This window comes from Streptomyces sp. SDT5-1, assembly GCF_052245995.1.
Classification (GTDB): Bacteria; Actinomycetota; Actinomycetes; order Streptomycetales; family Streptomycetaceae; genus Streptomyces.
Map to the genome: position 1 here is coordinate 6,927,473 of NZ_CM125963.1, position 52,858 is coordinate 6,980,330.

A 52,858-nucleotide genomic window follows, 5' to 3' on the forward strand; every position below is an offset into this window, starting at 1 on the left:
AGTGGCTGCTGATCGAGGCCGGTGACGTGATCACTGGTGATGGGGCGACCCATCTGCGCAACTGTGACGTGCTTGTCGAGGGTGATCGCATCGTCAAGTTGGGCAACGTCGACCCGGAGGCCGACATACCCCGCGGTGTGGAGCTTCAGCGCATCGACGCCCGCGGCAAGACGGTGATGCCGGGACTGATCGACGCGCACTGTCACATGACGTACGGCCTGGCGCGCACCGAAGAAGAGATCAGTATGTACACGCCGGCCGAACTGCGGACACTGATCGCGGCGGCCAACATCGAGAAGGTGCTCGCCGCGGGCGTTACCAGCATCTCGCAGCCGGGAGGCTCCTTCTATATCGGCGTCGGCCTGCGGGAAGGTATCCGGCAGGGCCTGGTGCACGGACCGCGGATGACCTCGGCCGGCCGCTACCTCACGACGAGCAACGGGCTGACCGACTGGTTCCCTGACACTACTGGCAACCCCGAGGCGAGCACGGGCCGTCTGACCAATACGCCGGACGAGATGGTCTCCGAGATCCGCCACCAGGTGAAGAACGGCGTCGACCTCATCAAGCTGGCGGACAGCCCGTTCGGCGAGTTCCAGGCGTTCAGCAACGACGAGATGAAGCTGTGTGCCGACACCGCGCACCGCTTCAACCGACGGATCACCATCCACGCCCGCGGTTCGGACGAGGTCGGGGCGGCGGTGGACGCGGGCTTCGACCACATCATGCACGGCAACATGATGACGGACGAGGTGATCGACAAGCTGGCGCAGTCCCAGATCCCGCTGGTTCCGACGCTGCTGTTCATGCACCACATCGTCGAGTTCTCGCACATGTCGGGGATCCGCCCCAGCATCGCCGAAGCGACCAAGGAAATGAACGAGAAGACGATGGATTCGCTGCACCGAGCGCACGCGGCCGGCGTCAAGTTCGGGATGGGCACCGACAGCGGATTCGCGGTCGTGCCGTACGGCGAGTTCCACGCCCGCGAGCTCGAACTCCTCGTGGAGTACGCGGGTATGACGCCTCTTGAGGCCATCCGCGCCGGCACCATGAACAACGCGCCGATGGTCAATCTCGAAGGGGAAGTGGGCGAAGTGGCTGTCGGCCGGCTCGCCGACCTGATCGTCGTCGACGGTGACCCCAGCGTGAACCTCAAGCTGCTGTACACACCTGGAAAGATCACGCACGTCATCCTCGGCGGCCAGGTGCAGACCTTCCCCGAGGACATCCGCACCCGGTACCTGCGGAACAACTACCTGCCGCACGACTACGGCTTCGAGGTCATGTCCTTCGAGCGAGCCTTCGAGGGCGGCGAGCGCCCGGTCACCCAACTCGACTGGACGTCCGAGCAGCGAGAGGACCTCGTCTCGGACCTGAAGAAGCGCGAGTACCAGGGCGCGGCTGCCGCCGAGTAGCGCCCGCCACGCTCCCCAATGCGGGGGCAGCGACTCGACGGCTCGCCGCCCCCGCATCTGGAGCACGGCCAGTGGTTGCTGGCGACCTGCACTCCACTCAACGCCCACCCGCACATCGACCTGAGGGTTTCACCACGCACCACGCACCTTCCGCAATGCTCCTGGAGGTCTACAGATGGCACAGCGAACCGCAGAAATCGCCGGAGCCGGCCTGGCCGGTCTCACCCTGGCCACCCGGCTCGCCCAACTCGGCTGGCGAGTACGGCTGCACGAGCGCAACGACGAGCTCCGCATGTACGGCGCCGGAATCTGGCTCTGGGAAAGCGGCCTTCAGACACTGGAGACTCTGGGAGCGTTCGACCAGGCCACCAAGCGGGCCCGCAACATCCGGGAGTGGCGTATCGCCGATCACCACGGCAAGCCACTGATGTCGCGCTACACGGAGCCTGGCGACCGCATGCTGCTGCCGCCTCGTGCGGACCTTTACGCGGCTCTGATCGAACGCGCGGAGTACTACGGCGTCGACATCGTCACCTCGTCGTTGGTCACCGGGATGTCCGCGGACGGACGGATGGAGTACGCGGACGGCAAGTCGAGTCGCGCCGACCTGGTGGTCGCCGCGGACGGCGCGTACTCCCGGCTCCGTGAGTCGATCTTCTGCACGGCATGGATGGACTTCGGTAGCCAGGCCGGAATCCGGATGCTCATCGATCGTTCCGACGACCAGCCGGACGACACGATCATCGAGCACTGGAACGGGTCACGGCGCCTGCTGTTCAACCCCTGTACGGACGAGCAGGACTACATCTTCCTCAGCGCCCCGGTCGGGGACGAGCGCGCGGGCCGGCTTCCGGTCGACCGAGACCTCTGGGCCGCGGACTTTCCCGCGGTGGCGGACCTCGTGCACCGATTCGCCGAGGACGGACGCTGGGACCGACTCGTCAACGTGCGCTGCCGGCGGTGGAGTGCCGGTCGTGCGGCCGTCATCGGGGACGCAGCACACGCCATGCCGCCCAACTTGGGGCAGGCCGCGAACACGGCGTTCATCAACGCGATGGCGCTTGCCGCGCTGGCAGAAGAGGGTAGGGACATCACCACCGTCTTGCCCGAGTGGGAGCGGAGGCAGAAGTCCGTGACCAATCACGTTCAGCAGTGGTCCTACTTCTACGGCTTCGTGTTGGGACACTGTCCGCGCCCGCTGCTCGGTGCCCGCGCACGTGGACTGGGGCGCCTGGCCCAGACACAGTGGTTCGACCGGAACCTCAACCGGGGCGCACGTCACAGCCCGATGAGGACGTTGGAACCGCGCTGAGCCAGTAGGCACATGGGCTCCGGCCGCGACGCCACTTCTGTGTCGGCGCGGCCCAGGACGTCGTGGCCGACTCAATCGGTCAATGACCGTGCGCGGATTCAGAGATCCCCGAGGAATTGGCTGCGCACACTTTGTAGGTGGGCAGCCATGCGGCTGGAGGCCAGGTCCGCGTTGCGGTCGGTGAGCGCCGCCACGATGGAGGCGTGCTCTGCCTGGCACGATGCCCAGTTCTTGGCGGTATAGATCTCCGTGCGGAGCCTGCCCCAGGTGAGCTTTCGTCTGCTGTCCTCAAGGAGATCGTGAAGGCACATGACCACGTCATTGTGTGTTGCGAGGGCCAGCGCTCGATGGAACGTGAGGTCTGCGTGTTCATACGCGTCCGGGTCGCCGGCTTCTCCACCGGCATCAAGGCAACGCCGGAAATCGGCGAAGTCCGCAGCGGTCGCCCGGGTGGCCACCAGAGCCATCAGCCGCGGTTCCCACGCCATCCGTGCCTCCAGGATCGCACTCGGGCTCGATGGCACCGCTTCAGGACTGTTCGGCTGCCGACGGGTAGACAGATACGTGCCTCGCCCCACGGTGCGCGTAACGCATCCTTGCCGCTCGAGAACGCCGAGTTGGCGTCGAAGCTCGTGGCGTGTGCACCCCAGGATCTCTGCCAGATTGCGCTCCGGCGGGAGGCGCTGACCGTCCGTGAGAGCGCCCGTCGCCAACTGGCCCTGAATGTACGCGTCCAGGGCCGCAGGCACAGAGTCCGTTGTAACCCGCGCCATCACGCCGCTCCTTCTGTGTCAGTGTGCTCAGTCATCGAGGCGGAGGACAGCGCAGCGGACCGACCTGATGTGACGGGCCATGGCCGCGGACGCTCTACTGCGGTCGCGGCTGCTGATCGCGTCCACGATCTCCGCGTGCTCCTGTTGGATGCACAATCGCGTGGCAGGGGTGACGCCTTCGCTCTTGAGCTGGCTCCAAAGAGGGCTGTTCCGCGCCGAGTTCAATGCGTCGACCATGGCAACGATGTCTGGATTGTGTGTGGCGGCTGCGAAGCCGCGGTGCATCGAGATGTCCCAGTCTTCGAGTTCCTCCCAAGAGCCCTGCAGCGTGGCTGCACGCTCGATGCACTGCCTGAGCTCCCGAATGTCGGCCTGCGACGCGGACATGGCGGCGACTGCCGCCACCTCAGGTTCGAAGAGGAGACATGTCGTCATGAGTGCGGCCGGGGAATAGTGGGACTCGGCTGGTGCACCAACGCCCTCGCCGGGGGTGGTGGCGTAGGTTCCACGGCCGACATGACGGGTGACCTTCCCCTCGCGCTCGAGATGAGCCATGAGCCGTCGGAGTTCGCCTCGCGTGCAGCCGAGGGTCTCGGAGAGCACGCGCTCGGGTGGCAGCCTCCGATCAGGCCGGACAACGGCGCGATCGACCTCGTCCTCCAGGGCCCGTAGCAGTGCTGTGGACCGTTCGCTGCGCGCACTCGGCATTCCGTCCTTCGCCCCTCCCGCGACCATGCCGCCCCTGGCCGGATGCGCGGTCGCGACTGAAGAGTAGCCAACTTGCAGCGACCAACCAAGAGTTCTGACCAAATGCACGTTTGGTTGCGTAGTGGGCTGCCCAATTGGCAAGTCCTTCAGCGAACAGAAATTGACTTAAGGTGCCATGGTGATTGAGCCCAGCGCGACACTGGCCCTCACTGCTGTCGTGCGGAGACTGCCCCCGGACGATGTGCGGTCGCTCGTTGCTTCCCTGGCGCGCGGCGAGCGCAGGTCTCGTGCCCTGCCCGGGTGGCTCACGTTGTACGTCGTCCTGGCCATGGCGTTGAACCCGGGTGCCTCGTACCCCCAGGTGGCATCCCTGGTGTGGCGAGTCCTTCCGCGGGCTGCGCGCTGCCGTCTTCGAGACGCGCCACCCACGCCGGCTGCGATGGTCCGCGCGCGGACACGCCTCGGGGTCGAACCGCTGCGGCGTCTGGTGGTTCAGCTCTCTCAGGAAGCCCTGCCACCGCCCGCGGTGGGAGAGCGGGCTGTGCTGGAGCGTGTGCAGCTCCAGAGGAGCAGAGCCGGTGGCCGATCGTGTGCGGTGCGGGGCGCCGTGTGGTTCCTTCGCGATGCGAGCGGCATGCTGCTGGCTGTTGACCTCCGGGGCGACTCCGTCCGGGCTGCGGCCACCCTCGTACGGGGTGCGGGTGCGGCTTCGCTGATGTTCCGAGAAGTAGGGCCGCAGGGGCGAAGCAGTCAGGAACCCGGCGGCATGCTGTCCCAGCTGCGCGCTGTGCTGCCGGACACACCGATCGAGAATGGGGGAGCGGTCCAGGGTGTGCACGAGGGCCTTGCGTCCCGGCATCCCGACCTCTTCACGCAGGAGCTTCTCGCCCGCGCCTGCGTCGACTTGCTGATTTCGCGGGAGATGGCACAGGTGTTGGCGCGTCCCTCGGGTGAGGCTTAAGTCAATTGGTGGCATCCCTGGTGTGACCCGAACCTGTGTGGTGTTCTCGACCGCAGTCGGTCCCAATGCGTCGCATGGTTGACCCAATGAAGTTGCATTGGTTGAGTCAGGAGAAGCGCCACATGGAGCTGTTGAAGCACCTGTATGACCACGCCCTCCGCACCGGAGGTGACGAATGAGCGCCCGGTACGAGACGGCGAGCCGCCTTCCCGCGGGGGAGAGAGGCGGCGGGCGCCGTGCCTACCCCTTCCAGCACGGGCGCGACGGTGTCATTACGTACCCCGTGACCGCGGCGGGGGTCACCACGCGGGTGGTTGAGGCAGGGTCGGAAGGCGATGTCCTGGTGTGCCTGCACGGAGCCGGTTCCCGCGCCGACCGGTTCACACCCATGATGCCGAGTCTCGTCGAACGCGGATATCACGTGTTCGCCATCGACTTCCCCGGCCACGGACTTGCGGAGAAGCGGGCCGAACTCGACTACACCGGGGTCGGCTTCGCGGCGGTGGTCGAGGGAGTCCTGTCCACCCTCGGCCTGACCGGAGTGACGCTCGTAGGCACGTCATTGGGCGGGCACATAGCCGCCTGGGTGGCGAATGAGCGGACCGATCTGGTCAAGAGCCTCGTCCTGATCGGGTCCGTCGGGGTGAACCACTTTCCGGAGAAGTTCCAGACGCCCATTGACACGGTCGCGGACGGCTCCGTCGACGGTGTGCGTCGCAAACTCGGGTTCCTCGTGTCCGACGAGACGATGCTCACCGACGCCTGGATCCGCGAGGAGTCGATGATCAACACGTCGACGGGTGCGCGTGAGGCCCTGCGGAAGGTGGCCCGGTACCTGAACGAGGGTGTCAATGGCGAGCGCCAGGACGCGCGTCTGAATGAAACACGCCCCGGCCTGCCGGTGCTGCTCGTCTGGGGCTCCGCGGACAAGTGGACGCCGCTGGAGATGGGCAGGGAGGCCCAGAAGAACCTTCCCGGGTCCGTGCTCGAGGTCATGGACGGCTGCGGGCATGCGCCCTACTTCGAGGACCCCGAGGGGTTCGTCGACATCCTCACGCGGCATCGGGCCTGGCTCCAACGCACCGACGGCTGAGCCGGCAGGGCGAGGTCCTGAGCCTGACGTGGCTCACCGTGGCCCAGCATCGCCCTTAGCCGAGATCCGTTCTGACAGTACAGATCCACACACCCCCCACACCGGTTGTGCAGCAATCTGCCCGTCTCAAGAAACGGACCACACCAGTGAGTAGATCTGCCCTTATGGCACCGGTGGCCGCCGCCCTCGTGCTCGGCCTGACCGGCTGCTCGGGCGCCGGCACGTCCGCCGGTTCCTCGAACGACACCTCAAAGGCGAGCGCGGACCTGCCTGATGCCTCATCGGTCATCAAGAAGGTCAAGGTCAACAAGACGCTTGCCGCGTCGATTCCGCAGCCCATCAAGCGGGACGGCACGCTCACCGTGGGTTCGTACCTCTACTATCCGCCGAGCATCTTCCTCGCCCAGGACGGCAAGACCGTGGTGGGGAACGACAACGACCTCTTGCGCGCGCTGGGGCGGAAGCTCGACCTGAAGGTCAAGTACCGGAACATGGACTTCTCAGCCTTGATCACGAGCCTGAAGAGCCAGCGAATCGAGGCTGTCATGTCCGCGATGAGCGACACGGCCGAGCGTCAGAAGACGGTCGACTTCGTCGACTACCTCGACTCGGGAATCGCGATCGTGGTCCAGAAGGACAACCCCTCCGGCATCACCGGCCCCAAGAGCCTGTGCGGCAAGTCGGTTGCAGTGAACACAGGTACCTCGCAGCAGGTCTACGCGAAGCAGCTCAGCAAGCAGTGCGCCTCCGGCGGGAAGGGGACAGTGAAGGTGACTGTCACGGACAACGCCGCCAACAACCAGACGATGCTCCGTACCGGTCGCATCAACGCTCTCCTCACCGACCTCCCGACCGCGGGGTACATGGCAGCCACCGTCGACAACGGCAAGGCGTTCGAGGTCGTCAAGACCGATGTCATCAACCGCGACCCGTACGGCATCGCCGTGAACAAGGGCAACCCCAAGCTGCGCGACGCCTTGGCAAAGGGCCTCGACGAGCTCATCAAGGACGGGACGTACGCACAGATCCTGAAGGCCTGGGGCGTCGACAACGGGGCCGTGAAGTCGGCCGAGATCAACGGGGCCGACTGACATGGCCGCCGTCAGCATCGATGCGGAGAAGACGCGGGAACTCTTCCCACAGGTCAAGCTCAAGCACTGGGGCCGATGGGTCGCCGCGGCGGTCGTCGTGCTGCTTTCCGTCGCACTCGTATGGGGTGCCTCCCACGGAAACATCGACTACGCGTCGATCCCTGGGTACTTGGTCGACGGGCCCATCCTGCAGGGAGTCGTCAACACGATCCTCCTGGCGCTTGCTTCCGAGTGTGCGGCGATCGTCCTCGGCGTGATCATCGCGTTGATGAGGGTGTCCAAGAACCCTGTCGCGCAAGCCTTCGCCTCGGTCTACACATGGGCGTTCCGTGGAATGCCCGTCCTTGTCCAGATCCTCCTCTGGTACAACCTGGCCCTGGTGTTTCCGCGCATCCAGATCGGGATCCCCGGTACCGCGCTCCAGTTCGTCGACGTGAACGCCAACAGTGTGATGACGGCCTTCACCGCCGCATTCCTCGGCCTGGCTCTCAACGAGAGTGCGTACATGGCGGAGATCGTCCGCGCCGGCCTCAAGAGCGTCGATCGGGGTCAGGTGGAGGCCGCTCAGTCGATCGGCGAGACGCCGTGGCAGCGAACTCGACGCATCATTCTGCCGCAGGCGATGGTGGTGATCATCCCGCCGACGAGCAACAACTTCATCAACATGATGAAGAGCACCACGTTGGCATCCGTCATCGGCTTCCTCGAGCTGGTGAAGGCGGCGAACAACATCTCCTCCTTCAACCTCCAGGTCATGGAGACACTGCTCGCCGTCGCGATCTGGTACATGGTCCTCGTCAGCATCGCGAGCGTCGGCCAGTACTACATCGAGCGCGTCTTCGACAGCAAAGGAAGGCGACCCGGTGCCGCCGCCGGCACACGAAGCCTCGGCGGGGCACTCAAGCGTGGTCTTCTCCGGCCGCCTGGACTTAGGGACAAGGCATGACGAATCAAGCCGCTCAAGAAGGGACGCGGCCCAAGCCGGTGCTTGAGGCCATCTCGATCAGCAAGTCCTACGGCCACCACCAAGTGCTCCACGAGGTCTCGCTCGACGTCAACCCCGGTGAGGTCGTGTGTGTCATTGGCCCCTCGGGAGCGGGGAAATCGACCTTCCTCCGCACCCTGAACCGTCTTGAGGTTCCCGACGCCGGCGAGGTCTGGGTCGGCGGCGAGCCGATGGGCTTCAAGCTCGTCGACGGCAAGCTCCACGAGTTGTCGGAACGGTACCTCTGCGCTCAACGCGCTCGCACAGCAATGGTGTTCCAGCACTTCAACCTGTTCCCACACCTGACTGCCCTTGAGAACGTCATGGAGGGCCCTGTCCGGGTTCAGAAGCGCAATTCGGATGAGGTGAAGGAGGAAGCGGTTGAGTGGCTGAAGCGCGTCGGCCTGGAGGACAAGGTTCATCACTACCCGTCGCAGCTGTCCGGTGGGCAGCGGCAGCGGGTGGCGATCGCGCGAGCCGTCGCCATGAAGCCACTCTTCCTGCTGTTCGACGAGCCGACCTCTGCCCTCGACCCTGAACTGGTGGGTGAAGTGCTCGATGTCATGACCGCTCTCGCAACTGAGGGCCGCACGATGCTGGTCGTCACCCACGAGATCGGCTTCGCGCGACAGGTCGCCGACCGAATCGTCTTCATGGCGGATGGTGCCGTGGTCGAGGAGGGGCCGCCGGAGCAGGTTCTCAACTCCCCTCGTGAAGCACGAACTCAGCAGTTCTTGCAGCGCGTTCTTGCCTGACGAAACCTGTCCGTCGTTGCTCGCGCGCGATGCCGATGGACGGCTTCCGGCGGAGGACGGTTGGCAGCGTCCTCCGCCGTTCCATGACCACACCATGCGCATATGGAGGCCCACCCCATGTCAGTGACACACCCACAGCCGCTCTATCAGAGGGCTGTTCGTTCGGGCGACACGTTGATCGTGTCGGGCCAGCTCCCGATACAGGATCACTCGGTGATCCACGCCGGACGCGTCGGAGCGGACATCACGGTCGAGCAGGCCCAGGAGGCGGCATCCCTCGCCGCACAGCGTTGTCTGGTAGTCCTGCGGGCGGAATTGGGCTCGCTCGATGCCGTGCGCCGGGTCGTACGTATCGGTGGGTACGTGGCGACCGCGCCCGGCTTCTTCGATGCGCCGGCGGTGGTCAACGCCGCGTCGCGGACCGTGCTGGACGCCCTGGGCAGCCGAGGCGAGCATGCACGGATCGCTGTGGGCGTGGCGTCCCTGCCCCTGAATTCCTGTGTCGAGATCGAAATGAGCGTGGAATGCTGAGCCCCCAGGGCAAGAAGACGGGGGCCGGGGCCGCACCGGCCAACCCACTTGAGCAGCTCTCCCTGGCCGACCTTCGTCGGCGCACCAGCTGGAAGTGGCAGACATACGCGGAAGACGTACTGCCGTTGTGGGTCGCGGAGATGGACGTGCCCCTCGCACCGCAAATCACCTCGGCTCTGCAGGAAGCGATCGAGGGCGGTGACACCGGCTACCCCGTCGGTACCGCCCTGGCCGAAGCCTTCAGTGGCTTCGCCAGCCGGCGATGGGGCTGGCACACGGTCGATGTCGCGCGAACCGCGGTCGTGCCGGACGTCATGACGGGCATGTTCGAGGTCATCTGTTCCCTTACCGGACCCGGCGACATCGTCATCGTGAACCCGCCCGTCTACACACCGTTCTACATCTACGCGGCACATGCCTCACGTGACGTCGTGGAAGCGCCCCTGGGGGAGAACCTCCGCATCGGCCTCAAGGCTCTCGAAGCGGCGTTCCAGCACGTGAACGCCCGAGGCAAACGGGCCGTCTATCTCCTCTCCAACCCGCACAACCCGACGGGAGTCGCCCACACCCGCGAGGAACTCACGGCAGTCGCGCTGCTGGCCCGCGAGTACGGCGTGCGGGTGGTTTCCGATGAAATTCACGGGCCTCTGGTCCTGTCAGGAGCGGAGTTCACTCCCTTCCTCAGTGTGCCGGGTGCGGAGAACGGGTTCTGCGGCACGTCCGCGTCGAAGGCCTGGAACCTGGCTGGCCTGAAGGCGGGCCTTGTTGTCGCCGGCGAGGAAGCGGCAACGCGACATGATGTATTGCCAGCTTGGCTGGGGCGTGGAGCCAGCCATCTCGGGGTGATCGCGCACACGGTTGCTTTCCGGGAAGGCGATGCCTGGCTGGACGCTCTCCTCGAAGGGCTCGACAGCAACCGAACACTCTTGGGGCAGCTTCTGAAAGAACACCTGCCGACCGTCGGCTACCGACCGCCCGAGGGCACCTTCCTCGCCTGGCTCGACTGCGGCAGCGTCGACACCGGGCAGGAGGCCAGTGCCGCAACGGATGGTCCTGCGACGTTCGCCGACCTGACGGGCCCGACGAAGCTGTTCCATGATCGAGCCAGGGTGGCGCTGAGCTCGGGGGAGGTCTTCGGCCCGGGCGGAGCGAACCATGTGCGCCTCAACTTCGCCACCTCGCAGGCCGTCCTGACCGAGGCGGTCACACGAATGGGAGCAGCTGTTCCACGTACGAGGTAGCCCGGTGGCACCGGCATCACCGTGCGCGGATGATGCCGGTCGGGTCACTCGCTCGTCCGGGCCCAGTCCTGTGGCTCGGCGCGAGCGGTCAGGCGCCGGTGGTGGCGGTTGCGGTGTCCCAGTGCGAGCGCGGCGAGGAGGGCCGCGGCGGTGGAGGCAAGGAGGATCGCCCCCTTGGCGTCGGTCAGGTGGGCTTGGCTGTCGTAGGAGAGCTCGGCGATCAGCAGGGACACGGTGAAGCCGATGCCACCCAGGACGGTGATCCCGGCGATGTCCGCCCAGCCGAGCCGAGGGTTGAGGTGGGCGCTGGTGAGGCGGCTGGTGATCCAGGTGGCGCCGAGGATTCCGGCGAACTTGCCTGCCAGCAGCCCGACGAGCACGCCCCACGTGATGGTGGACGCGAAGAACCCGTCGGTGCCCGAAAGCGAGACACCGGCCGACATCAGAGCGAAGACGGGCAGCGCGACCCCGGCCGAGAAGGGACGCAGGACCTCCTCGGCGCGGTGGGACGGCGAGACACGTTCGCCGTCGCGAGGGCGGGTGCGCATGAGCAGGCCCATCGCGACACCGGCGATGGTGGCGTGCACCCCGGAGGCGTGCATGAGCGCCCAGATCACCACGCCCAGCGGGGTGAACAGCAGCCAGGCCGGCACTGTGGCCCGAACGCGCGTGACAGCGGCACTGGAGCCGTTCTGCAGGTAGCCGAACACCGCCAGGGCCGCTACGGCGAGCGTGAGGGCGACGAGGTCGATGCCCGTGGTGTAGGCGACGGCGATGACCAGGACCGCACACATGTCGTCGACCGTGGCCAGCGTGAGCAAGAACGTCCGCAACGGTGTCGGCAAGTGGCTGCCGACCACGGCAAGGATGGCCACGGCGAAGGCGATGTCCGTGGCCATCGGGATGCCCCAGCCGCCGATGGCCTCACCGGTGGCGGAGGCGTTGACGGCGAGGAAGACCAGGGCAGGTACGGCGACACCGCCGAGCGCGGCGGCGATCGGTAGAGCCGCTCGGCGTGGGTCGCGCAGTTCGCCGTGCACGAGTTCCTGCTTGAGCTCATTGCCGACGATGAAGAAGAACACCGCCAGCAGTCCGTCGGCCGCCCATGTCTCCATCGACAGGTCGAGATGGAGGGAGGCGGGGCCAAAGGTGAACGAGCGCAGGGCCTCGTAGGAGGCGGCCAGGGGCGAGTTCGCCCAGGCCAGCGCGAGGGCAGCGGCACCGATCAGCAGCGAGCCGCCGACCGCGTCCGAGCGCAGGGCAGCAGAGATCCGCGAGGGAACAGACATGAGGAGAGGTGCTCCGGTGGTACGAAGGGGCGTGGCAGCGCACCGGTCGCGTGACCGGTGACGGGCCTCCGCGAGAACGCGGTGGGCTCAGCGGCCCCTCGGTGGGCACACGCTCGTGATCGCGCCCCAGGAGCTGACGTACCCGTTCGTACCGATCGCTCGCCGCACCACGGACCGAAGTACCCGGCCGTGAATGGCTGACAGCCCCGACACCGAGGGAGCGAGACGGTCGTGCATCTGCCTCTCCTCTCCCTTCGGAAACCTGAGACCTTGATGCCACCCTAACAACAAGGACCGCGCGTCCGACGCTGACGAACTGACGGTGTCCAGCTCCTCGGCAGCCCCTCGCCGCCGTGCGTGCGCCGAGGGGCTGCACCGGTGTCTTCAGATGGCCAGCGCCACCAGGAACCGCGAGACCATGTTGTAGGCAGCGACGGTGGCAACAGCTTCCACAGTCTGGGCCTCGCCGAACAGGCGCTTCAGGTCTTCGATCACTGTGGCGTCTACGTCGACCCGCTGCGTGGACTGGTCGGTGAGCGTGAGCAGCGCGCGCTCTTCTTCGTTGAAGATGCCGTCGGCGACAGTCTGGTGCTTGATGGCTTCGCACTTCTCTTCAGTGCCGCCTGCCTCCAGGTACGCGGGGTGGTGAACGCCCCATTCGAAGTCGGCCTTGTTCAGTACGGCCACCCGCAGCATGACCAGTTCGCGGTACTCCAGATTTAGAGTGAAGTCGGCGCGAACGCGACCCAGGAGCCCGTTCCATCCTGTCGCGAGTGGAACGCTCCTGAGGAGCACCCGGTCAATGCCGATCAGCTCGCCATTGGGGCGACGAGCCTGCATGCCTGTGAGCAACTCGCCGGGGGGAGGGGGGAATTGGTCTCTTTGCCACGGGGTGACTCGCACATCGCTCATGTCGCGCTCTTTCGTGAGGGCCGGTTGGTGCTCCGGGTGGTCCGCCCGGGGCCGGGGCGAAGGCCGTGTGGGATGGGGTCAGTTGCGGCCGGCCATGACGCCGCCGTCGACGTCCCAGATCGCTCCGGTGACCCAGTCGGTCTGCTCCGACAGCAGGAAGGCGACTGTGGCGGCGACGTCATCGGGGGTGCCGGTGCGGCCGATGGGGTGGAAGGCGTTGAAGCCGTCCAGGGCGGTGTCCATGTCCGACTTGGGGATGAACTCCTCGTAGATTGGGGTGCGGACGACGGCCGGGGCCACCGCGTTGGCGCGGATGCCGTGCTGGGCGAGTTCCAAGGCGAGGTGCTGGGTGAAGGAGTGCAGGGCGGCCTTGGCCATCGAGTACGCCGACGACGGAGTTGCGGCGATGGCCTGATGGGCCCACATGGAGCCGACGTTCACGATGGAGCCCTTTGTGCCGCGCTCGATCATGTTGGAGGCGAAGGCCTGCGTGAGGAAGAAGAAGGCCCGGTTGAGCGCCTGGTAGCGGTCGTAGTCCGCGGCGGTGTGCTCCAGGAACGGCTTGGGGGCGAAGACGCCGGCGGCGTTGACCAGGAGGGTGGCGTCGGCGTGGTCCTCGGTCAGGCGGATGCGCAGTGCGTCGACGGCGGCCGGGTCGGCGAGGTCGGTGGCGAGGGCGGCGACCTTGCCGTGTGCGGAGAGCTCGGCGGCCGCCTGGTCGGCGCTGTTCTGGCTGCGGCCGGTGACGACGACGTCGCCGCCGGCGTCGAGGATGTGCCGGGCGATGGCCAGGCCCATGCCGCTGGTGCCGCCGATGATGACGGCCTTCTTGCCGGTGAAGTCGAGGATGGTGGTGCTGGACATGTGGTGCTCCTTGCAGAATGACAAGCCGGACGAGAAGGCCGGGGGAGTTGCGGGTCAGGCGTAGGGGGTGCAGACCAGGTAGCCGTCGATGCGGCTCAGCAGGTCCGAGTCGGGGTCCGGCGGGAGCGCATGCCCGAGGTTGTCGGCACGCACCTCCCCGATCCACTGGTCGTGCTGGTATTCGTGGTTGATCAGCGCGGTCAGCAGATGGGCCGCGACGATGTTCATCTGCGTGGCCGCTCCGACGCGGCCGGCGGCGATGTCGCCGATGCGTGCGTGCACGCGCTCGGCGACGGTGCCGCGGAAGGCGGCTAGCCGTTCCGTGGTGGGCAGGGCGCCGCGGAACTTCTCCGGGTTGGCGGAGTCCATCACCGCGTCGAGTTCCGGGGCTGGGCTCGGCGGCGGTCAGGTTGCGGACCATGAAGTGCGCGACGTGGGCCTGGTGCCCGAGGTGCCAGCCGATGGCGCTGGAGTCCTCATGCGGGCGCCAGACGACCTCGTCCGGGCTGAGGTCACGCCACAGGTCGTCGGTGTAGGCGCGGGCGCGGTCGTACTCGCGCAGCAATGCGTACAGGTCGTGCATGGGGTTCTCGCCCTGCGCCGTCAGGCGGCGTCGTAGACGCGCACCTCGGGAGCCGCTTGCAGCATCGGGGAGAGGGCAGTGACGACGTCGTCGGTGAACAGCGAGCTGCTCAGGTACGCGTTCGCGTCGGCCACGGTCGTGAACCCGTGCAGGACCTGGACGTCGTCGTCGCGGACGAGCAGTTCCTTGCTGGTCGCGCCGGGGACGGTGGACAGGAACGGCTGCTTGTACTTCTCGTACACACCGGCGGCGGTGACGCGGTCGGACGGGGCCACCTGAAGGGTGATCTCAAGATAAGCCACGGCTATGCCTCACTTGGTTGAGTGGCGGGAGGGGTGTGCGCGTTTCCGCGGCACTCCAGCCAAGTTAGGCATCGGCCGAAAGGGGCGGTAGGGGCTCTTGGTGAATCCAGCTATAGGTGATGTGTATGGCTTGCCTCGCTGGTGTGGGGCTAACGGCTGGCTGCGAGGCCGTCCGCCAGGTGGAGCAGATCGGCGCTGAGGGGTGCGTCGGCGTTCCAGACCGCTTCGAAGGAGATCTGAACCTCTCGCCCCTGGTCGAGCAGGGGACGGTGGGGAACGTCGGGTGAGGTGAGCTTGGAGCGAGGGACCATCGCCGAGCCCAGGCCCAGCTTGGTCCACTCCTCCAGAACCTGGTAGCCGGCTGCCTCGCCCGGATAGGCGTTGAGGGGCATCTCGTGAGCCTGGAAGAGCTGGGTGGTGAAGGTGGTCAGGCCGCAGGTGTCCGGAACGAGGATGAACTGTGCCTCACCCGCCTCCTCCAGCTCGAGTGGCGCACACTGATCGCCGTCAGGTGTGACCACGACCATCGGTTCGACATCGACGACCCGATGCTCGTACCGCGGCATCGCGGCGACTGCGGGGATCAGGATGATGTCGATCCGCCCTGCGATCAGGTCTTCGCGCAGGTCCTGCATATTGGCCTCGCGCAGTACGACATCGCGGGGCTGCGGCAGGTCGCGGACCATGCTGAAGGCTCGGGCGACTAGCGCCTGGCTGATGAGTGGTGACAGGCCGAGCCGGATCTTCTGGTCATCGGGTTCGGTCAAGCGTCGGGCTTCGCCCGCGACCGCGTCCAAGGCGGATACGGCGCGCTCGACGAGGGGGAGGAGCCGCGTCCCGAAATCGGTCGGGGTCACGCCGCGGGGCGACCGCTCGAACAGCTTCCCGCCGAGCCGCTCCTCCAGCTTGGCGATCCCGTTCGATAGAGCGGGCTGGGTGACACCGTAGGCGCGTGCGGCCGCGCTGAACGACCTGGTCTCGGCAACCGCCTGCGCGTACCGCAGCCCTTCGGTGTTCAAGCGCTCTGACATAGCCGTTCCTTATCGGTGCATTCACTGGCGTCCCCTACCGAGCGCGCTTGCCAGATGCATACGGTGGGGATCTCGTCGATTCAGCATAACCAGCAGCTATGGGCACTGGTTCAGTCGGAAAGTGAGGGCCGCCATGTCGGACAGGGCTGTGTCCATGTCTATGGTCGTGACGGAACCCCGTGGTGCCCTGAACCCGGTGTCGGCGCCGACGGTGACACCGGTTGGCAGGCAGGTACGCGTGACCGTCGTGGCCAGTGGTGTGTGCGGCGCCGACATCGGCACCGCGGCGGCCACGGGAAAGGACACCGTATTTCCCGTGACACCGGGCCACGAGGTGGCCGGGTACGTCGCCGAGACGGGAGACCAGGTCGAGGGTTTCTCGGTCGGGGACCGTGTGGCCGTCGGCTGGTTCGGTGGCAGCTGCGGGCGCTGTGCCCGGTGCCGCGCGGGCGATGTCGTGCATTGCCCCGAGCGAATGGTTCCAGGTCTGTCGTACCCGGGCGGCTGGTCCGAGAGCATCACGGTTCCGGTCGACGCGCTGGTACGCATCCCCGAAGGCCTCGACTTCTTCGAAGCGGCCCCTTTCGGCTGCGCGGGTGTCACCACCTTCAATGCCGTACGCAACGCCGGAATCCGTGCGGGCGGACGCGTCGCCGTGTTCGGCATCGGCGGCCTCGGCCACCTGGCCATTCAGTTCGCGAGCAAACTCGGCTACGAAACGATCGCCATCGCCCGGGGGACCGAGCGCGAGAAGTTCGCCGGACAACTGGGTGCCCACCGTTACATCGACAGCGCCGTCCAGGCGCCTGGGGCAGCACTCAAGGAACTTGGTGGTGCGGATCTCATCGTCCTCACCGCGTCCTCCACCGCCGCAGCGGACGAGTTGCTGTCCGGGCTGAACACGCACGGGAAGCTCACCCTCGTCGGCATCGACGCAGGCGCGGTGACCGTCCCCGTGGCCGGTCTCGTCATGCACGGGCATGTCGTCACCGGACACCTGACCGGAAGTCCCCGGGAGACACAGGAAGCGATGCGGTTCGCCGTCACCAACGGCGTACGGGCCGTGGTTGAGCGGATGCCGCTGCAGCAGGCCGGGGAGGCCTTGTCGCGGCTGCGTGAAGGCGCTGCCCGTTTCCGTATCGTCCTGGACTCCTCCGCCGGCGGATGACCCGCAGCGCGCCCCCGCTGCCTGGGGCCAGGTGCCGACGCCTGAACTCCCCGTAGCCCTGTGATGTCGATGCTCGCACGGAGACCGCAGGGACCCGTTTCCACCAGAAGGATTCACCAACATGCCCGAGGACAGTCTCGACGTCATCGTGATCGGAGCCGGAGCCTCCGGCCTTACCGCGGCAGCCGCGCTGCACGTCGCCGACCGCCGTGTCACGGTCTTGGAAGCGCGCGACCGCATCGGCGGCCGCCTGTACTCCACGCCCACCGGTGACCGAGACCGGGCACTGGACTTGGGAGCCACGTGGTTCTGGGACGGTGAGGATCGCGTACGAACTCAGGCCGCACGAGCGGGCATTGAGACCTTCGATCAGCACCTGGCAGGCGACACACTCCTGCAGGAGACCGCCGGTGTACGCCGCCTCTCGGGGAACCTCGTCGATGCGCCCTCGCTTCGTTTCGCCACCGGATCGCAGAGTCTCGCCGACGCCCTCGCCGCGAAGCTGCCGACCGACTCCCTGTGCCTGAACGCACCCGTCACCGCGATCCACCCGGCGTACCGGGGCGGCTTGGTCGTGCACACTCCGGGCGGCACGCTGCGCGCCGAACATGTCGTCCTGGCCGTGCCGCCCGCCCTGGCCTTGGAGCGTATCGACTTCGGTGACACACTCCCCGCCGACCTTGTACGCCTCGCAAGTGCCACTCCTGTGTGGATGGGAGCCGTCGTCAAGGTCGTCGCTTCATACCCGGCAGCGTTTTGGCGGAACGACGGCCTGGCAGGGGCGGCGTTCAGCAGGACGGGGCCACTTCAGGAGATCCACGACATGTCCGGGCCCGACGGGACACCCGCGGCACTCTTTGGGTTCGCGCACGCTCGTACGATGCGCCCGGGGTTCGACCAGGCTGTCACAGTTCAGCTGACCCGGCTGTTCGGCGAGGCTGCGGCCGATCCCAGCGCCCTTCACGTACACAACTGGAGTGAGGAGCACTGGACGTCGCCGTCCACAGTGCAGCAGTTGGCCGACTACTCCCTCTTCGGGCACCCGCTTTACCAGCACCCCGCACTCACGGGTCGTCTGCATTGGGCGTCAACAGAAACGGCACTCGACCACGCGGGGCACGTCGAAGGCGCCCTCGGTGCCGGAGAGAGAGCGGCGGCAGCAGTGCTGGCGTCTGACGGTGTGCCCGCGTCCGGAATCAGCAGGCGACGGTGACTTGGCTCTCCACCTTGCGGATCGTGTGTGCGGTCGGGGTGTCCACGGACTCGGCCGGGGTGATTGTCATCTGCGGTACCGCTGTCCGGTTCTCGCCCCAGGCGTCAAGGTACGTAACGAGCGCTTGGGCGAGGGTGTCTCCGTTCGGTCCGTAAGCGGCGGCACCGAGTTGGAACGGCTTGTCGGGGTCGGTGCCTTCGCGGCGGTTGATGAGGTAGGCGAGGGAATCGCCTGCTGTGAGCATGGGGCAGCGTACGGGGATGACGGGGCGACGGATGCCCGCCTCAAGGGCCTTGGCGGTGACTTCGAGGCGGCAGACGCGGTCGTCGTAGGCTGTGGCACGCAGCCACACGCCGTCAAAGGATTCTTCGCCACCGATGCGTGTCTGCGACCACGACTCTCGGCACTCGCCAGTGAACAGGCTGCGGCCGAGGGCGGCAGCGTCGACTTCCTGGTCCTGGTCGTGGTGAACGCGCACGGTCTCGTCCGGATCGAGTGCGGCAGTGCGTTCGCCGTCCTGACCGATGATGGGGACGAAGCCGCACAGTTCCATTCCCTCGGAGACGAGTACGTCTCCGTCGCGGACGAGGGCAACGGAGCGGGTCTGGCCGCGCCAGCGCAGGGGGAGGACGAGGCGTCCGCCGTCGGCGAGTTGTTCCCACCAGGTGGACGGGATGTCCCACACGCCGACGGTGGCGATCATGCGGTGGTACGGGGCGTGCTCGGGGTCGCCGAGGAGTCCGTCGCGGTGGATGACGCGGACGTGGTCGTATCCGGCGGCGTTCAGGGTGGTGCGGGCGTGCAGGGCGACGTCGCTGTCGATGTCGAGGGTGGTGACCTGGCCTGAAGGGCCTGTGAGTTCGGCAAGAAGTGCGGCGTTGTAGCCGGTGCCCGCCCCGATCTCCAGGATGTTGTCGCCGGGCTGCACGTGGAGTTGGTCGAGCATCATCGCGACGACGGACGGGACGGAGGCGCAGGACAGGGGGAGGGGGCCGGTGGGGTTGTCCTTGATGGTCACGGCCTGGTCGCTGTAGGCGGTGGGGAGATCGAGGCCGGGCAGGTGGGCTTCGCGGCTGACCGACCGCATGGCCTGCTCGACCTGTGGGGTCAGCGGGCGCTCGGCGGTGATGGTGTCGATGAGTTGGTTGCGGAGTTCTTCGGCTGTGGGGGTGTGGGACATGGTGGGGCTCTTTCAGGTGAGGAGGAGGCAGGTTTCCCACGTCGCGGTGGCGGGGTGGGAGGGGCTGAGGGTGTGCAGGGCGAGGAGGATGCCGTCGGTGCCGGTCAGGAGCCCGGGACTGTGGGGTATGTCGTGCTGCACGAGGTAGTTGGTGAGGTGGGTGTGCAGGCGCGGAAGCTGTCGTTCGAGGGTGTCGTCCGCGGCATCGGCTGCGGCGCGTTCGACGGTGAGGAGCAGGCCGGCCCAGCCGTGGCAGACGGTGGCGTCGTTCAGCTGCGAGGTTTGGGCGCGGTCGGTGACGCAGGACAGAAGCGCCTTCTCGGCCAGGTGCTGGGCAGAGGCGTTGGCGCAGGCGAGTGCGGCCAGTTGGAGGGCGCGGGCGATGCCTGGGGTGCCGTAGCACCATGAGGGTCTCGTCGGTCGGGCGAGAGGGAGCGGGCCACGCTGGAACTTGGCCAGGTCGAGGGCCTCGGGCCAGCCAGTGCCGCCGCCGTGCAGCGGCCGAGCCCAGTGCGTGAGGATCCGGATCCCTTCGTGCAGCACCTTGTTCTGGTTCGCAACGGTGATTCCGGCGCGGGCGCTGAGGGCCAGGAGGGCAACGGGGCCGGCGACGCCGTGGGCGAGGCCGAAGTTGGCGTGGCCGTGGGGCCAGTGCTCGTCGTAGCGGCCGCGGGGGCTGTCGGCCGCCCACCAGCCTGGTACCTCCAGCCCGCTGACAGCCACGGGCTCGGTCAGGAGGCGGACGAGATAGCCGAGTACGTGTTGGAGCAGCGTCGTGTGGCCGCGGTGTAGGAGGTAGGCGCCGAGGCCGGTGAGCCCGCTGATCAGGTCGTACTCACGTAGTCGTGGTGGGCGCCCGGTGCGCATCCGGTCGAAGGCTGCGGTCAGACGTCGCTCGACGATGGCGGTCACCTCGCGGTCCGCGTACTCCAACGCCTTCACATACGCAGGGTGCGCGCCGGTGTGGAGGGCGTAGGCGACGGCCGGCGCTCCGCGGTAGAGGCTGGCTGTTGCCGGGTGTGAGGTGACCGGTCGGGAGGCGAGGGCCTTTGCCACTGTGTGGGCGCCCTCCCATACGCCGCGGTGCCGTGCCATGACCATCTCGTACACGGCGGTGCCGGCGAGGCCGTTCCCCAGGTCGTGGATGCCCTTCATGACGCTGCCGTCCAGGTGAGCAGCGAACGGGCGGCCTGGCGGGCCGCGTGGCGGCTGGCCGCTTCGGATTCCCGGTCCGGGCCCATCAGTCGGTTGTGGTGCATGTGCAGCAACGACTCCAGGACAGCAGGGAGTTGGGGTTTCGTCAGGTGTGTTCGGTAGCTTCCGAGCGCCGCGCGGCGTTGGGAATGCGCGGCAGCCAAACGCGGCGATGTGTCGATCAGGAGGTTGCCGCGGGAGTGCGCGAGGGTCCGACGGGTGGTGTCGACTTGCCCGGACCCTGAGGTGGGAGTGGAGAGCAGCCATTCCAGACCCTGGTGTGTACCCAGGAGCCCTTGGGCGATGTCGAGCATGCCGAGGGAGCACAGGACACGTGCGTCCAGGGTCGGCAGGTCGGCGAGGGCGTGACGGGCGACGAGGCTGTCGGCGACGAAGACGTCCTCCGCGGCTTCCATGGCTGTGCCGGTGCCGTAGCGTCCTCGTTCGGGCCGATAGGCATCGAAGACGAGGCGGGATGCGAGGCGTACGTCGGTGAGGTGTGCGGTCCAGGCATCGAGCGCCTGGGTCACGTGCACGCGTTGCCCGGCTCCGTGCACGGCGATGCGGATACGCAGGTGGTCGTCCTCGTGCAGGGACCGGTAGCGCATGAACCAGTGGACCGGGTCGTCGAGTTCGTGGATCAGGTCGGGCAGTTGGTGGGTCAGGATCTCGTTCATGACGGTGGGATGGGTGAAGACCTTCGCCTGGAGCCAGCGCTGCTGAGTGTCGCCGGGGCAAGCGCGCGTCGAGTTGGTGACGACAGGGGCGTGCGTGAGGTCCGGGTGAGGTTGGGGCGGTTGGGTGCTGGTGAGAGGGACCACCACTTCGTGGGCGTGGCCGATCCACCCCAACTCGGCGTCAGCGCGCGCCTCGGTCAGCTGGGTGTGGTCGTGGCGTTGTAGATGCCGGTGCACGAGGCGGGCGTGCAGGGGCTCGTGAAGGTCCAGCGCAACTGTGCGGTCGTCATCGTGGACGTCGACCCGATTCGGGCAGCGCCACCTATCGGCCCACTCAAGGAGCGCTGTGTGCCAGGCCTTGCTGAAGCTCCCGGTCGGGAGGTGGCCGGCAGGCAGGCGCCAGCGAGCCGGCGACAGCACTGCCTTGCGGTAGGTGACTCGCGGCAGGAACGGCATGCTCGCTGTGAGCGGACCCCAGTCGAACTCGGTCCAGTGGGTGGCGAAGCCACGCCCCAGCATGGCCACGAAACGGGCCAGCGGGGGCGCCTGCTTCTCCAGTGCCAGCGGATGCAGGACAACGGGCTCGATGACGCGACGCTGGGAGAGGCTGACCAGGTACAGGGCCTTCCCGGTGGCATAGACGGCGAGGTTGTCGAGATTGATGACACCGTGGTCGTCGGCTGGCCGGTGCTCGCCGAGGGAGATGACATGCGGCAAGAGCGCAGGGATACGGGCGATGTTTTCGGCATGTGGGAAGACGGGTGCGAACGAGAGCTGCGCGGGCACGGCGCCTTCAACCATGGTGGGCAGTGTGCTGTACAGGTCTGACAACGGCCTGCCGAGGAGGGAGGCGAACCGGCCGGTGAGGTTCCCGCCGGTCCAGGCGGGACGTACGTCGAGCGTGAAGTCTCCCTCGTCCACCGCCTGTTGGCTGGTCGCGTGCACCTGTACGGCGAGCTCCACGTGGGGGGCCAGTCGCGTGTCCGGCGTGTCGTCGCTGCTCAGGGCATCGAGGTCGTCCTCGCTCAGACGGACCTCGAGCTCGCCCTCCATGAGTGCCTGCCAGGCCAGGTCCATGAGCCGCTCGTCGCGGGGCAGCACCTTCACGTCGGGCTGTGTCCACACTGAGTGCGGGTAGTCGGGTGGCAGTCCCACGCCGGAGGCCAGGTCGATGGCGTCGCGCACTGGGACCAGGCAGCCGGCACCGTACCGTTCCCAGAAGACGGCGTGGAACATCGCCCAGGGTGATCGGGGGCCCTGCACGCGGGTGAGTCGCAGCAGGGCATGTGCAGCGTGTTCGGCCTCGTTCAGCACGTGCTCGGGAATGCGAACGGTGGCGTCGAGGCGCAAGTCGTAACTGACTCGGGATCGGCCTGCCGCCGAGATCTGCTTCACGTGCTCGTGCACTGTGCTACGCAGGCAGTGCGCCTTGCCGAGCGCCGTGGCGTTGTGGCTGTCGAGAAGCCGAGTCACGTTGGCGAGACGCTCGAGCACGTCTCGTGTGGTCTCCGACAGGGTCGGCATGTGCGGCAGCAGGGTATTCACGATCTGCCGAGCGGGGTCGGCGTCCGTCATAGGCGCGTGCAGGTTGCTGGTCAGTATCGCCCCGTCCAGGGCTGCCCGGATCAGGTTCTGAGCCGTCTCGAGTGTTCCGCCGAGGGCCATGAGCCGGTTGGTCAATTCCTGGCCGGAGACCGCGGTCGCGGCCGCGTCGAGCAGTACGGACAGAGGGCGGGCGATGCGTGCGGTGGCCAGGCGCCCATCCGGCAGTGGTGTATCGATGCTTGCACCTCGACGGACGGCGAACTCGTTGACGCGCAAGGAGAGATGACGCAGCACATCCGGGCGGCCTTGGAGGTCGCGGCGTACATGGTCGAGCCAGAGGGTGTCCACACGGCCCACGGCGTGGTGCTCGGCCGCGAAGTCGGCCTGGGCGGGGCCGACTCCAGCGAGTGCTACACCGGCGAAAAGACCGAAGGGAACGGACCGGCCACTGGAACGCAGCAGGTAATGAGCTACGGAGAGGGTGGCCTTGCTGACCCGCTTCGGCGGTGCGCTGGAGTTGCCCAGGAGTTGGTCAACCGCGTTCGCGAGCGAGGGCGAGGCCACAGCCAGTGCCTCTACGAACGCAGTGTCACGCCACATCTCCTGGAGCCAACGGCGACACACATCCGGATCGCCGATCTCGGGCCAGCTGTGGAGTCCAGCGGCTTGGAGTGGCCTCGCGGCCGCGCGCAGCAGGAGCACGTCACCATGGCGGCGGAAGGCGTGGGTGCTTCTCATATGAATGGATCCCCCTTGGGTGGGAGGGAGTGGGTGGGGCCCAGAGGCTGCGGGGCCCCACCTGCTCACGTGGGGTCAGCTCGATGCGCAGGACGAGGCGCAGGACGCCTTGCATCCGTCGCTGGTGTCACAGGCGGCCGGGATCGCCACGGGAGACCGCGTGAAGACCAGGTCCAGGTCCCATTCCTGATCGGCCTGCACATCGGTTGCCGCGGTCGGGCGGGGCTTGTCCTGCGTGATCGGACTCATGGGGCATCTCCTTGCTGTACGTCCACCCGCGGAGTGCGGGCGGGGAGGCACATGTCTTCAGTGCCTCCGTGCCGGGTTGCGAGGCAAGTATTCGCAACTCGACACGCAGGCACCGCGTTTGAGAGCGGACCTCGGTGCGGTCTGGGGGCTGCCCAGGGCCGCGGGCGTCACAGTGGTGTCCCTTCACGCGCACGGCAGATCTGCCGGCACCGGACGGCGAACCGAAGGTTCTCGGCGGCGACCAGGCGATGCATCAGCGGCGTAGGCCGATGTCCTCGCGCGAGGCGCAGCCTCGCCAGGGTGCGCTTCGTAATCCGGGCGATCTCAGAGGGCCCGGCGCCGGGGCGCTTCGGCTCCACATGGGGGAGGTACGGAGCCGTGTTCTCCCAGCGCCGGGAGCTGGTGGAGGTGGGAGTGCGCGTCACGCTTCGTCTCCCATGTGGTCGAGGGCGGTGCTGATGGTCACGGCGAAGCGCCTGACGTAGGGCACGGCCCTTTCAGGGCTGGGCCATTCGGCGTGCAGGGCACGTAAGCGACGCATGGTGTCGGTGGGGTAGTACGTCGCCCGCTGCGGGGCCGTGTGCATGAGCTGGCGGGCGGCGCCGCGGAAGATGTCGGCGATCTGCCGGGCCTCGTTCTCCGTGAGCTGCCGCTCGCCGTCCAGGACCTCGTTGAGGGCCTCGTAGACGGTGTCGCTGAGTCCGTCGTCCGCGAGCGAGCGGGACAGTGCGGTGATGATCCTGCGTAAGGTGCCCTCACTTGCGGGGTGACACGGGTGCGCAAGGCGGCAGTTGGTGTGGGCGATGGCCATCACGCGCTCCTCGCGGGAATGTTGACCGTGCACCATGTCTTCGTGCCGTCTTCGGTGACGCCCCATTTGTCGGCGAGCGCACTGACGAGCAAGAGTCCGCGACCCGACTCCTCTTCATCGGAGGGCGACTGCATCGTTGCCGGAGCCGGGTTGCTGTCGATGACCTCGATACGGATCTCGTCGTCGGGGAGCTGCAGGCGCAGGCTGACATGCCCAGGAGCGGGGCTGGCGCTTGCACCGTGGTTGATGGCGTTGGCGACGAGCTCGGAGACGATGAGGACGATGTCCTCGGCGAGCCGCTCGGGCACCTGCCAGAACGCCAGGAAGGCAGCAGTGATCCGACGGGCATGGCTCACGCGGGACGTGTCGGGCTGAAAGGCGACCTCGAAGGCGCGGCGAGGAGCATGCTGCAGCGGCACGGCATCGAGGACCGTGACGGCCGGTGCGTAGGTCATTGGAGACCTCCCCTGTGGACAGAGCATCGGAGCCTGAGGCAGGCGATGTTGAGCACTGCGGCGAACCCGGCGAGGCTGCCAGTGGGGGAGTGCATCTCGGCTCCTGGTCGTCAGGGTGCTGCGTGGACGACGGCGTGCGCCGTCCGGCCTTGCTCACTAGCGAACTCCCCGACCGAGCGCGAAAGTTAGGGGATGCGGTGCTGCATCCCGATGCGACACCTAGGGGCTTTTGGCGTTCTGTTTACCTGACGGATTGCGTGCAAAGGCCTACGGTGCGGGCATGGACACCACGCGCAACACAATCCTTGAGGCGTGGATGGACGAGCATGGCTACAGCGCCAACAGCCTCGCGACCGCCGTGAATTCAGCCCTCGAAAGCCTCACCGGACGACTCGGACGGTGCGACGGACGTCAGGTCAGAGACTGGCGCTCCGGGCGGGTCAAGTGGCCCAATAGCGCTACGCGCAAAGCGCTGGAGGGCGTCACTGGTCGTGACCCGCTGGAACTGGGGTTCGTGCCTCGGAGGCGGCCTGCGCCCACGGTGGCCTCAGAGCAGGAGGACGTAGACCCTATGCACCGCCGCACGCTGGTTGCCGGAACGATCTCGGCGGCCGTGGCTGCCGCCGCACCCGGTGCTGCTTCAGCACGCAAGATCGGTATGCGTGACGTGGAGAGGCTGCAGAACAAGTTCGCCGCGGTGATCGCGAGCGATCACAGTCGGGGCGGGCAGATCGATATTGAGGAACGCGCGACCCGGCTGGCCGACGAAGCCCTGAACCTGCAGAACTCGGGCTCGGCGACACAGCGCGTCCGCTCCAACCTGTACGCCACCGCAGCGTCGTTCCGCTCCTCTGCGATGTGGGCGGCCATCGACGGTCGCCGCTTCCAGGACTCCATCACGCACATGCGTGAGGCGCAGACGCTCGCGGAACTCTCCGGTGACCAGGCGATCAAGTTCCGCATCTGGTCGCACGCCGGCAGCCTCTACCGGCACCTGGGGCGCCCCGCCGACGCTCGAGCCGCCAACGACGTCGCGCGCAATCTCCACATCACCCGGCGGGATCCGATGTTCGCTTCCCTGGGGCTGGCCCGGCAGATGGCCATTCAAGGGGTCGCCCACGAACGCGGAGGCCTGCGCCGCGCCTTCGACCAGGCCCAAGAGGCCATGGCGCGAGCCGGCGAGGACCATCGCCCCGTCTGGCTGACGGCCTTCTACGACGAGGCAGAGCTGCACTCCCTCGCGCTGAGCGCCTACCTCGCGGCGGGCGAATGGTCCACCGCGGAGTATCACGCCCACCGCTGCTTGGCGGCACTGCGACCGCACATGCGCCGCTCTCTCGCCATCGCGACCAGCCGCCTGGCCCACGCCCAGCTCGCCCAGGGCGACGCTGATACTGCTGCGCACACGGCGATGACCGTTCCAGCCGAAGCGGCGACACAGCACGCGCGGGTGTCTCGCATGCTTCAGGAGTTCGGCGCTGCCCTGCGTGCCACGGCACCGAGTAGCGTCAGTACTCGCAACTGGACCGAGCACACCCGCGCCTGGAGGGCCTGAGCATGACATCGGCACCCGCCATCGAACTCCGTACGTTCACCGAACTGGATGCCGCACGCGGCGACTTGCTCGATGTCTACGCCGAGGTGCGCGCTCCGCTGCTCCACCTGCCCAACTACGCAGTCACCGCCTTCGGGGAGCGATTGGACCGGCACGGCTCCGAACCTGGCTTCGAGGCCGTTCTCGCCTACGAGGGCACCCACCCGGTGGGCTACGCCTACGCCAACCGGATCGAAGACGGCGACCGCTACTGGCAGCGCACCAGCCCGCCGCCGGCGGAACAGTACACATCCCAGCCGGCCATGGCCCTCAAGGAGATCGGCGTCCGCCCGGGATGGCGCGGGACCGGCGTCGCACGCCGTATCCACGATGAGCTCTTGGCGGACCGATCCGAGCCCCACGTCACGCTCATGGTCAACGAGGCCGCCGGGGACGGCAAAGTGCATGCCCTGTACCGGTCATGGGGATACCAGGACATCGGCTACAGCCAGCCTTCACCGGCCTCGCCGCGTCTCACGGTGATGATTCGCAGGATCCGGTAACGGCAGACTGCTGCCGGGGTTGCGGACACGGCGAGTGACCCAAACGGTGGTGCGCCGAACTCGGGGGCGTAGCGCCTTAAGATCCGGTCGTGGCGATCGAACTCCCAGATGACTTGATCAACTTGCAGCGCGCGGCCGACGACGAGGGCCGGAAGCTGGAGCACCTCGACGCCGACGAGCGCGACAAGTAGCGCGAGGTGTGGTTCGAGGCCGCGGCGAAGGCTCAGGCCGCGGTCACCAAGTTCGCGCAGGACAACGACCTCAACCGGTACGACGTCGAGAAGCAGCTCCGGCAGGTCACCCGGCACCCGCAGCCGCCGCAGGAGTAGCCGTAGGGGGGCCGTGACGGGCGCAGCTACTTCGATCGTGGGGACGGGGAGAGCGGGCTCCTTGCTTGGCTACCAGTTCATGTGGCTGGGCAGATCGCAGGTCATGGGGCCAGGCGACGGAGGGCAGTCGCCCAGGCCGAGCCCGACCAACACCCCGGCCAGCGCCACCAGGCCAAGGCCGATGGCCAGGCCCGCGGGGGTGATCAGGAACCTGCCGACGCGGCCGAGCTGCCGGTCGCGGGGCACGGTGGCCCGGCGCAGGTTCCAGGCGCCGAAGACGGCGGCGGTGGCGGCCCCGAAGCCCGCGGACACCCGGCCGTCGTGGAAGACGCCCTGGGCGACGTAGGCGGCCATGCCGCCGAAGAACAGCGCGTACACGATCCGGACGAGGATTTTATTGATCATCGTCGTCCTCGGGGTACGGCTCGGGCACGAAGCGCTCCACGCGCGGCCACAGTCGGGAGCCGAGCCAGCACCCACCGGCCAGCACGAGCGCCCCGACCGTGAGCGTCAGCCAGTTCGTGTGCCACACGGCCTGTACGGCGGCCCCGGCGGCAACCGCGAGGACGACGGCGAAGACGTAGATGAAGCAGCCGCTGACGCAGCCCATGGCTTCCGCACGGGCTTCCTCACGGTCTTCCGTCGAAGAGAGCCTGATCGGCCCTACCGGCCCCATGGGGCTACTCATCGTTGTCTTCCTCTTCGTTGCTCTTGTCCACGTACCGCTGGAGGGCCATGAACCCGGCGTAACAGACTCCGAAGGTCAGCGGCTTGCACCAGGTCAGCCAGTGCAGTGGCACGAGTCCGCCGACGAGGACCGCGGCCATGACGGCGGCCGTGGCGATGATGAGGCGGCGCAGGAACTTACTCATCTCCACCGTCCACGTCTTCGTACTCCGGCTGGTGGGTGTGGCGCTGCCACCACCGGGACAGCAGGTTGCACCCCGCGCCGACGATCCCCGCGCCGATTGCATCGGGCCAGTCGTCGATGGCGAACCCCATGACTCCGATGATGACGGCGAACACGACGATGATCGCCATGGCCTCCCGGACGGTGACCTTCTTCGGCGGGTCCGGGTCCGCACTCACGAACCTCCACCACCACTGACTCAGCCGTGCCTTCATTCGCCGACCTCGTCCCGCCGCTCCTGGCGCCGGAAGTCGCGCAACCCGAGGACAATTGCGGCGACCAGGCATGCCCCAGCGACGGCCGTCACGGCAAGCCTCCAGACCGGCGAATGGGGGTTGACCAGGACCTGAAGGACGCCCGAGACCATCAGCAGAGCCTGGCCGCCCACAAACACCCGTCGCCGCATGCGCACCTTCATCGCCGCCGCCTCTCCTCGTGCCGCAAAAACCAGTGCAGGCGCCCGAATTCGGCCTGGTGCCGTCGCGTGTCCGAGTCCGTGCAGCGGTAGAGGATCCAGAGCACTACGGCCATCACGACGCTGCCCACAAGGACACTGACGACGTTTTGCCACGGCTGCCACGCGGCTGCACCGGTCATGCCGCAGAGGGATATGGAGCCGCCGACTACGGCGGAGCGCAGGCGCTTCTTCATCGCGACCGTCCCTCGCGGCTGTGGCGGATCGCTTCGCGGGCGTCGTTGATGATGATCACGATGAAGATGGCGCACACGGCGCCCACGACGGCGCATATCCATACCGGCACGGTCCAGCCGGCCTCGTTGCCACCCGTGGCGCCGCCGTACCCGCCGACGCCCGCCGCAGCCGTGCCCGGCAGCGCCGCGATCTTCTTCAGACGCTTCTTCATCGCCGCCTCCGCATCTCGCGCTGCGTGAGCCGGTCGAGGGGCTCCAGCTCGGCCTGGCGCTCAGCGCGGCGCTTGCGGCGTTTCCGGTACAGGTCCCAGCACTGAAGGGCCATGTTGAAGAGCATCAGGAGCAGCCACCACACGCTGACCCCGCCCTCGTCGGCCATGACGGTGCCCAGGACGACCATGGTGAGGCCTACGGCCATCACGCCCAGGGCAACAAGCTGCCACTTGTCCGTGCGCGGCATCACTTGCGCCCCCTGAAGAGGTAGACGGGGAAGCCGACCGCGATGGCAGAGGCGATGATCGCGACGACCATCCCTTCGTCGTGCGGCATGTCGGCCCACCAGGGGATGTCGTTCACTTGCGCCGCCTCCAAGCACGCCAGCAGGCGACGGCGACAAGCCCGGCGACGAACGCCCAGCCGAGCCAGTCGGGTCCGCCCAGGCCGCCGTACGGCACTGCCTGCGGGTTCACTTGCGCCTCCGCGCCTTGAGGAGGACCAGCGTGGGCGGGACGCAGAGGCCGAACAGGACGCCGAAGATGACGACCAGTATCAGCACGGCCGCCCAGTCGGGCAGCCAGTCGATGGGGATGCCGCTGCCGCGTGCGAGGGGCATCACTTGGGCGTCTCCTTCGACGCCGAGCGGCGGTAGAGCACGACCATGGCAGCGCCGAGCAGCCCAGGCACGATGCAGGCCGACCACGGAGAGCCCCACGCGAAGATCGAGATCAGAGCGATGATCTCTGCGCCGACGGCGCACCAGATCGCGGTGAGTGCGCAGATCTTCCGCATCTTGATCAGTGCGGGGTTGCTCTCCGGCGGGCCGTTGCGGCGGCGCTGGATCACGACGTAAGTGAGCAGCCCGACGAGGAGGGCTCCCGCGACGTATGTTCCGGGGTTAATGGTGTTCGCTCCGCTTGGTAAGCCCCCCGGCTGTCGATGTGTCCGGGGGACGTTAGGTGGCGGGGTGGAGCGGAGGAAAGTTGATCACGGGGGTTCGTTGCATGACTCACACGGTTAGGAAGTCGAACGCCTCGCGGCCGCAGGAGAGCGAGATCACCCGGCCTTCGCCCTCGCGGCGCCAGGCCACTCGCGCAGCGGCCACTCCTGCCCGCTGTCCCACTCGGTCAGGCGCAGCCGTGTATCCGCGTGCTCCTCGTGCTGCGCCTGAAGCCCGGCGAACTTCCGGTCGGCGGTGTCCGGGTCATCCCACCAGCCGTCGAGGATCCGCACGCCGTCGCGGGCGAGGGTGACGTGATAGCGGCCGGGCGGCTCGTAGGTCACAGGTCGCCGCCGCAGTGCGGGCACATGCGCCTGCGTCTCCAGCCGCGCGTCCGGATGTCGATGCCGCGGCGGCGCATGAGCTTGAGCTGAAGCGAGACCGTCGAGGGGGAGACGCCGACCGCGTCGGCCAGTTCGCGCACGCTCGGCTCGCCGTCGAGCTTGAGTAGCAGCTCGCGGTGCGCTCGCTCGATGCCGGCCTGTCGCTGGTCGGCGGGCATGGAGGTCTGTGTGCGGGACATGGTCACCCCCAGGGCGTGGCGGTCTCTGTTCTTCAACTAGATCACGTGTTCGATTTTCTGGCCAAGTGGCGGCGCGCCCGTCCATCGCCCCAGGCGGACGCTTCTGGGCTGCACGGAGAAAACGTCCGCCGCACGATGGCGGCATGACCACTACGCAGCCTGTCGTGATCTACCCGCCCGATGAGGATGGCGGCCGCCGCGTCCGTATCGACGGCGCGATCCTCGGCCGGGCGCTGTCCGTGAAGGACGTCGTCGCGATCTTGCAGGATGCCGGGCTACGGGCCTTCGACGAGAACTGCGTCGCCTACTCGTCGCTGATCGAGTGGCGCGGCGGCGGCCCGGACCATTGGGCGCACTGACGAATCCGGCCGGCCTTAGGGTTCGAGGACTGAGGCCAGCCAGGATGGTCCCATCATCACGTCTCGTACAACGACTGATGAGTGTGGGTGTCACGTTCTGCGGTCGGGCAGGTTGACGGCGACAAAGGAGTGGGCCCGACGCCCGAACGCGGAGGTCGCCGGGCTGCGGACTGGCTGACTGCGGCGCATCCTGGGGAGATGGAGGGCGCCCCGATAGTTGTCCATCCGCCGCTGGGTACCGGCGGACGGCGGGTGACGGCGCGCGACCAGATCCTCGGCCTCGCGCACAGCGACGCGGCCGTGGTCGAGTTCCTGCGGCGGGCCGGGTTGGAGGACGCGGAGCAGCTGCTCGACGATCCGGCGTGGGTGAAGTGGCGGGGCGGGCGCGCGCACCACTACGAGGCGGCGTGACGTGGGCGCGCCGGCCGCCGGGATGATGCGGATGCGGGCGGTGGAGTGGCCGATGGTCCAGCCGAAAGCGAGGGCGAGCAGGAGGAGGGCGAGGTCGGTCATCGGCTGGCCTTTCGGTGGATGGCGGCGGCGAGGGCGACGAGGAGTGCTGTCGCGGTGCCGGCCGTGGCGCCGGCCGTGGCGCCGACGGTGAGGACGGCGCGGCCGATGAGGGTGGTGCTGAGGGTGCCGAGGTCGTGAACGATCACGGCTTCTGCTCCTCGTTCCGGGAGGGCCATTCGCCGCGGGCCTTCTGGTCAACGCGGGCGGGCGCGGTGGAGCCGCGCGTCGAGTTGCCCGCAAGTGTGGTGCAGAGGGCTAATCCGAGCCCTGTCGATCATTCGCGCTGAGCCTTGCTGCCACAGCGGGCCGGAACATAACTGGCCATCCCGGTCACACCAAACCGCTGATCCTCCGGACTCTTGTGCAGCCGCCGGGGCAACTCCCGGGGCCGTCTCTTGCTGTCTCCTTGCCTTCCCGGAGGTACTTCCGCATGCGCTCCACCCGAATCGTCATGTCCGCGGCGGTGCTCGGCGCACTCGCTCTGCCGGTACTGTCTGCCACCACTGCCAGTGCGGCTCCCGCTTCCGCGACCGTGATGCCTGCGAGCGACTGCTATGACCAGTCGCCGTATCTGCCATATGCGGTGCATGCCAAGGCCGTGACCATCCGGTCCAAGCCCAGCGCGAAGTCCACCGCAGTCGGCGTGCTCTACAAGAGCCACAAGTTCAGCGTGGCCAAGAAGAGCGGTAACTGGGTCTACATCAAGGACAAGACCACGGGCGCGAAGGGCTGGGTCTCCGGCACGTACGTCTATCGCGACGTTCGGGTATGCCTGGACTGACAGGGACTCAGCAGGCATCTGTGCAGCTCCCTCGTCGGCTCCGTTGAAACGGGACTTCCGTCAGTCCGGCGGTGAATCCGGAGATGTAGAGAGCGAAGAACGCTCACACGCGAAGCAGCACCACGAGGCGTAGATCCGTGTTGCTCATCGGAGCGAGGGCCATGATGCGTACCCGGATCTCCTGCCCCTCGTGATACGGGAGGGAGAACCTGCGTTCATCTCCGTCGGGATGGGCACGTGCCTGCTGCGTGGCCCACAATTCGCGGGCATCGCCGTTCCCTTCCAGGATGTCGTCGCGGAGCTGGATGAGCTCAGGTGTGTCGGGATGCGTCGCGATGGCGAAGCGGATCTGGGCCAGGAACGGGATGGCCCAGTCCTCCCGCCAGTTGACCAACTGCTCTCTGGCTTCCGGGTACAAGAACGCGAACCGCATCAGGTTGCGCTCGTACGGCAGCCAGGGGAACCAGTCTTCCTGCGGCTGGTTGTGGGCGACGATGTCCCACCATAGATTCGAGACATAGGCGGGGTGGGGGAGCACGGAATCGAGCAGCGCTTGCGTGTGCACATCGATTTGCTGATTAGTCGGCGTCTTCGGCGTAGGGGGCGTGTGTCCGACCGCCAGTTGGAAGAGGACCACTCGCTCCGCCTCGTCGAGTCTGAGCGTCATGGCAAGCCGCTGGGCGAACTGCTCTGACACTGGCCGGGGGCTGCCACCTTCCAGCTGGCGGTACCAGGAGCTGGCCACTCCCGTGAGGGAAGCCACTTCGTCCTGCGTTAGACCTGGTTTCAACCGGCGACGTGAGGAGTCGATCCCGGGGATACGCCGGTGATCGAGCCGTTCGCGCCAATGCCGCAGCATGCGTCCGAGCTCGGGAGGCACCGAGTGTCTCTGCGTATGGATTGAGTCACGCAAGTCTGGGTCGCACCCGCCTTTCGGGTATGTCGTTTAGGTGTATATGTCCGCTATTCTCGCGGTCTGGCATATGCGGAGAGCAACATTCCGGTCGCCGCTCGCGTGTCGCGCGGCGACTGGTCGCCGGTAGCGCCACCTCCGGTGGCGGAACTCCCTGTGCAGGATTACTCGTGCAAAGCGATATGAGTGAGGGAGGTGACCGGCCATGTCCATGTGGTGGCGAACGGCCAAAGCCGATTCGGTACAGAACCCGCCTCCGGAGCGGGACTCGGACAGACACACGGCGCGGACACTCCCTGGATCTCGGCAGCAGCACGGCGCAGGCCGTGTCGGTGTCCGGGACCTGGAGCGTCGCATTCGACAACTGCTGCGATCTCTCGATGTGCAGCCGCCCCTGAGCGTTTCCGATCTATGTGACGCGCTCGGACGTCGACGGGGTCGAGACATCGAGCTCAAGGCCTTTCCTCTGCAGGCCACCGGCCCGCTGGGCGCCTGGCTCGAGACACCCAAAGCAGATGTGATCGTGTACCAGAGCGAGACGGCCGCTCACCATCAAGACCACATCGTCCTGCACGAGTTGGGGCACATCCTGGCCGACCATCCGGGACCGTCAGGCACGGAAGTGTGGGAATCGCTGCTCCCGGGTCTGGGGCCGGACGCGATCCGGCGTGCGCTCCTTCGGTGTTCGTACGACACCGAGGAGGAGCGAGAGGCGGAGCTCGTGGCGACGATCGTGGGGGAGTGGGCATCCGTTCTCGACCATGTCACGCCAAACCATCGGAGCCCTGACCTGGCGGTGCGACGTGTTCAGTCCGCACTTGAGGGCCACCGGGGGTGGCTCTAGGTGGCCGTCCTCTTCTTGACGGGCCTGACCGCAGCGGTCGTGTGGAAGCTCTACCAGTGGGCGAAAGCCCCGCAGGACCGCTCCTTGCGCTCCGTCGCGTTGTGCCTGACGAGTGCCGCCCTGTCCTACCCACTGGCCATGCCAGGTGGTGCCACCGGCTTCAACACTGTGGCCGGACACGGCGCTGCGAAACTCGTGCAGAACCTCCTGCTTCTTGCGACCGTGTACTTCCTGATGTGCTTCTACCTGTACGCGGCCGCCGATGAGCGTGCCAGTCGGCATCGAGCCCGCTTGGAGGCGGTTCTCGTTGTCGCGGTGGGCTCGGTCATCACCGCGGCGACCGTGACAGTGCCGCACCAGGCGTTGGCCGGGAGCTTCGCCACAACTGACATGACGGTGCCGCAGGTCGCCCTGTTCTACGTGCTGACCGGCGTCTACCTCATGTACGCGCTGGTGGCCGCCGGCACATGGACTCGCCGCTACGCACGTATGTCGGCGAAGCCGCACTCGACCGGGCTCTGGACGGCAGGCGTGGGCATGGTGTTGATGGCGGCGGCCTGTGCCGTCCGAGCCGTCATCGTCGGCATCCGGTGGGGTGGCGGTTCCGTACCGGGCACAGTGGTGGCGGCAGTCGCTGTCGTCCTTGCCCTGTCGGTCCTGCTGTTCGTCTTCGGCATCACGTACTCCGGCGTGCGGACCAGGATCTCCCTGTGCCGGTTGTGGCTGCGACGCCGGAGCGAGCATGCCCGCCTCGAACCCCTCTGGAAGCTGATGGCGGAAGCCGCGCCACACGCTGTGTTCGCGGTCGATTCGGGATCGAGGCGCGACCGATGGCGAGCGCGTGGTGTCCATCGGAGACACCATCGACGTGTCGTCGAATGCCGCGACGGACTCGTCGAGATCAGCCCCTATCTGCCTGCCAACTCGACCAGCGAGCGGCCGTGGCACGAGGTGAGCCCCGAGCTCGTCGCTCAGCACCTGCGCGATGCCGTACGCAGCCGCAAGAATCCGAGCGCCGAGCTCGCGCCCGCCCGTCCGATGGCGGCCATTCCCGGACAGCGCAGCCGCGACGCCGACATCCAGCAACTCCTCGTCCTGTCTGACGCCTTGCGTTCGGCCAGTGGATGTTCTCCGCAACAGAAAGAGAGCCGCACCCCATGCTGATCACTGCTGCCCAGGTCCTGGCCGGAGCGGACCGCCAGGTCATCCCGGATGGAGCCGTCCTCGTACGCGACGGTGTGATCGCCTGCGTCGGCCCGCGCGAGGAGGTCCAGCGCCACGCCCAGCCCGACGAGTCCCGCCTCGACTACCGCTCCGGAACCATCCTGCCCGGCCTGATCGACGCCCACGTACATCTCTGTTTCGACGCCGGCCCGGACCCCGTCGCCACGCTCCAAGACCAGGACGACGAGGCGCTGTTCGCCGATATGCGGCAGCGAGCGGAGCAGCTGCTGAACATCGGCGTCACCACCGCGCGCGACCTCGGCGACCGGAACGCACTCGCCATCCGCCTCGCGCAGGCGGTGACCGTAGGCGATGCAGTCGGCCCGCGCGTCGTGTCGGCGGCGACCCCGGTCACCCCGCCCGGTGGCCACTGCTGGTTCCTCGGCGGCGAGGTCACCGGTGTGGACGAGGTGCGCGCACTCGTCAAGCGCAACGCCGCCGAGGGTGCCCAGGTCATCAAGGTCATGGAGACCGGCGGCGGCCTGACCAAGGGCGGTGCGAAGAGCTGGGAATCGCAGTTCACCGAGGAAGAGTTGAACGCGCTCGTCGACGAGGCCCACCGCCTCGGCCTCCCGGTAGCCGCGCACGCGCATGGAACCGAGGGCATCGTTGCCGCGGTCGAAGCCGGCGTCGACACCATCGAGCACTGCACCTGGATGACGCCCGACGGCTTCGAGGTCCGCGACGACGTACTCGCCCAGATCATCGAGAAGCAGATCCGAGTGTGCCCGGCGGTCAGTCCGCACTGGCGGATGCTGCCGCAGATCTTCGGTGCCGAGCGGGCCGAGGCCATGTTCGGTGTGGTGCGGCAGATGGCCGAGGCCGGTGCCCGGCTGATCGCCGGAACCGACGCGGGCGTACAGCGCGCCGGCTTCGACGGGCTGACGTCCAGCCTCGGCTTCTATGAGCACCTGGGCCTGGCCAACGAGCGGATCCTCGAGATGGCCACCTTGGAGGCTGCCGCAGCGCTCGGCCTCCACGACGAGACCGGGCAGCTGACGCCGGGCTACAGCGCCGATGTCCTCGTCGTCAACGGGGACCCGCTCGCCGAGCTCGATGCGCTGAAGTCGGTGGAGACCGTGATCGCGGCCGGTAGGCGCGTCGAGATCAAGCGGTAACTCGTAGAAGACAACGAAGAGTTGTTCAGTGCCCGGGGCCGTCCGAAGCCCCGGGTACTTCTCTGTCGGCCATCTCCTCGACAACGTGGTTGAGGAAGGCAAGTAGATCGTCCGACATGCCCTCGGGGCCGAGTCCTCGGGTGGCGACCCGACCCACGGCACCAGTGCGGACCGCGGCGAGCATGCGCAGTCCCTCGACTACCTGGCGGGCGACCGTGTCGTCGGACTGGAAGTAGAGCGGCGAGACGCCGAACAGGTCGGCAAGGCCGTCCGCGATGATCGGGGACAGTTGGCTGGAGCCGCCCGTTCTGAGCTCCCGGACCTCTTCCTCCGAAATCACTTCGGCGCCCGCGTGCTCGTTGACGGCCTGCGCGATCTCGGCATCCGACGGGGGAGTCTGCGTCCCGGGATACGAATGCTCAAGCAGGTACGTGATCTTCTCGCCTGCCGTCCGCGGGACCACCGTCGCGCTGGCGGCAGTCGGCACCTGATTCCCGAAGGATCGCTCCTGCGCTGCGAGCAGCTCGGCCAGGGTCACTCCGTAGGCCTTCGCCAGGGGTTCCTGGAACTTCTCGCTGAGTCGACGCTTGCCACGCTCCGCGTTCGCCACCGGCCCCGAGCTCTTCGTGCCGATGAGTTCCCTGGTCTGGTACTGGCTGAAGCCGGCGTCGCAGCGTAGGTCCGCGAGATCCGGCAGCTCCCCGGCAGGGCGCGGGAAGACCTCATCCAGCGGGAGGCCGAAGAACTTGGCGAGGAGGGGAAGCTTCTCGCCGTCGGGTGTCGAGGAGCCTGCCTCCCAGCTGGCCACGGTGGAATCGCCGACGCCCACCGCATCGCCCAGTTCACTCTGGGTGATGTCCCGCGCGCGGCGCAGCGTTCGCACGCGGTCGCGGTCGAAGTGGCGTGGCGCCATCGTCAGGCTCTCCCTGAGCTGATTGCTCAAATCGCGGAAACTTCAGTATGTTGATCCGGCGTCCAAACCGGGATAGATTCAGTTTGGCGAACCGAGGTGCTCAACGTACACCTTTCGCCCCTTGTTTGCCCATGTCGCACGGCCGCGCGCGGTTCCGCGACGTCGGCGCCTCCGGTGAGAGTCGGGAGTCGCTTGGGTGCGATGTGTGCCAGGTGTGAGCAGGGAGATGTCGAGTCGGTGTCGAAGTGGATCAGCAGCAGCTATCCGCTGGAGCGTCGAAGGCGTCATGCATATGTTGCTGGTCCCTCGGCGGGTAACGCAGGCGCTCGCCCCAACGCGTAGGAGACGGTGTGGAGTTACCCGAAGGCCGATGACGGCCTCCCGGCCAGGGAGAAAGAAACCGGCGCCCAGGAGTTCGCACCTCCTGGACGCCGAGGCCGCCACCCCATGAAGGGGGCGGATTCATAACCGGAGCGGGCCGCTGGCCTTTTCGACGAGAACGGCCGCCCACTCCACCTACGAGTGAGGAATTCTCGCATGCCCGCACACAGCCCAGGCGGGGCGCTCACTGCTGACGCCCCCGAGCCCGGCGCCACCATGGCCGGCGCTTGTCACATCCGGCTCGCCGTACAGCTGGCCAAAATGGTCCCCGGTGCCACCGCCCTCCAGGTCACGCTCCGCGAGCCCGGCAGGGCCTGGCCGAGCCCCCACGCGAGCGCATGGGATGCCAACGGCCGACGCATCCCGCTGAACGCGGCACGAGCGCGCATAGCCGCACGCTGGATCATCCGCTGCTACCCCGAAGCGAACTGGCGTCGCGAGCAGCGGCTCGACCTGCGCACCGCCTCGCTGCGCAGCACACCGAGCGAGCATCTCGCTGCCCGTGGGGGCCGCTGACCATGGCGCGCATCCGGACCATCAAGCCCGAGGCCTTCGTCTCAGAGTCCCTTGCTGCGGTCTCCCTGAGCGCCGAGCGCACCTTCTTCGGTCTTCTCACACAGGTCGACGACCGTGGTCGACTCCGGGACCAGGCTGCTGTCATCGCCGGCGCGCTGTGGTCGCTGCGTCCTGACCACGGGCCCGTGGGTGTCGAGGACGACCTCATCCAGCTGGCCTCCGGAGACCTCATCTGCCGGTTCACCGGAGGCGACGGCAAGGCCTACCTGCACATCGTCAACTGGGCCAAGCACCAGAAGATCAACCGGCCGAGCGGCGTACGGACTCCCAACTGCCCGCACCACGACACTGCGGCCGGCGCGACAACAGTGCCGGGAGGTGTCACCGAAACCTCAACGCGGCCTCACGGTGCACTCAATGCGGGATCACATCTGCAAGGGGCGACCCGCCGGGAGGAGGGCATCCGTGCAGGTAAAACGGCTCCCAGTGAGGACTCAGTGAGTGCTCATGGAGAGCACATAGAACCCGCAATGAGCCCTCACCACCCGGATCTAGGACCTAGGAACCTGGATCTAGGAACTACTACCCCTGCGGGGGACGCGAACGTCCCCGCACCCTCCACGGTCTCCGCTCGCCAGCTCATCGCCGAGTACACCGCCGCCTGTGCACACCGGCCGCCACGTGACGTACTCGGGCACCTCGGCCGCGAAGTCAGCAAGCTCCTCGTCGAGGGCATCGCCCCGGAGCACATCCGCGCCGGACTCACCCGCCACCGGGCCAAGGGCCTCCACCCGAGCACCCTGCCGAGCCTGGTCCACGAGGCCATGAACGCCCCCGCCGAGGGTTTGGCCCGGCCGGGATCGGCACCTAACCTCCCCGCCCATCGGCCCTGGACCAACCCGGCCGACCCTGTCGCCGCCTATGCGGAGGAGCTGTGATGCGTGACTACGACGCGCAGCCCGTGGGCGGACTGGCCCGACGCCTGGCCAACATCCTCACCACCAAGGGCATCGACCCCGCTGCCGTCCCTGACGAGCGGCCCGAGCCCATCCCGGCCTTGCAGGCCGCCGACTCCCGCATCCCGGCCCGCTACCGCAGCGCCTTCGCCGAGCACCCCGCGGTGACGGCCTGGGTGCGGGAAGTCGCCCAGGAAGGGCGCCCCGGCCCCGGCGGCCTCCCCGGGATCGCCCAGGGCCGCTCCCTCCTGATCGCCGGCACCACCGGCACCGGCAAGACCCACCAGGCGTACGGGGCGATCCGCTCGCTGCTCATCGCCGGGGTCCGGCTGCGGTGGAAGGCGATCACAGCCGCCGACCTGTACGCGGAGCTCCGTCCCCGCCAAGGGCACGACGGCGAGCGCGAGTTCATGGACCTGGCACGCTGCCCGCTCCTGTTCATCGACGACCTCGGCGCGGCCAAGAGCAGCGAATGGACCGAGGAGATCACGATGCGGCTGATCAACCGCCGCTACAACGAGATGCTCCCGACCCTCCTCACCACCAACCTCGGTATGGCCAGCCTCCGCGCCCACATCGGTGACAGAGCGGCCTCCCGGCTCACTGAGATGACCGACAAGGTCATCCTCGACGGCCCCGACCGCAGACGGAACCTCGCCGCCGAGCGCCTGCGCGCCGCCGCGCCCCTCTGAGCCATCCTGCGAACCCGGCCGGTTCGCCTCCAGCACGCACCACCCCAGAGCTGCGACCTGCCCAAATCGCCCTGGGGCGAACGGAGACACCCCCATGCACCACACCCCCGAGCCCAGCGAACCGCGCCTCCTCGGAGACCAGTCCTGGCACGCACACGCCGCCTGCCACCCGACACACCACCACGAGGTCGACCCCGACCTCTTCTTCCCCGAACCCGACGAGATGGACCGCATCCGCGAAGCGAAGTCCCTCTGCGCCCAATGCCCGGTCCGCAAGACCTGCCTCGACGCCGCACTCGAGAACGGCGACCGCGAAGGCATCCGCGGCGGCATGACCGAAGAAGAACGCGAGCCCCTGCACAGCAAGTTGGAACACCGCCTCGACTACGCCCGCGTCAACGCCACCCTGGCAGGCCGCGATGTCCACCTCACCAAGAGCGAACGCCGCGCGGTCGTCCGCGCCGCCTACCAGGCCGACATCCCGTCGGAACGCCTCGCCTGGCTCATCAAGATCACCCATGAACACGCGGACAAGCTGTACCGCCGAACGCGCCGGGAACTCCGCAACCGGACAGTCGAGCAGACACAACTCGACAGGACCGACACGGTGATTGGCTTCGAGCGACCGACGCCGCCTGCGTCTCTCACCCGGCAACGCGACGACCTGGGGAGGGCCGCGTGACCCAGCCAGCCCCTGATCCGGCCCGGATATCAACCTGGGACCGCGCCGCGATCGTCGCCCTGGGTAGCGCCGGGTGCGCGCTGTCATACGACACCCTCCAGCAGATGGCCACGGCGATCCATATCCGAGGTCCACTGACCTTCGTCTTCCCTCTGGTCATCGACGGCTTCATCGCCTACGGAGTACGCGCCCTGCTGGTGCTGCGTACCGCAACGCTCGCTGCCCGCTGCTACGTGTGGCTGCTCTTTGGCACCGCGACCGCCGCCAGCATCTGGGCCAACGCGCTGCACGCCGTCCGCCTCAACCAGCTTCAACCCGAGGGCACCGGTCTTCGGCTCGGCGACGTAACCGTGGGCGTGCTGTCCACACTCGCTCCGCTTGCACTGGCCGGTGCGGTCCACCTGTACATCCTCATCGCCCGCCGCGTCACCGAGACCGAACCGGTCACCGCCGCGGACAGGTGGATTGTCCGGACGGAACACGACACCGGCCATCCTGCGCAGAGTGTGTCCACGCGGGCGGAACTCGGTGGTCGAGATGAAACGACGGACACCGGACGCCGGGCGGTCACGGGCGGTGCGGCCACCGAAAAGCCCACGGACATTGAGTCGTTGACACCTTCGGACGAGACGGTCGGACACACGCGGGACGTGGCAGGTGAAGCGGAGCCGGACCAGCATGACCGAGCCGCTGACCTGGTCGGACAGGATGTAACCAGACCGCGGCCGGTCAGAGCGCGGCACGTGGCGAAGACGTCGGCGAACGTTCCGGACACCGGGGACACCAACTGTCCGGACACCCGGGACCCGAAGAGCACACTGGTGACCGACGAGGACCTGCTTGCCATCGCCCGCCCCGCGGTCGACGCCGCCGGACGTCTCACCCGCCAGGTCGTCGGCAACGCCATTCGCGGTCACAACTTCGGCCTCGGCAATGACCGACTGACCGAACTGATGCGGCTCCTCCGGCACGAAGCCGCGCCCTCGGACAACAACCGGCCCAACTGACCGGCCGCCCCACTCGGCGCCATCCGTGCAGGGACTCTGCCGACCGCGCGCCACACCATTACGCGAACCGGAGACACGTATGCGCACCACCCCGGCCACCAACTCGGAAGCCGATGCATGGATCGCCGTACTCCTCAAGTACGGCCACCTGCACCACGCGCAGCCAGGCCCTGAAGGGGCATGGACCGTGCGGCGCACATCTACAAGCACGCCCCGCACCCTCCACCACCCCGTCCTCGTCCTCGACTACGTCGCCGATGTCCTGTGCGACGTACGCGGCAAGCCCTCCGAGCTGCCCCGATGACCGATACCGATCCGCCCGTCACCCTCATGGATACGGACCAGGACGCCACCCCCTCACGAGGCCGAGCAAGCTGTACCTTTCGAAACTCCTTCGCTGCCACGGGCCGCGAAGGAGTTTCGAAAGGGCATGCCCCCGCCTCAGGGGAGGCGGGGGAGGCCCGGCACCAGGGGGCGCCGGGCTCAGGGGTTGCGACCGAGGGCGGCTCGCGACGAGAGGGAGAAGACGAACGGCCTGCCGCCCTGCGGACGCGCTACCGCCTGCGCCAGAGCGCGCACCGCGACCACGTCCGCAGCGTCCGCCTGAGTGGCGAGGAACTCGAACTCGTCCAAGGCGCAGCTGAATCCGTCGGCCTGAAGACCGCCGGCTTCCTGGTCGATGCTGCGGTCGCGGTTGCCCAAGCTCAGGGCGGTCCGAAGACGTGGCTCATGGACCAGCGCGGCCGAGTCGAGGAACTGATGGCGGCCAGCACCCAACTCGCCCGTGTCGGCAACAACCTCAATCAGATCGCCCGCGTCCTGAACTCCGGTGGGCACGTCGAATACACCGATGACGCAGTGGCTCGCGTTCTGCGCGCCGCTGCTCGCGTCGAAGCCGCGGCCATCGACCTGGCTCGGCGGTAGGCGTGGTCCCGGACGTCTCGACCGGTGGCCGTACGTACGGCCTGCTCGCCTATCTCTACGGTCCCGGACGCCGCGACGAACACATCGACCCACACCTTGTCGCGGCCTGGGTGCCGGAACTCGCTCCCGATCCCGGACGCGACCCGACCGCCACCCTCAAGCAGCTCACCGACCGACTCGACCTGCCTGTCCTCGCTGTCCCGAAGAACCGACGCCCTGCCCGGCACGTGTGGCACTGCCCTGTCCGCACGGCGCCCGGCGACCGACACCTCACTGACGACGAGTGGGCTCAGGTCTCCCGCCGTATCGTCCACGCCACCGGCATCGCCGAATACGGAGACGATCAGGCATGCCGGTGGGTCGCCGTCCGCCACGCAGACGACCACATCCACATCGTGGCCACCCTCAAGCGCGAGGACGGGCGAAGCCCCCGCCGCAACAAGGACGGCATTCGAGCCCAGGCCGAATGCCGCAAGATCGAAAAGGAATGGGGCCTTCAGATCCTCAACGGGGGCGACGGCACCGCCGCACAGCGCCCCACCAGCGCCGAACGCGCCAAGGCCGAACGCACAGGCCGCCCCGAACCGGCCCGCGAAACCCTCCGCGAGCACGTCCGCCAGGCCCTGGCCGGTGCAGCCGATGAGGCCGAGTTCTTCCGCCGCCTCACCGAAGCAGGACTTCGCCTCGACGTCCGCCATGCTCCCTCCGGCGACGCCCTCGGATACAAGGTCGCCCTTCCCGGCGACCGGAATCGCGACGGCCAACCCATCTGGTTCCCAGGCTCCCGGCTTGCCCCGGACCTCTCCCTCCCGCAGATACGGTGCCGCCTGCAGGCGGCACCGGCTGAAGAGCAAGACTCTCCCGCGGTGCGGCTCGTCGATGGCCCGGCCCAGGCCCGCCGCAGCGCCGTTCACATCACCGAGCAGGCGACCACGCACCTATACGGCGAGGACGATACGGTCGGAGCGGCTCAACTCGTCGGTATGGGAGAACTCCTCGATGCCGTCGCCCAGACCGCGCCGACGTCTTCCACTCACAAGGAACTCGCCTCGGCCGCCCGCGCCTTCGAGCGCGCCACTCGCTCTCACATCCGCGCCGAACACGCAGACCACCGAGCCCTGCGCACCGCAGCGCGCGGGATCGTCCGCGCCGGTGGAGCCCTGGGCAAGGGCGAGGACGGCGGCGCCACCGCGATGCTCCTGTCCACGATGGTGCTAGCTGCCATCGCCGCCAGCCGGTGGCATTCCGCTCGTGGTCATGCCCAGCAGGCAGCCGCCGCTCAGCGAGCCGCCGAGCACCTGCGGGTGGCCTACCGCATCGCGGCTACGGACCCTATGACCCTGCTGAATGAGCAAGGGCGCCGACTGCCCGTGCCTAAGCGCCAGCGGTACGACCACACCCTCCAAGCTGCGCTGTCCGAACAGACTTCGCACATCCAGCTTGAAGCGGGATGGGACGCACTCATGGCCACGCTCGCCCAGGCCGAACGAGCCGGATTCGATGCCGAGGCCCTGCTTCAACAATCCATCGAATGGCGAGAGTTGAACACGGCGGACAGCGTCACCGACGTACTCGTCTGGCGTCTGCGTCGTATCGCCAAGCTCCCCGCCGCGCCAACACCGGCCCGCGTGTCGGCACCACACCGAGTCACGCCGGTGTCATCTCCAAGTCACGGTTACTCGAAGGAGGCGTCCCGGCACCGCCTCGGACCACGGCATTGACGGTCGGCAGCGAGGGGTGGACATGCTCGGCCGACTCCTGTTACGGCTGGTCAACAAGAGGACGAGGAGAACGAAGACGATGCTCAGTGAAGACGTCCAGGCACCGAGAAGCCTTTCGCCGGCCGCCGACGAGTCCGAGGACCCCCTGCTCCGGCTGCAACAGGAAACACAGCTCGGTGACGGCGTCGTACGCCTACGTGCAACTACACACCCAGAGGAAATCCACATCACCGGCATCCTCGTGATGTGCGCGAACTGTGGGGCGCGTCGCGACTGGATGGTGATTTGCGACGGCAGCACGATCCGCATCCGCTGCCGGTGCGCCCACGAGTGGGTTGAGCCCGAACTGTCCCGCGCGGACTATGAGTCCATGATCGAAGCAGGAGGTCGCGATCACCCGAGCTTGGAGGCTGCTGCTCATGCCATGGGGTACGACGGCGCTCTCGCCGGCACCTACCTTTCGGCACGTCGTGCAGGCGCTGACGGCGGACACGCATAGCTTCCTGCAGCCAGTCTGGTCGGCTCCCTGCGGGCGGACACGGGATATCCCCGCTGATAGCGGGCGCGCATGCCGACGCTCTGGACGTGCAGATCCGGATCCTGCGTCTGCGGCGCGCTGGACTACGAGCGGTGGCGAAGCGGGGGTCCAGCCCGGAGTAGATGGACCTCTTGCACAAGCTTGCAAGGCTCTCTGACGAGTCGAACCCTGTTGGCCGTGCGAGGGCGGTCACCGCACTATGGTTCGACTCGTTACTCACTTTGCCGACGAGGAGAATGACAGTCGTGGCTGAAGCAAACCAGTGGATTGCGGACGAGTGGCTGGCATATTGCTTGGTGTTCTCCAGCGAACCTGACGCACGGTCTCTTTTGCTGCGGCTGGGGTGCGATTCGGCGAGCGTCAAGCAGGTGGACGACATGGAAGAGTTCGACTCGCTCCTCTACCAAGGCATGGAAGAGCACGACGTGTGGAGCGCTGCCTTCGCCGGGGCCGCAGGCGACTGGGCCTACTGCCTCGTTCCATTAAGCGGCTCACCGTTGCATGACGCGCGACTTCGCCAGGCATCGGCTCAGTCCAGCGTGGTCTGCTACGCGAGCATGGGCGCGTTGTGTGTCTTCGAGTACTGGGAGAACGGGCGGAAGGTGACCGGGGTCGAACTGATGGCTCCCCAGCGTCGGCGGGGCGAGGAACCGGATCGCTTGCTCGCAGCCATGGAGCGCGCTGATTGCTTCGATGCCGAGGTGGCCCAGGACGAGCGAGGCCGCGCGCTCTCCTTCGAGCTCACTGGCGTCGAAATCCCTCAGCCGATGCCGGATGGCGCCCTGTTTTCCGGCCGCATGCCTGCCCTCTACCGTGGGCCGGAAGGACCTTCCCCGTACGAGAGGGTCTGACCACGCAGGCGCGCCGCCACCGAGACAGTGGCGGCGCGACGCAGACGGACTAGTGAACGTATAGCCAGAACTTCTCGTCGTCGAGGACCCGCTGGCCCTGGTAGAAGTTCGACAGAGAACCGCCCACGGACACGTTCTCGGACAACGGGACATGCCCGATCGTGCAGCGCTTGTTGCTCACCGACCCGTAGTAGTACACGACCCATTGGCCGTTCTCTTGCGCGGGCCGGATCTGGGCGCAGTCTTTGCCGGTGAGCCCGAGCTGGCCGCCACTCTGGTTGGTGGCAGCGAAAGCGAATTCGTCGCACGAGTCGGTCGGGACGGGGTCAGGCATGGCCTTCCACGTGCCGTCCTCACAGATCTTCGCGCGGTTCTGGTCCCGGACCGACTGGTCCTTCTCCCGGGTGAGGGGCTGCCCCTTTCCCTGCCAGCCCCACTTGTCGATGAGGTTGTTCATCGACCAACCAACATTTGCGTGACCGGCGTGCGTGATCGCCATGTCCAGCGTGGGGATGTAGTCCGGGAACACGCAGCCCATCCTGGTTCCCGATCCGAAGTCGTTGTCGCATCGGATTTGCTGAGGGAACGCGAACCACGCCGGGTTGATCAGCACGGCGCCGCCCGCGTTGATAGTGATGGTGTTCCTGAAGCCGAACTTCTGCTGGTTGATGCCGGATCCGGCCGCCCAGGTCAGCGTCGTGGCACCATCAAGGACCTTGCCCACGCTGATGGGCTGCGATCCCGTCCATGCGTCGTCGCCACTGGTGCACGCCGAGGAGTCGCAAGTGGTTCGCCAAGCGGCGGTGAGCCCCGTAGCCGATCCGGTCGCGGAGTCCAGGCGCAGAGACACCTCGGAGTGCCACATGGAGTCACTCGTCTGGAGCGTCACATCCTGGATGGCTGTAAAACTAGCGGTACCAGTCACCTTGCCGGTACGAGTGTCAATGACCTCGTACCCGACCTTGGTGTTCACACAGCCGGTGAACCGGTCGTAGAAGTACCGGTTCGGCTGGGTGTCACACACGCCACGCGCGTCTTGGACCTGCGGCGGCGCGGGAGTTGATTTCGCGGTCGCCTCCGGAGCCGGTTTCGCGTCCTTGAGACAAAGGATCTTGTCCTCGCCGGTGCGCGCAACGGAACTGAGCATGCGGGGTGTTACGTCGTCGCAGGTTTGCCCTGCGAGGTCCACGCCTGCACCCTGCGCCAGGCTGGGCGCTTGACCGGCGGCGCTCGGCACGACCTCGCGCACCTCGGCGGCGACCTGTGCGGCACTCGACTCTTGCACGGTGACCGTCAACAGGGACAGTGTCCCCAGCGCGGAGAACGCCATCGCGGCGATACTTCGCCGCGATCCTTTTCGGTTGTTATGTCTCACGAAGCTCGTCTCCCCCTCCGGCCTCGTCGGTATCGAGGCCTGATCTGGGGAGGCAAGTTACGTCCGGAATTTACCGATCCGATTCGAGTTATCGCCTACATGGCCAGAAAGCGCTTGTCGACCACTCGCCCCACAGACGCCGAATCATGCAGTAAAACGCATATGCGCTAGGCCTAATATGTTGGCAAAGTCAATGTCGTGACCGACGCTGCCATGTAGGAACGGTTGACTGAAATCGACGGTCGAGGGTTGAGCGCAACGACGTCAGTTGTGGGCTCCGCTCATGGGGCGAGCCGGTCACGCCACGCTCGCTCAACAGAGGCTCCGGGGGCAGAGCGCGGCCGCGGCCTGGTGCCGCTCGGCTCACGCCTGGGACCAGTCGAGCTGCCCGCGAACTCCCGGGCACAGCACTCCTGCTTGTCCGTCCTCGGCGATATACACGGCGCCCGTTCCGGACGGGTGACGGTCCTCAATGACGTAGCCGGTTCGGTGTGCGTATGGCCAGTCGGGGTTGATGGCGAGGTAGATGGGGAGATCCGGATCCAGGGTGCGCAGCTGGTGCAGCAGTTGTCCGACGGTGAGGGATTTTGGCACGAGGGCCTCCAAGATCGAGTAGTCGTAGGCCAGGGCGATGCCACGGGGTTTCGAAGGCGGGCGGTGCCAAGGGATCGGTCTGCTGGAGAGGGAACGGCGCCCGGAGTGGGACATACGCCGAGCGTGGGACCGCCTCCGGTGGCCGGGCCTGACTGCAGGTGGGTCCCTTCGTTGACCTGCAGGTTGTTCAAGCAGTCGTACGTTGGCATGCCTGAGCAGCGGCTCTCCAGTCCTGAGCGGCGATGTGTGTCTGCCGTGGGTGAACTGGGTGGGGCGGGTCGCTCGCATCACTGCAACAGAGAGTGCCTTGGTTGCCCTGGGAAGCGTGTCCGAGGTGGCCCTCGGAGCGACGGTGGAGAAGGTGCAGTACGAGGAGTAGTCGGCGTGCGGAGCGCCCGTGGGTGACGCCCCACCGATGCGCCGGGGTCAGATGCGGGTAGCAGCGGAGCGCCAGCCGTGTTGGAGGGTGGGCAAGGTGGCGCTGGAGGTCACCGGTTCCACCTGATGCGCGGCGGCCTGGTGAACGCTCAGGGACCGGGCGCGCGCAGCAGCAACACGTCGTACGTCCAAAGGGGTTGGAGTTGGCGGCGGCGTGGGGCGCATGTGGGCGGCGCAGCGGTTTCGGCTGGGCACTTCGCGCTCGTAACGCAGTACAGGGTTCGGGTCCGCAAGACGGGTGGCCGTTGCTGCGATGAGCGCGGTCGGGACGCCGGAGGTGAAGGTGGCGTACCAGCGTTCGAGGTAGCCGTCTTCCCCGCCCCACAGGAGCCACCGCTGCCGTTCACCGCGAAGTTCGTCTTGTCGAGGAAGGAACCTGCCGGAGTGGGTGAGGCCGGCCAGCTCGTCGGGCGCGGTGAAGAACGTGGTCGGGCGTGCACTGCTGTGTCGCCAACCGGCATTCTTCAGGGGGAGCCATGCCTCCTGTGCTGGGCTGCTCGGACCGAATAGGTCGGTGTTCGGGTCGTGTTGGTAGTGCGCGGCGAGTGTAGAGGTGAAGGCGCTGACCAGCTCGGTGGGGGTGGGGGAGTCGAAGGTTGCCATCCACTCCGGCTCGGCGAACGGGGTCCGCTGAGCGGTGATCTTCCAGAGGGGGTCGTCCGGGCCTTCCGGCATGTAGCCGAGCCTGAAGCGTTGGTCCGGAGAGTTGACGTAGACGTTCCCGTACTCGTCGCCGGTGAGGCCGAAACCGCAGTCGAGAAGCGGCTGGAGAGCTGGATCGCCGGTGTGTGTGGAGCCGGCGAGGTAGAGCGGGGAGACGAGGACGTCGCCGTCAGGCGGACGTGAGGGCATGGTGGGCTCCGGATATCAATCAGCGCTGACGGCGAGAACGGCCGCGTTGAGGAGGCGGATCTACGGGGGCTGGTGACGCCGTCGGTGTATGGAGCTGTGACACGTGGGGACTGTGGTCCCAGGCCGCACGGTTGAGGGGAGTGGTTGGTGTCGGTGCTGCGAGGCGTACATGCACGAGGGCGCGGTGGAGCTCGGGGATGTCCCCGACGCGGCGTACAACGGCGTCGCTGCTGGTCATGACGTTTGCGGCGGCGGCCCGCAGGTGCGGGAGCGTCGTTCGGGTGAGGAAGGCCCGCCAATTTGGCGTCAGCCGGGGGTCGAGGCCGGCGGAGAGCCGCCACATGGACTTGGCCGGTGAGAGGAGCTCGTCGTACTCGTGGACCCAGCCGCTACGGGTGCGGACGCCGGCGTATCCGTCCGGGGAGATGTTCCAGTAGGGGCGACTGCCGCGCACGAGCTGCCAGCTGTGGCGGCGGAAGACTTCCTCGTGTCCGGTCCCGGGGTAATGCGGGCCGTCGCTGAAATAGTCGCGGAAATTGCTGGGCAGGCTGTCGACGAGTGTCGAGGTGAAGCAGGCGACGATCTCTTGAGGGGTTTTCCGATCGAATGTGGTGATCCAGTCTGGAACGCCGAGCGGGTCCTCCGCGTACGTGATGGTCCAGCCGCCGAAGTAGCTGTCGGTGGTGTTGGCGATCCGGGCGCGTTGGCAGGGGCTGGTGAAGTACGTATCGGTGGTGTCGAACGGTGTGGTCCTGGTCCAGCCGGGGGCGTTGTTCAGCACGTCGAGGACTGGCGTGCGCGAGCCAGGTCCAGCTAGGTAGACCGGGGAGACGAGGACCTCGGTGTCGGGGGCGAGCGTCTCAAGGTCGAGTGGGGGCATGAGAGGGGCCTCGGGGGTGGGGGTGCTCGGGCGCCCGCGCGGCATCGGGCGGCCTTCGCGCAGGCAGGGAAGTGGAGTGGGGATCTGCGGGTCGGCATGGGGCCACCTTCGTGCGTCGGGTCGGAGTGGGGTGCACAGAGGGAGCCGAGGTTCGGCCATGTGCCGGGAGGTTCAGCGGTTGTGATGTGGGTGTGTGGCGGGGGAGGGCTGCGAGGGAGTGTGTGGTGTGGGGAGAGCTGGCTTTACTGCTGCGTTGTGAGGGGACCGGGATCGGGCTGCTTGCGCCCTGCGAGGGTGTGTGGGGGCGGCTGACCGTTCGTGTGTCAGACGGTGGGCGGCCAGGCGGTAGGCGGTGTGGTCTTGTCGTTCGCCGACCGCCACGAGGTAGATCTCGCGCCGGTGTTGGGAGTCGCTAGGGGCGTCGCGGAACTGGATGACCATCCGCCACCGTGTCTCCGGATCGACGTAGACCTTGTGGCAGCCGACCAGTTCGCGGGTGAGAGGTGCGCCGCGCTCGTTGCCGTGGACCAGGTGCTGTAGTTCCAGCAGTGCCAGATCGCGGATCTGGTCCGGGACGTTGCGCAGATCGGCCAGCGCTTCGGGGTGCGCGGCGAATGCGTACCTGGCCGACTTCATCGTGCCCGTCCACGTGGGCGAGGCGTGGCAGTCGGTAGAGTTCGGGGTGTGGCGTCGGGGGCCGGTGGCACAGCCAGGTGCGCGGTCGCGATGGCATGTGAGTGGGCAGCTTGTGCCCTGGAGCTGCCGTCCGGCGCAGGCGCGAACGGGAGCGCTGAGTCTCGGGCGATGGCCCACTCGTCGGCCGCCTCCGCGGACGGGAAGGCTCCCTCGCGCACCGTGTATTGCTGAAAGTTCTTGTCGGTCTCTTCGAGGAACAACCGGTATGGGGCGGATGTCGAGTCAGGGTGATGGTCGTACGTGAGTGTGCGGACCTCGGTGCCGGAATCGAATGCGCTCGGGTTGTCGGTGAAGTGGTCGAGGACCTCATAGCGGCCGTCCGTATCCGTCCGCAGCCGGGCCTCCAACTGAGAGGTGAGCGCATCGGCCGGCCGGGGGCCGTGGTTGTCCGCAACCAGCGTGGTGTCAGGCGGGCAGCCCTCCTGGACGAGCCAGTTCTGGGCGAGGGGGAGAACAGGGGCGCGCTCGACTGCGAAGTCGAACGTCCGGCTGCCCGTATCCCGCGTGATGTGGAGGGCGACGTACTCGGCCTGCCCGGGAGCGTCGTCCCAGATGGCTGCCCGGTCGAAGAACAGCAGGTAGCTGTCGCGGTCATCGGCGCTGTGGTGAGTGGCCAGAGAGAGGAGCATGTCTTCCGAGAGCGTGCTCCGGAAGAAATCGTCCTCGATCTGCTCGGTGGCGGCCTGGAAGCCGGAGAGTCGGTAGTCGTGTTCCAGGGCCTCGTACAGTTCCTGCACGTCAGGCCACCAGGTCTACGTCGGGTGCGGCCAGCAGCCGATGGTTGGGGCGTGCTGGGCTGGTCGTGCACGCTCCGAACGGTCCATCAGGAGCGCGTAGTTGGAGGAGAGTGGGATCGAGATGGTCGCGGTGCCACATCGACGGGCCCGCGAGTCCGGCTTCGACATCGGTGAGCTGCTGCCACGCCAGCCAGAGGGCGTGCAGGCGGGCGACGGCCTCGGGGTGCTCCTGCCACTTATGGCACCAGGGCCGCGAGCTGGCGACCTCGCGCCCGTAGACCGGAATCAGCAGGTGGTGTACCCAGTTGGATAGGGCGGCTATTTCCTCGTCGTACGCCTGGCCGTCGAGTGCCAAGATGAAGATCGAGGTGGGGCCCTCTTGTGTGGTGCCTGGACCGGTGCGTTCGTCGGGGCTGCGGGCCTCTGCGGCGGTCGCCTCGTCGGCGAGGCGGGACAGCGTCTCGCTCTGCTTGCGGCTCTCGGTGACCAGCCGCGCAACTGTAGACACCAAATCGTTCAGGTCGTGGTCCGGTAGGCGGATGGGCTCGTTCCCCGGGGTGGGCTCAGGCATTTCTATCCCTCGGCAGGATCGGGTGTGAGTGGTGGCCATGGTCCGGAGGGAGCCGGGTTTGGCCTGGCTGAAGGGGTTGGGGTAGAAGCCGGTGCTCATGCGACGCGTCGATGGCGGCAGGCGACGACCGGCGGGTTCAGGAGCCGCAGCGCGTGGGCGGCCTGCTGCGGGACAACTCCGTTGCCAAGAGCGCCGAGTTGGGCAGGACGTCCCAGGCCTCGGGTGGCAGTCACCCAGCCCGGTGAGAGCCCCTGTAGCCACTCCACGAACATCGGGCTGAGGCGACCGGCCGCGTCAGTCGGGAGGGGAGCGGTGCGTGTGGCCCGCTCCCACCGGGTGATGGCCGCCGCGTACGGACCCCAACTCTGGCTTCGTCCGGCTCGAACAGTGCGGGCGTCTGCGCTGGAGACGGCCCGGATCCGTTCCTCGATGTGCGCCGACTCGTACGGGTGGAGGTGGCAGGCGCATCCGTTCGCAGTGATGCTGCGGCCGACGGCAGGGTCAAGTCCCCATTCCCATGACGCTGGTTCGGTGAGCCCTTCGTCCCGTCGGATGCTTTGGGTGTCGGCAGGAGCCACTCCACCTCGTCGGCCAAGTTCGGGCCGTGACCGCCCTGCTTGCGTTTCGTCGGATGCTGACTGGCGCCGATGATCGCCAAATTGCTCGTAGGTGTCTTGAGCAGCGGTGCCTCGTCCGGTGGGCCAGGCGGCGAGGAAGACCCGTTCGCGCCGGTGCGGGGCACCGACGTCGGAGGCGCGAACCACGCACCAGCGAGCATCGAACCCGAGGTCGGCCAAGGAGCCAAGTACGGCTCCGAGTGCGCGCACAGCAGGCTTACCTGAGGTGTCTCCCAGACACCACGGGCAGGGTTCCACGTCGCCAGGGGAACCGGCGGGGGAGGTGAGGAGTCCCCGGACATTTTCGATGACCACCAGACACGGCTTGAGGGCTTCGATGGCGCGGACCACGTGGAGCCA

66 protein-coding genes and 2 pseudogenes (2 of these 68 cut by a window edge) are annotated in these 52,858 nt (G+C 67.4%); 30 read left to right on the top strand and 38 right to left on the bottom strand.

The window, feature by feature from the left end:
- Together ACTWJ8_RS31660 and ACTWJ8_RS31665 are read left to right on the top strand one after the other, a co-directional pair.
- A protein-coding gene (locus tag ACTWJ8_RS31660; RefSeq protein ID WP_443260998.1) for an amidohydrolase family protein crosses the window boundary here: on the top strand, positions 1-1,418 show its 3' portion. The gene continues 10 nt to the left of window position 1, outside the view; the window shows 1,418 of its 1,428 coding nt (coding positions 11-1,428); its start codon lies beyond the left edge, outside the window; it ends in the stop codon at positions 1,416-1,418.
- A 175-nt stretch (positions 1,419-1,593) separates the two neighbouring features.
- A complete protein-coding gene (locus ACTWJ8_RS31665; RefSeq protein WP_443260999.1) occupies positions 1,594-2,730 on the top strand; it encodes an FAD-dependent oxidoreductase in 1,137 nt (378 codons plus the stop codon).
- 98 nt (positions 2,731-2,828) lie between these two features.
- Here ACTWJ8_RS31665 and ACTWJ8_RS31670 read toward each other — a convergent pair whose 3' ends face one another.
- Both ACTWJ8_RS31670 and ACTWJ8_RS31675 read right to left on the bottom strand, forming a co-directional pair.
- Positions 2,829-3,503, bottom strand: coding sequence for a FadR/GntR family transcriptional regulator (locus ACTWJ8_RS31670; protein WP_443261000.1), 675 nt, complete (start codon positions 3,501-3,503; stop codon positions 2,829-2,831).
- Positions 3,504-3,530: 27 nt separating this feature from the next.
- On the bottom strand, positions 3,531-4,238 hold the full coding sequence (locus tag ACTWJ8_RS31675; protein ID WP_443265054.1) for a FadR/GntR family transcriptional regulator: 708 nt from the start codon (positions 4,236-4,238) through the stop codon (positions 3,531-3,533).
- Positions 4,239-4,386: 148 nt separating this feature from the next.
- On the opposite strand from ACTWJ8_RS31675, the gene ACTWJ8_RS31680 reads away from it, so the two are divergent.
- From ACTWJ8_RS31680 to ACTWJ8_RS31710, 7 genes are all read left to right on the top strand, one after another.
- Positions 4,387-5,172, top strand: a complete 786-nt coding sequence (locus ACTWJ8_RS31680; RefSeq protein WP_443261001.1) for a transposase domain-containing protein — start codon at positions 4,387-4,389, stop codon at positions 5,170-5,172.
- A gap of 343 nt (positions 5,173-5,515) precedes the next feature.
- The gene (locus tag ACTWJ8_RS31685) at positions 5,516-6,265 is read left to right on the top strand and encodes an alpha/beta fold hydrolase (protein ID WP_443261002.1); all 750 of its coding nucleotides are present in this window, start codon (positions 5,516-5,518) and stop codon (positions 6,263-6,265) included.
- Positions 6,266-6,429: 164 nt separating this feature from the next.
- Entirely contained in the window at positions 6,430-7,356 is a 927-nt protein-coding gene (locus ACTWJ8_RS31690) for an ABC transporter substrate-binding protein (protein WP_443261003.1), read from the top strand.
- 1 nt (position 7,357) lies between these two features.
- Positions 7,358-8,302 (top strand): amino acid ABC transporter permease, encoded by a 945-nt coding sequence (locus tag ACTWJ8_RS31695; protein WP_443261004.1) that lies wholly within the window; start codon positions 7,358-7,360, stop codon positions 8,300-8,302.
- Positions 8,299-9,096, top strand: coding sequence for an amino acid ABC transporter ATP-binding protein (locus ACTWJ8_RS31700; RefSeq protein WP_443261005.1), 798 nt, complete (start codon positions 8,299-8,301; stop codon positions 9,094-9,096). Before ACTWJ8_RS31695 ends, ACTWJ8_RS31700 begins: the two co-directional genes overlap by 4 nt.
- 117 nt (positions 9,097-9,213) lie before the next feature.
- Positions 9,214-9,627, top strand: a complete 414-nt coding sequence (locus ACTWJ8_RS31705; RefSeq protein ID WP_443261006.1) for a RidA family protein — start codon at positions 9,214-9,216, stop codon at positions 9,625-9,627.
- On the top strand, positions 9,621-10,868 hold the full coding sequence (locus ACTWJ8_RS31710; RefSeq protein WP_443261007.1) for a MalY/PatB family protein: 1,248 nt from the start codon (positions 9,621-9,623) through the stop codon (positions 10,866-10,868). Before ACTWJ8_RS31705 ends, ACTWJ8_RS31710 begins: the two co-directional genes overlap by 7 nt.
- A gap of 44 nt (positions 10,869-10,912) precedes the next feature.
- Here the strand turns inward: ACTWJ8_RS31710 and nhaA are convergent, their stop codons facing one another.
- The 7 genes and pseudogenes from nhaA to ACTWJ8_RS31745 form a co-directional block, all read right to left on the bottom strand.
- Entirely contained in the window at positions 10,913-12,157 is a 1,245-nt protein-coding gene (nhaA, locus tag ACTWJ8_RS31715) for a Na+/H+ antiporter NhaA (RefSeq protein ID WP_443261008.1), read from the bottom strand.
- A gap of 384 nt (positions 12,158-12,541) precedes the next feature.
- Positions 12,542-13,069 (bottom strand): carboxymuconolactone decarboxylase family protein, encoded by a 528-nt coding sequence (locus ACTWJ8_RS31720; RefSeq protein ID WP_443261009.1) that lies wholly within the window; start codon positions 13,067-13,069, stop codon positions 12,542-12,544.
- A gap of 78 nt (positions 13,070-13,147) precedes the next feature.
- Positions 13,148-13,933 carry an SDR family NAD(P)-dependent oxidoreductase gene (locus ACTWJ8_RS31725; RefSeq protein WP_443261010.1) on the bottom strand — a complete coding sequence of 262 codons (786 nt, stop codon included), beginning with the start codon at positions 13,931-13,933 and terminating at the stop codon, positions 13,148-13,150.
- Positions 13,934-13,987: 54 nt separating this feature from the next.
- Entirely contained in the window at positions 13,988-14,302 is a 315-nt protein-coding gene (locus tag ACTWJ8_RS31730; RefSeq protein WP_443261011.1) for a hypothetical protein, read from the bottom strand.
- Positions 14,256-14,516: pseudogene (locus tag ACTWJ8_RS31735) on the bottom strand (DinB family protein); the annotation flags it as partial. The gene ACTWJ8_RS31730 and the pseudogene ACTWJ8_RS31735, both read right to left, overlap by 47 nt.
- 20 nt (positions 14,517-14,536) lie before the next feature.
- Complete coding sequence (locus ACTWJ8_RS31740) at positions 14,537-14,818, bottom strand: hypothetical protein (RefSeq protein ID WP_443261012.1); 282 nt, start codon at positions 14,816-14,818, stop codon at positions 14,537-14,539.
- A gap of 149 nt (positions 14,819-14,967) precedes the next feature.
- Complete coding sequence (locus ACTWJ8_RS31745; RefSeq protein WP_443261013.1) at positions 14,968-15,849, bottom strand: LysR family transcriptional regulator; 882 nt, start codon at positions 15,847-15,849, stop codon at positions 14,968-14,970.
- 238 nt (positions 15,850-16,087) lie between these two features.
- Between ACTWJ8_RS31745 and ACTWJ8_RS31750 the strand changes: the two genes are divergently transcribed.
- Positions 16,088-17,017 carry an alcohol dehydrogenase catalytic domain-containing protein gene (locus ACTWJ8_RS31750; protein WP_443261014.1) on the top strand — a complete coding sequence of 310 codons (930 nt, stop codon included), beginning with the start codon at positions 16,088-16,090 and terminating at the stop codon, positions 17,015-17,017.
- Between the two features lie 121 nt (positions 17,018-17,138).
- The gene (locus ACTWJ8_RS31755; protein WP_443261015.1) at positions 17,139-18,230 is read left to right on the top strand and encodes a flavin monoamine oxidase family protein; all 1,092 of its coding nucleotides are present in this window, start codon (positions 17,139-17,141) and stop codon (positions 18,228-18,230) included.
- On the opposite strand, the gene fxlM is transcribed toward ACTWJ8_RS31755, so the two are convergent.
- From fxlM to ACTWJ8_RS31785, 6 genes are all read right to left on the bottom strand, one after another.
- The gene (gene fxlM, locus ACTWJ8_RS31760) at positions 18,214-19,410 is read right to left on the bottom strand and encodes a methyltransferase, FxLD system (RefSeq protein WP_443261016.1); all 1,197 of its coding nucleotides are present in this window, start codon (positions 19,408-19,410) and stop codon (positions 18,214-18,216) included. The genes ACTWJ8_RS31755 and fxlM overlap by 17 nt on opposite strands.
- Positions 19,411-19,422: 12 nt before the next feature.
- Positions 19,423-20,565, bottom strand: coding sequence for a lanthionine synthetase C family protein (locus ACTWJ8_RS31765; RefSeq protein ID WP_443261017.1), 1,143 nt, complete (start codon positions 20,563-20,565; stop codon positions 19,423-19,425).
- Entirely contained in the window at positions 20,562-23,564 is a 3,003-nt protein-coding gene (locus tag ACTWJ8_RS31770) for a lantibiotic dehydratase (protein WP_443261018.1), read from the bottom strand. Before ACTWJ8_RS31770 ends, ACTWJ8_RS31765 begins: the two co-directional genes overlap by 4 nt.
- A 75-nt stretch (positions 23,565-23,639) precedes the next feature.
- A complete protein-coding gene (gene fxlA / locus ACTWJ8_RS31775) occupies positions 23,640-23,813 on the bottom strand; it encodes an FxLD family lanthipeptide (protein WP_443261019.1) in 174 nt (57 codons plus the stop codon).
- A gap of 421 nt (positions 23,814-24,234) precedes the next feature.
- Positions 24,235-24,624: a hypothetical protein gene (locus ACTWJ8_RS31780; RefSeq protein ID WP_443261020.1), complete on the bottom strand. Its 390-nt coding sequence runs from the start codon at positions 24,622-24,624 to the stop codon at positions 24,235-24,237.
- The gene (locus ACTWJ8_RS31785) at positions 24,624-25,079 is read right to left on the bottom strand and encodes an ATP-binding protein (RefSeq protein WP_443261021.1); all 456 of its coding nucleotides are present in this window, start codon (positions 25,077-25,079) and stop codon (positions 24,624-24,626) included. Before ACTWJ8_RS31785 ends, ACTWJ8_RS31780 begins: the two co-directional genes overlap by 1 nt.
- A gap of 280 nt (positions 25,080-25,359) precedes the next feature.
- On the opposite strand from ACTWJ8_RS31785, the gene ACTWJ8_RS31790 reads away from it, so the two are divergent.
- The 3 genes from ACTWJ8_RS31790 (at position 25,360) to ACTWJ8_RS31800 (ending at position 27,505) form a co-directional block, all read left to right on the top strand.
- The gene (locus ACTWJ8_RS31790; protein WP_443261023.1) at positions 25,360-26,634 is read left to right on the top strand and encodes an XRE family transcriptional regulator; all 1,275 of its coding nucleotides are present in this window, start codon (positions 25,360-25,362) and stop codon (positions 26,632-26,634) included.
- A 2-nt stretch (positions 26,635-26,636) separates the two neighbouring features.
- Positions 26,637-27,176 carry a GNAT family N-acetyltransferase gene (locus ACTWJ8_RS31795; protein ID WP_443261024.1) on the top strand — a complete coding sequence of 180 codons (540 nt, stop codon included), beginning with the start codon at positions 26,637-26,639 and terminating at the stop codon, positions 27,174-27,176.
- 197 nt (positions 27,177-27,373) lie between these two features.
- Entirely contained in the window at positions 27,374-27,505 is a 132-nt protein-coding gene (locus tag ACTWJ8_RS31800; RefSeq protein WP_443261025.1) for a hypothetical protein, read from the top strand.
- 69 nt (positions 27,506-27,574) lie between these two features.
- On the opposite strand, the gene ACTWJ8_RS31805 is transcribed toward ACTWJ8_RS31800, so the two are convergent.
- The 12 genes from ACTWJ8_RS31805 to ACTWJ8_RS31860 all read right to left on the bottom strand — a co-directional run bounded on the left by ACTWJ8_RS31805 (position 27,575) and on the right by ACTWJ8_RS31860 (position 30,805).
- Complete coding sequence (locus ACTWJ8_RS31805) at positions 27,575-27,910, bottom strand: hypothetical protein (RefSeq protein ID WP_443261026.1); 336 nt, start codon at positions 27,908-27,910, stop codon at positions 27,575-27,577.
- Complete coding sequence (locus tag ACTWJ8_RS31810; RefSeq protein ID WP_443261027.1) at positions 27,900-28,115, bottom strand: hypothetical protein; 216 nt, start codon at positions 28,113-28,115, stop codon at positions 27,900-27,902. Before ACTWJ8_RS31810 ends, ACTWJ8_RS31805 begins: the two co-directional genes overlap by 11 nt.
- 70 nt (positions 28,116-28,185) lie before the next feature.
- The gene (locus ACTWJ8_RS31815; protein WP_443261028.1) at positions 28,186-28,377 is read right to left on the bottom strand and encodes a hypothetical protein; all 192 of its coding nucleotides are present in this window, start codon (positions 28,375-28,377) and stop codon (positions 28,186-28,188) included.
- Positions 28,370-28,594 (bottom strand): hypothetical protein, encoded by a 225-nt coding sequence (locus ACTWJ8_RS31820; protein WP_443261029.1) that lies wholly within the window; start codon positions 28,592-28,594, stop codon positions 28,370-28,372. The genes ACTWJ8_RS31815 and ACTWJ8_RS31820 overlap by 8 nt, the downstream gene beginning before the upstream one ends.
- 32 nt (positions 28,595-28,626) lie before the next feature.
- The gene (locus ACTWJ8_RS31825) at positions 28,627-28,833 is read right to left on the bottom strand and encodes a hypothetical protein (protein ID WP_443261030.1); all 207 of its coding nucleotides are present in this window, start codon (positions 28,831-28,833) and stop codon (positions 28,627-28,629) included.
- On the bottom strand, positions 28,830-29,066 hold the full coding sequence (locus tag ACTWJ8_RS31830) for a hypothetical protein (RefSeq protein ID WP_443261031.1): 237 nt from the start codon (positions 29,064-29,066) through the stop codon (positions 28,830-28,832). Before ACTWJ8_RS31830 ends, ACTWJ8_RS31825 begins: the two co-directional genes overlap by 4 nt.
- Entirely contained in the window at positions 29,063-29,278 is a 216-nt protein-coding gene (locus tag ACTWJ8_RS31835) for a hypothetical protein (protein WP_443261032.1), read from the bottom strand. Before ACTWJ8_RS31835 ends, ACTWJ8_RS31830 begins: the two co-directional genes overlap by 4 nt.
- The gene (locus tag ACTWJ8_RS31840) at positions 29,275-29,526 is read right to left on the bottom strand and encodes a hypothetical protein (RefSeq protein WP_443261033.1); all 252 of its coding nucleotides are present in this window, start codon (positions 29,524-29,526) and stop codon (positions 29,275-29,277) included. The genes ACTWJ8_RS31835 and ACTWJ8_RS31840 overlap by 4 nt, the downstream gene beginning before the upstream one ends.
- A gap of 225 nt (positions 29,527-29,751) precedes the next feature.
- Positions 29,752-29,898, bottom strand: a complete 147-nt coding sequence (locus tag ACTWJ8_RS31845; protein ID WP_443261034.1) for a hypothetical protein — start codon at positions 29,896-29,898, stop codon at positions 29,752-29,754.
- On the bottom strand, positions 29,898-30,128 hold the full coding sequence (locus tag ACTWJ8_RS31850) for a hypothetical protein (protein ID WP_443261035.1): 231 nt from the start codon (positions 30,126-30,128) through the stop codon (positions 29,898-29,900). The genes ACTWJ8_RS31845 and ACTWJ8_RS31850 overlap by 1 nt, the downstream gene beginning before the upstream one ends.
- A 210-nt stretch (positions 30,129-30,338) precedes the next feature.
- Positions 30,339-30,566 carry a hypothetical protein gene (locus ACTWJ8_RS31855; RefSeq protein ID WP_443261036.1) on the bottom strand — a complete coding sequence of 76 codons (228 nt, stop codon included), beginning with the start codon at positions 30,564-30,566 and terminating at the stop codon, positions 30,339-30,341.
- Positions 30,563-30,805 (bottom strand): helix-turn-helix domain-containing protein, encoded by a 243-nt coding sequence (locus tag ACTWJ8_RS31860; RefSeq protein WP_443261037.1) that lies wholly within the window; start codon positions 30,803-30,805, stop codon positions 30,563-30,565. The genes ACTWJ8_RS31855 and ACTWJ8_RS31860 overlap by 4 nt, the downstream gene beginning before the upstream one ends.
- A gap of 143 nt (positions 30,806-30,948) precedes the next feature.
- Here ACTWJ8_RS31860 and ACTWJ8_RS31865 point away from each other — a divergent pair, with 143 nt between their 5' ends.
- Together ACTWJ8_RS31865 and ACTWJ8_RS31870 are read left to right on the top strand one after the other, a co-directional pair.
- The gene (locus tag ACTWJ8_RS31865) at positions 30,949-31,164 is read left to right on the top strand and encodes a hypothetical protein (protein ID WP_443261038.1); all 216 of its coding nucleotides are present in this window, start codon (positions 30,949-30,951) and stop codon (positions 31,162-31,164) included.
- A gap of 198 nt (positions 31,165-31,362) precedes the next feature.
- Positions 31,363-31,575: a hypothetical protein gene (locus ACTWJ8_RS31870; protein WP_443261039.1), complete on the top strand. Its 213-nt coding sequence runs from the start codon at positions 31,363-31,365 to the stop codon at positions 31,573-31,575.
- A 98-nt stretch (positions 31,576-31,673) separates the two neighbouring features.
- On the opposite strand, the gene ACTWJ8_RS31875 is transcribed toward ACTWJ8_RS31870, so the two are convergent.
- Positions 31,674-31,823 carry a hypothetical protein gene (locus ACTWJ8_RS31875; protein ID WP_443261040.1) on the bottom strand — a complete coding sequence of 50 codons (150 nt, stop codon included), beginning with the start codon at positions 31,821-31,823 and terminating at the stop codon, positions 31,674-31,676.
- 284 nt (positions 31,824-32,107) lie between these two features.
- On the opposite strand from ACTWJ8_RS31875, the gene ACTWJ8_RS31880 reads away from it, so the two are divergent.
- Complete coding sequence (locus tag ACTWJ8_RS31880; RefSeq protein ID WP_443261041.1) at positions 32,108-32,458, top strand: SH3 domain-containing protein; 351 nt, start codon at positions 32,108-32,110, stop codon at positions 32,456-32,458.
- A 103-nt stretch (positions 32,459-32,561) separates the two neighbouring features.
- On the opposite strand, the gene ACTWJ8_RS31885 is transcribed toward ACTWJ8_RS31880, so the two are convergent.
- Positions 32,562-33,317 (bottom strand): helix-turn-helix transcriptional regulator, encoded by a 756-nt coding sequence (locus ACTWJ8_RS31885; protein WP_443265055.1) that lies wholly within the window; start codon positions 33,315-33,317, stop codon positions 32,562-32,564.
- An 898-nt stretch (positions 33,318-34,215) separates the two neighbouring features.
- On the opposite strand from ACTWJ8_RS31885, the gene ACTWJ8_RS31890 reads away from it, so the two are divergent.
- Both ACTWJ8_RS31890 and ACTWJ8_RS31895 read left to right on the top strand, forming a co-directional pair.
- The gene (locus tag ACTWJ8_RS31890) at positions 34,216-35,379 is read left to right on the top strand and encodes an MAB_1171c family putative transporter (protein ID WP_443261042.1); all 1,164 of its coding nucleotides are present in this window, start codon (positions 34,216-34,218) and stop codon (positions 35,377-35,379) included.
- Positions 35,373-36,557: an amidohydrolase family protein gene (locus ACTWJ8_RS31895; RefSeq protein ID WP_443261043.1), complete on the top strand. Its 1,185-nt coding sequence runs from the start codon at positions 35,373-35,375 to the stop codon at positions 36,555-36,557. The genes ACTWJ8_RS31890 and ACTWJ8_RS31895 overlap by 7 nt, the downstream gene beginning before the upstream one ends.
- Positions 36,558-36,582: 25 nt before the next feature.
- Here the strand turns inward: ACTWJ8_RS31895 and ACTWJ8_RS31900 are convergent, their stop codons facing one another.
- Entirely contained in the window at positions 36,583-37,500 is a 918-nt protein-coding gene (locus ACTWJ8_RS31900; RefSeq protein ID WP_443261044.1) for a helix-turn-helix domain-containing protein, read from the bottom strand.
- A 507-nt stretch (positions 37,501-38,007) separates the two neighbouring features.
- On the opposite strand from ACTWJ8_RS31900, the gene ACTWJ8_RS31905 reads away from it, so the two are divergent.
- The 11 genes and pseudogenes from ACTWJ8_RS31905 (at position 38,008) to ACTWJ8_RS31955 (ending at position 45,738) form a co-directional block, all read left to right on the top strand.
- Positions 38,008-38,367, top strand: a complete 360-nt coding sequence (locus ACTWJ8_RS31905) for a transcriptional regulator (RefSeq protein WP_443261045.1) — start codon at positions 38,008-38,010, stop codon at positions 38,365-38,367.
- Between the two features lie 2 nt (positions 38,368-38,369).
- On the top strand, positions 38,370-39,305 hold the full coding sequence (locus tag ACTWJ8_RS31910; RefSeq protein ID WP_443261046.1) for a hypothetical protein: 936 nt from the start codon (positions 38,370-38,372) through the stop codon (positions 39,303-39,305).
- Positions 39,305-40,015 (top strand): ATP-binding protein, encoded by a 711-nt coding sequence (locus ACTWJ8_RS31915; RefSeq protein ID WP_443261047.1) that lies wholly within the window; start codon positions 39,305-39,307, stop codon positions 40,013-40,015. The genes ACTWJ8_RS31910 and ACTWJ8_RS31915 overlap by 1 nt, the downstream gene beginning before the upstream one ends.
- Before the next feature lie 94 nt (positions 40,016-40,109).
- The gene (locus ACTWJ8_RS31920) at positions 40,110-40,697 is read left to right on the top strand and encodes a WhiB family transcriptional regulator (protein ID WP_443261048.1); all 588 of its coding nucleotides are present in this window, start codon (positions 40,110-40,112) and stop codon (positions 40,695-40,697) included.
- Positions 40,694-41,704, top strand: a complete 1,011-nt coding sequence (locus tag ACTWJ8_RS31925) for a DUF2637 domain-containing protein (RefSeq protein ID WP_443261049.1) — start codon at positions 40,694-40,696, stop codon at positions 41,702-41,704. Before ACTWJ8_RS31920 ends, ACTWJ8_RS31925 begins: the two co-directional genes overlap by 4 nt.
- 79 nt (positions 41,705-41,783) lie before the next feature.
- The gene (locus ACTWJ8_RS31930) at positions 41,784-42,008 is read left to right on the top strand and encodes a hypothetical protein (protein WP_443261050.1); all 225 of its coding nucleotides are present in this window, start codon (positions 41,784-41,786) and stop codon (positions 42,006-42,008) included.
- Positions 42,005-42,628 (top strand): MobC family plasmid mobilization relaxosome protein, encoded by a 624-nt coding sequence (locus ACTWJ8_RS31935; RefSeq protein ID WP_443261051.1) that lies wholly within the window; start codon positions 42,005-42,007, stop codon positions 42,626-42,628. Before ACTWJ8_RS31930 ends, ACTWJ8_RS31935 begins: the two co-directional genes overlap by 4 nt.
- 2 nt (positions 42,629-42,630) lie before the next feature.
- Positions 42,631-44,349, top strand: coding sequence for a relaxase/mobilization nuclease domain-containing protein (locus tag ACTWJ8_RS31940; RefSeq protein WP_443261052.1), 1,719 nt, complete (start codon positions 42,631-42,633; stop codon positions 44,347-44,349).
- Positions 44,350-44,428: 79 nt separating this feature from the next.
- Positions 44,429-44,848, top strand: coding sequence for a hypothetical protein (locus ACTWJ8_RS31945; protein WP_443261053.1), 420 nt, complete (start codon positions 44,429-44,431; stop codon positions 44,846-44,848).
- Positions 44,849-44,904: 56 nt separating this feature from the next.
- Positions 44,905-45,006: pseudogene (locus tag ACTWJ8_RS31950) on the top strand (MerR family transcriptional regulator); the annotation flags it as partial.
- A gap of 126 nt (positions 45,007-45,132) precedes the next feature.
- Positions 45,133-45,738 carry a DUF6461 domain-containing protein gene (locus ACTWJ8_RS31955; RefSeq protein ID WP_443261054.1) on the top strand — a complete coding sequence of 202 codons (606 nt, stop codon included), beginning with the start codon at positions 45,133-45,135 and terminating at the stop codon, positions 45,736-45,738.
- Between the two features lie 49 nt (positions 45,739-45,787).
- Here the strand turns inward: ACTWJ8_RS31955 and ACTWJ8_RS31960 are convergent, their stop codons facing one another.
- The 8 genes from ACTWJ8_RS31960 to ACTWJ8_RS31995 form a co-directional block, all read right to left on the bottom strand.
- The gene (locus tag ACTWJ8_RS31960; protein ID WP_443261055.1) at positions 45,788-47,068 is read right to left on the bottom strand and encodes a NucA/NucB deoxyribonuclease domain-containing protein; all 1,281 of its coding nucleotides are present in this window, start codon (positions 47,066-47,068) and stop codon (positions 45,788-45,790) included.
- Positions 47,069-47,476: 408 nt separating this feature from the next.
- Positions 47,477-47,821 (bottom strand): hypothetical protein, encoded by a 345-nt coding sequence (locus ACTWJ8_RS31965; protein WP_443261057.1) that lies wholly within the window; start codon positions 47,819-47,821, stop codon positions 47,477-47,479.
- A gap of 312 nt (positions 47,822-48,133) precedes the next feature.
- On the bottom strand, positions 48,134-48,997 hold the full coding sequence (locus ACTWJ8_RS31970) for a DUF317 domain-containing protein (protein WP_443261058.1): 864 nt from the start codon (positions 48,995-48,997) through the stop codon (positions 48,134-48,136).
- 19 nt (positions 48,998-49,016) lie between these two features.
- Positions 49,017-49,877 (bottom strand): DUF317 domain-containing protein, encoded by an 861-nt coding sequence (locus ACTWJ8_RS31975; protein WP_443261059.1) that lies wholly within the window; start codon positions 49,875-49,877, stop codon positions 49,017-49,019.
- A 171-nt stretch (positions 49,878-50,048) separates the two neighbouring features.
- Positions 50,049-50,513 (bottom strand): type II toxin-antitoxin system RelE family toxin, encoded by a 465-nt coding sequence (locus tag ACTWJ8_RS31980; protein WP_443261060.1) that lies wholly within the window; start codon positions 50,511-50,513, stop codon positions 50,049-50,051.
- Positions 50,510-51,310, bottom strand: coding sequence for a hypothetical protein (locus tag ACTWJ8_RS31985; RefSeq protein WP_443261061.1), 801 nt, complete (start codon positions 51,308-51,310; stop codon positions 50,510-50,512). The genes ACTWJ8_RS31980 and ACTWJ8_RS31985 overlap by 4 nt, the downstream gene beginning before the upstream one ends.
- Position 51,311: 1 nt before the next feature.
- Positions 51,312-51,881, bottom strand: coding sequence for a DUF4913 domain-containing protein (locus ACTWJ8_RS31990; protein ID WP_443261062.1), 570 nt, complete (start codon positions 51,879-51,881; stop codon positions 51,312-51,314).
- A gap of 95 nt (positions 51,882-51,976) precedes the next feature.
- On the bottom strand, positions 51,977-52,858 hold the 3' portion of the coding sequence (locus ACTWJ8_RS31995) for a DNA cytosine methyltransferase (RefSeq protein ID WP_443265057.1). The gene runs 27 nt beyond the window's last position; the window shows 882 of its 909 coding nt (coding positions 28-909); the start codon falls outside the window, past its right edge; its stop codon occupies positions 51,977-51,979.

Coding starts and splice junctions, on each gene's coding strand:
- ACTWJ8_RS31665 (WP_443260999.1), top strand. CDS start 1,594: ATGGCACAGCGAACCGCAGAAATCGCCGGAGCCGGCCTGGCCGGTCTC.
- ACTWJ8_RS31670 (WP_443261000.1), bottom strand. CDS start 3,503: ATGGCGCGGGTTACAACGGACTCTGTGCCTGCGGCCCTGGACGCGTAC.
- ACTWJ8_RS31675 (WP_443265054.1), bottom strand. CDS start 4,238: ATGGTCGCGGGAGGGGCGAAGGACGGAATGCCGAGTGCGCGCAGCGAA.
- ACTWJ8_RS31680 (WP_443261001.1), top strand. CDS start 4,387: ATGGTGATTGAGCCCAGCGCGACACTGGCCCTCACTGCTGTCGTGCGG.
- ACTWJ8_RS31690 (WP_443261003.1), top strand. CDS start 6,430: ATGGCACCGGTGGCCGCCGCCCTCGTGCTCGGCCTGACCGGCTGCTCG.
- ACTWJ8_RS31695 (WP_443261004.1), top strand. CDS start 7,358: ATGGCCGCCGTCAGCATCGATGCGGAGAAGACGCGGGAACTCTTCCCA.
- ACTWJ8_RS31700 (WP_443261005.1), top strand. CDS start 8,299: ATGACGAATCAAGCCGCTCAAGAAGGGACGCGGCCCAAGCCGGTGCTT.
- ACTWJ8_RS31705 (WP_443261006.1), top strand. CDS start 9,214: ATGTCAGTGACACACCCACAGCCGCTCTATCAGAGGGCTGTTCGTTCG.
- ACTWJ8_RS31710 (WP_443261007.1), top strand. CDS start 9,621: ATGCTGAGCCCCCAGGGCAAGAAGACGGGGGCCGGGGCCGCACCGGCC.
- nhaA (WP_443261008.1), bottom strand. CDS start 12,157: ATGTCTGTTCCCTCGCGGATCTCTGCTGCCCTGCGCTCGGACGCGGTC.
- ACTWJ8_RS31720 (WP_443261009.1), bottom strand. CDS start 13,069: ATGAGCGATGTGCGAGTCACCCCGTGGCAAAGAGACCAATTCCCCCCT.
- ACTWJ8_RS31725 (WP_443261010.1), bottom strand. CDS start 13,933: ATGTCCAGCACCACCATCCTCGACTTCACCGGCAAGAAGGCCGTCATC.
- ACTWJ8_RS31730 (WP_443261011.1), bottom strand. CDS start 14,302: ATGGACTCCGCCAACCCGGAGAAGTTCCGCGGCGCCCTGCCCACCACG.
- ACTWJ8_RS31745 (WP_443261013.1), bottom strand. CDS start 15,849: ATGTCAGAGCGCTTGAACACCGAAGGGCTGCGGTACGCGCAGGCGGTT.
- ACTWJ8_RS31755 (WP_443261015.1), top strand. CDS start 17,139: ATGCCCGAGGACAGTCTCGACGTCATCGTGATCGGAGCCGGAGCCTCC.
- fxlM (WP_443261016.1), bottom strand. CDS start 19,410: ATGTCCCACACCCCCACAGCCGAAGAACTCCGCAACCAACTCATCGAC.
- ACTWJ8_RS31765 (WP_443261017.1), bottom strand. CDS start 20,565: ATGAAGGGCATCCACGACCTGGGGAACGGCCTCGCCGGCACCGCCGTG.
- ACTWJ8_RS31770 (WP_443261018.1), bottom strand. CDS start 23,564: ATGAGAAGCACCCACGCCTTCCGCCGCCATGGTGACGTGCTCCTGCTG.
- fxlA (WP_443261019.1), bottom strand. CDS start 23,813: ATGAGTCCGATCACGCAGGACAAGCCCCGCCCGACCGCGGCAACCGAT.
- ACTWJ8_RS31780 (WP_443261020.1), bottom strand. CDS start 24,624: ATGGCCATCGCCCACACCAACTGCCGCCTTGCGCACCCGTGTCACCCC.
- ACTWJ8_RS31785 (WP_443261021.1), bottom strand. CDS start 25,079: ATGACCTACGCACCGGCCGTCACGGTCCTCGATGCCGTGCCGCTGCAG.
- ACTWJ8_RS31790 (WP_443261023.1), top strand. CDS start 25,360: ATGGACACCACGCGCAACACAATCCTTGAGGCGTGGATGGACGAGCAT.
- ACTWJ8_RS31795 (WP_443261024.1), top strand. CDS start 26,637: ATGACATCGGCACCCGCCATCGAACTCCGTACGTTCACCGAACTGGAT.
- ACTWJ8_RS31805 (WP_443261026.1), bottom strand. CDS start 27,910: ATGATCAATAAAATCCTCGTCCGGATCGTGTACGCGCTGTTCTTCGGC.
- ACTWJ8_RS31810 (WP_443261027.1), bottom strand. CDS start 28,115: ATGGGCTGCGTCAGCGGCTGCTTCATCTACGTCTTCGCCGTCGTCCTC.
- ACTWJ8_RS31815 (WP_443261028.1), bottom strand. CDS start 28,377: ATGAGTAAGTTCCTGCGCCGCCTCATCATCGCCACGGCCGCCGTCATG.
- ACTWJ8_RS31825 (WP_443261030.1), bottom strand. CDS start 28,833: ATGAAGGTGCGCATGCGGCGACGGGTGTTTGTGGGCGGCCAGGCTCTG.
- ACTWJ8_RS31830 (WP_443261031.1), bottom strand. CDS start 29,066: ATGAAGAAGCGCCTGCGCTCCGCCGTAGTCGGCGGCTCCATATCCCTC.
- ACTWJ8_RS31835 (WP_443261032.1), bottom strand. CDS start 29,278: ATGAAGAAGCGTCTGAAGAAGATCGCGGCGCTGCCGGGCACGGCTGCG.
- ACTWJ8_RS31840 (WP_443261033.1), bottom strand. CDS start 29,526: ATGCCGCGCACGGACAAGTGGCAGCTTGTTGCCCTGGGCGTGATGGCC.
- ACTWJ8_RS31845 (WP_443261034.1), bottom strand. CDS start 29,898: ATGCCCCTCGCACGCGGCAGCGGCATCCCCATCGACTGGCTGCCCGAC.
- ACTWJ8_RS31860 (WP_443261037.1), bottom strand. CDS start 30,805: ATGTCCCGCACACAGACCTCCATGCCCGCCGACCAGCGACAGGCCGGC.
- ACTWJ8_RS31865 (WP_443261038.1), top strand. CDS start 30,949: ATGACCACTACGCAGCCTGTCGTGATCTACCCGCCCGATGAGGATGGC.
- ACTWJ8_RS31870 (WP_443261039.1), top strand. CDS start 31,363: ATGGAGGGCGCCCCGATAGTTGTCCATCCGCCGCTGGGTACCGGCGGA.
- ACTWJ8_RS31880 (WP_443261041.1), top strand. CDS start 32,108: ATGCGCTCCACCCGAATCGTCATGTCCGCGGCGGTGCTCGGCGCACTC.
- ACTWJ8_RS31885 (WP_443265055.1), bottom strand. CDS start 33,317: ATGCTGCGGCATTGGCGCGAACGGCTCGATCACCGGCGTATCCCCGGG.
- ACTWJ8_RS31895 (WP_443261043.1), top strand. CDS start 35,373: ATGCTGATCACTGCTGCCCAGGTCCTGGCCGGAGCGGACCGCCAGGTC.
- ACTWJ8_RS31905 (WP_443261045.1), top strand. CDS start 38,008: ATGCCCGCACACAGCCCAGGCGGGGCGCTCACTGCTGACGCCCCCGAG.
- ACTWJ8_RS31910 (WP_443261046.1), top strand. CDS start 38,370: ATGGCGCGCATCCGGACCATCAAGCCCGAGGCCTTCGTCTCAGAGTCC.
- ACTWJ8_RS31915 (WP_443261047.1), top strand. CDS start 39,305: ATGCGTGACTACGACGCGCAGCCCGTGGGCGGACTGGCCCGACGCCTG.
- ACTWJ8_RS31920 (WP_443261048.1), top strand. CDS start 40,110: ATGCACCACACCCCCGAGCCCAGCGAACCGCGCCTCCTCGGAGACCAG.
- ACTWJ8_RS31930 (WP_443261050.1), top strand. CDS start 41,784: ATGCGCACCACCCCGGCCACCAACTCGGAAGCCGATGCATGGATCGCC.
- ACTWJ8_RS31935 (WP_443261051.1), top strand. CDS start 42,005: ATGACCGATACCGATCCGCCCGTCACCCTCATGGATACGGACCAGGAC.
- ACTWJ8_RS31945 (WP_443261053.1), top strand. CDS start 44,429: ATGCTCAGTGAAGACGTCCAGGCACCGAGAAGCCTTTCGCCGGCCGCC.
- ACTWJ8_RS31960 (WP_443261055.1), bottom strand. CDS start 47,068: ATGGCGTTCTCCGCGCTGGGGACACTGTCCCTGTTGACGGTCACCGTG.
- ACTWJ8_RS31965 (WP_443261057.1), bottom strand. CDS start 47,821: ATGTCCCACTCCGGGCGCCGTTCCCTCTCCAGCAGACCGATCCCTTGG.
- ACTWJ8_RS31970 (WP_443261058.1), bottom strand. CDS start 48,997: ATGCCCTCACGTCCGCCTGACGGCGACGTCCTCGTCTCCCCGCTCTAC.
- ACTWJ8_RS31975 (WP_443261059.1), bottom strand. CDS start 49,877: ATGCCCCCACTCGACCTTGAGACGCTCGCCCCCGACACCGAGGTCCTC.
- ACTWJ8_RS31980 (WP_443261060.1), bottom strand. CDS start 50,513: ATGAAGTCGGCCAGGTACGCATTCGCCGCGCACCCCGAAGCGCTGGCC.
- ACTWJ8_RS31990 (WP_443261062.1), bottom strand. CDS start 51,881: ATGCCTGAGCCCACCCCGGGGAACGAGCCCATCCGCCTACCGGACCAC.